Source organism: Paenibacillus sp. JT22N15 (genome assembly GCF_059383755.1).
In genome coordinates this window covers 1-46,964 of the sequence record NZ_JBXENV010000027.1, presented here as the reverse complement: position 1 = coordinate 46,964, position 46,964 = coordinate 1, and the positions used below count along the sequence as shown (strand labels likewise).

General features: G+C 51.0%; 43 protein-coding genes. 34 read left to right on the top strand and 9 right to left on the bottom strand.

Features of this window, described 5'->3' with window-relative positions; all coding sequences use genetic code 11:
- The first annotated feature begins 322 nt into the window (after positions 1–322).
- Together AC50X8_RS31740 and AC50X8_RS31735 are read left to right on the top strand one after the other, a co-directional pair.
- A complete protein-coding gene (locus tag AC50X8_RS31740) occupies positions 323–1,609 on the top strand; it encodes an MFS transporter (protein ID WP_056038766.1) in 1,287 nt (428 codons plus the stop codon).
- Between the two features lie 21 nt (positions 1,610–1,630).
- Entirely contained in the window at positions 1,631–2,806 is a 1,176-nt protein-coding gene (locus AC50X8_RS31735) for an MFS transporter (protein ID WP_056038762.1), read from the top strand.
- 237 nt (positions 2,807–3,043) lie between these two features.
- Here the strand turns inward: AC50X8_RS31735 and AC50X8_RS31730 are convergent, their stop codons facing one another.
- A complete protein-coding gene (locus AC50X8_RS31730; protein ID WP_494883599.1) occupies positions 3,044–3,292 on the bottom strand; it encodes a hypothetical protein in 249 nt (82 codons plus the stop codon).
- 251 nt (positions 3,293–3,543) lie between these two features.
- Between AC50X8_RS31730 and AC50X8_RS31725 the strand changes: the two genes are divergently transcribed.
- Positions 3,544–3,819, top strand: coding sequence for a hypothetical protein (locus AC50X8_RS31725; protein ID WP_494883597.1), 276 nt, complete (start codon positions 3,544–3,546; stop codon positions 3,817–3,819).
- Between the two features lie 135 nt (positions 3,820–3,954).
- On the opposite strand, the gene AC50X8_RS31720 is transcribed toward AC50X8_RS31725, so the two are convergent.
- The 3 genes from AC50X8_RS31720 to AC50X8_RS31710 are packed head-to-tail and all read right to left on the bottom strand — an operon-like array spanning position 3,955 to position 6,508.
- The gene (locus tag AC50X8_RS31720; RefSeq protein WP_494883596.1) at positions 3,955–4,617 is read right to left on the bottom strand and encodes a DUF1054 domain-containing protein; all 663 of its coding nucleotides are present in this window, start codon (positions 4,615–4,617) and stop codon (positions 3,955–3,957) included.
- A 4-nt stretch (positions 4,618–4,621) separates the two neighbouring features.
- Positions 4,622–5,317, bottom strand: a complete 696-nt coding sequence (locus tag AC50X8_RS31715; protein ID WP_056038749.1) for a response regulator transcription factor — start codon at positions 5,315–5,317, stop codon at positions 4,622–4,624.
- 15 nt (positions 5,318–5,332) lie between these two features.
- A complete protein-coding gene (locus tag AC50X8_RS31710) occupies positions 5,333–6,508 on the bottom strand; it encodes a sensor histidine kinase (protein ID WP_494883594.1) in 1,176 nt (391 codons plus the stop codon).
- A gap of 201 nt (positions 6,509–6,709) precedes the next feature.
- Here AC50X8_RS31710 and AC50X8_RS31705 point away from each other — a divergent pair, with 201 nt between their 5' ends.
- The 7 genes from AC50X8_RS31705 (at position 6,710) to gnd (ending at position 14,932) form a co-directional block, all read left to right on the top strand.
- On the top strand, positions 6,710–7,681 hold the full coding sequence (locus tag AC50X8_RS31705) for an ABC transporter ATP-binding protein (RefSeq protein ID WP_494883592.1): 972 nt from the start codon (positions 6,710–6,712) through the stop codon (positions 7,679–7,681).
- A gap of 10 nt (positions 7,682–7,691) precedes the next feature.
- Positions 7,692–8,852, top strand: a complete 1,161-nt coding sequence (locus AC50X8_RS31700) for an ABC transporter permease (protein ID WP_494883591.1) — start codon at positions 7,692–7,694, stop codon at positions 8,850–8,852.
- Entirely contained in the window at positions 8,845–9,996 is a 1,152-nt protein-coding gene (locus AC50X8_RS31695; protein WP_056038738.1) for an ABC transporter permease, read from the top strand. Before AC50X8_RS31700 ends, AC50X8_RS31695 begins: the two co-directional genes overlap by 8 nt.
- Before the next feature lie 189 nt (positions 9,997–10,185).
- On the top strand, positions 10,186–10,743 hold the full coding sequence (locus tag AC50X8_RS31690) for an RNA polymerase sigma factor (protein WP_056038733.1): 558 nt from the start codon (positions 10,186–10,188) through the stop codon (positions 10,741–10,743).
- On the top strand, positions 10,697–12,424 hold the full coding sequence (locus AC50X8_RS31685; RefSeq protein WP_056038730.1) for a DUF4179 domain-containing protein: 1,728 nt from the start codon (positions 10,697–10,699) through the stop codon (positions 12,422–12,424). The genes AC50X8_RS31690 and AC50X8_RS31685 overlap by 47 nt, the downstream gene beginning before the upstream one ends.
- A gap of 217 nt (positions 12,425–12,641) precedes the next feature.
- Positions 12,642–13,238 (top strand): YkzI domain-containing protein, encoded by a 597-nt coding sequence (locus AC50X8_RS31680; protein WP_056038727.1) that lies wholly within the window; start codon positions 12,642–12,644, stop codon positions 13,236–13,238.
- A 281-nt stretch (positions 13,239–13,519) separates the two neighbouring features.
- Positions 13,520–14,932: an NADP-dependent phosphogluconate dehydrogenase gene (gnd, locus tag AC50X8_RS31675; RefSeq protein ID WP_056038723.1), complete on the top strand. Its 1,413-nt coding sequence runs from the start codon at positions 13,520–13,522 to the stop codon at positions 14,930–14,932.
- Positions 14,933–14,960: 28 nt separating this feature from the next.
- Here the strand turns inward: gnd and AC50X8_RS31670 are convergent, their stop codons facing one another.
- Positions 14,961–15,284 carry a hypothetical protein gene (locus AC50X8_RS31670; RefSeq protein WP_056038721.1) on the bottom strand — a complete coding sequence of 108 codons (324 nt, stop codon included), beginning with the start codon at positions 15,282–15,284 and terminating at the stop codon, positions 14,961–14,963.
- A gap of 145 nt (positions 15,285–15,429) precedes the next feature.
- On the opposite strand from AC50X8_RS31670, the gene AC50X8_RS31665 reads away from it, so the two are divergent.
- The 6 genes from AC50X8_RS31665 (at position 15,430) to ptsP (ending at position 22,269) form a co-directional block, all read left to right on the top strand.
- On the top strand, positions 15,430–15,957 hold the full coding sequence (locus AC50X8_RS31665; protein WP_056038717.1) for a shikimate kinase: 528 nt from the start codon (positions 15,430–15,432) through the stop codon (positions 15,955–15,957).
- A complete protein-coding gene (gene aroA / locus AC50X8_RS31660; protein WP_056038715.1) occupies positions 15,958–17,253 on the top strand; it encodes a 3-phosphoshikimate 1-carboxyvinyltransferase in 1,296 nt (431 codons plus the stop codon).
- 49 nt (positions 17,254–17,302) lie between these two features.
- Complete coding sequence (locus AC50X8_RS31655) at positions 17,303–17,743, top strand: CoA-binding protein (protein WP_494865120.1); 441 nt, start codon at positions 17,303–17,305, stop codon at positions 17,741–17,743.
- Positions 17,744–17,849: 106 nt separating this feature from the next.
- Positions 17,850–18,473 carry a hypothetical protein gene (locus AC50X8_RS31650; RefSeq protein ID WP_494883582.1) on the top strand — a complete coding sequence of 208 codons (624 nt, stop codon included), beginning with the start codon at positions 17,850–17,852 and terminating at the stop codon, positions 18,471–18,473.
- 161 nt (positions 18,474–18,634) lie between these two features.
- The gene (locus tag AC50X8_RS31645; RefSeq protein WP_056038706.1) at positions 18,635–20,521 is read left to right on the top strand and encodes a glucose PTS transporter subunit IIA; all 1,887 of its coding nucleotides are present in this window, start codon (positions 18,635–18,637) and stop codon (positions 20,519–20,521) included.
- Positions 20,518–22,269: a phosphoenolpyruvate--protein phosphotransferase gene (ptsP, locus tag AC50X8_RS31640; RefSeq protein ID WP_494883580.1), complete on the top strand. Its 1,752-nt coding sequence runs from the start codon at positions 20,518–20,520 to the stop codon at positions 22,267–22,269. Before AC50X8_RS31645 ends, ptsP begins: the two co-directional genes overlap by 4 nt.
- Positions 22,270–22,360: 91 nt before the next feature.
- Here ptsP and AC50X8_RS31635 read toward each other — a convergent pair whose 3' ends face one another.
- Entirely contained in the window at positions 22,361–22,897 is a 537-nt protein-coding gene (locus AC50X8_RS31635) for a type 1 glutamine amidotransferase domain-containing protein (RefSeq protein ID WP_056038700.1), read from the bottom strand.
- Positions 22,898–22,949: 52 nt separating this feature from the next.
- On the opposite strand from AC50X8_RS31635, the gene AC50X8_RS31630 reads away from it, so the two are divergent.
- The 15 genes from AC50X8_RS31630 (at position 22,950) to AC50X8_RS31560 (ending at position 37,105) form a co-directional block, all read left to right on the top strand.
- On the top strand, positions 22,950–23,375 hold the full coding sequence (locus tag AC50X8_RS31630) for a VanZ family protein (protein ID WP_056038697.1): 426 nt from the start codon (positions 22,950–22,952) through the stop codon (positions 23,373–23,375).
- A 195-nt stretch (positions 23,376–23,570) separates the two neighbouring features.
- Positions 23,571–24,026, top strand: coding sequence for a hypothetical protein (locus tag AC50X8_RS31625; RefSeq protein WP_494883578.1), 456 nt, complete (start codon positions 23,571–23,573; stop codon positions 24,024–24,026).
- Between the two features lie 150 nt (positions 24,027–24,176).
- The gene (ccpA, locus tag AC50X8_RS31620; protein ID WP_056038693.1) at positions 24,177–25,181 is read left to right on the top strand and encodes a catabolite control protein A; all 1,005 of its coding nucleotides are present in this window, start codon (positions 24,177–24,179) and stop codon (positions 25,179–25,181) included.
- A 5-nt stretch (positions 25,182–25,186) separates the two neighbouring features.
- Entirely contained in the window at positions 25,187–25,885 is a 699-nt protein-coding gene (locus AC50X8_RS31615) for a 5'-methylthioadenosine/adenosylhomocysteine nucleosidase (RefSeq protein WP_056038691.1), read from the top strand.
- Between the two features lie 311 nt (positions 25,886–26,196).
- Positions 26,197–26,370: a lysine biosynthesis protein LysW gene (locus AC50X8_RS31610; protein WP_046230559.1), complete on the top strand. Its 174-nt coding sequence runs from the start codon at positions 26,197–26,199 to the stop codon at positions 26,368–26,370.
- A 12-nt stretch (positions 26,371–26,382) separates the two neighbouring features.
- Positions 26,383–27,273, top strand: a complete 891-nt coding sequence (locus tag AC50X8_RS31605) for a RimK family alpha-L-glutamate ligase (RefSeq protein WP_494883576.1) — start codon at positions 26,383–26,385, stop codon at positions 27,271–27,273.
- A 109-nt stretch (positions 27,274–27,382) separates the two neighbouring features.
- On the top strand, positions 27,383–28,066 hold the full coding sequence (locus AC50X8_RS31600; protein WP_056038685.1) for a hypothetical protein: 684 nt from the start codon (positions 27,383–27,385) through the stop codon (positions 28,064–28,066).
- A complete protein-coding gene (locus AC50X8_RS31595) occupies positions 28,056–29,378 on the top strand; it encodes a DegT/DnrJ/EryC1/StrS aminotransferase family protein (protein WP_494883574.1) in 1,323 nt (440 codons plus the stop codon). The genes AC50X8_RS31600 and AC50X8_RS31595 overlap by 11 nt, the downstream gene beginning before the upstream one ends.
- Entirely contained in the window at positions 29,375–30,436 is a 1,062-nt protein-coding gene (gene argC, locus AC50X8_RS31590; protein WP_494883572.1) for an N-acetyl-gamma-glutamyl-phosphate reductase, read from the top strand. The genes AC50X8_RS31595 and argC overlap by 4 nt, the downstream gene beginning before the upstream one ends.
- Positions 30,436–32,331 carry a M20/M25/M40 family metallo-hydrolase gene (locus AC50X8_RS31585; protein ID WP_494883570.1) on the top strand — a complete coding sequence of 632 codons (1,896 nt, stop codon included), beginning with the start codon at positions 30,436–30,438 and terminating at the stop codon, positions 32,329–32,331. Before argC ends, AC50X8_RS31585 begins: the two co-directional genes overlap by 1 nt.
- Positions 32,294–33,100, top strand: a complete 807-nt coding sequence (locus tag AC50X8_RS31580) for a thiamine pyrophosphate-binding protein (protein ID WP_494883568.1) — start codon at positions 32,294–32,296, stop codon at positions 33,098–33,100. Before AC50X8_RS31585 ends, AC50X8_RS31580 begins: the two co-directional genes overlap by 38 nt.
- Entirely contained in the window at positions 33,097–34,032 is a 936-nt protein-coding gene (locus AC50X8_RS31575) for a transketolase family protein (RefSeq protein WP_494865105.1), read from the top strand. Before AC50X8_RS31580 ends, AC50X8_RS31575 begins: the two co-directional genes overlap by 4 nt.
- Positions 34,022–35,242: an MFS transporter gene (locus AC50X8_RS31570; protein WP_494865103.1), complete on the top strand. Its 1,221-nt coding sequence runs from the start codon at positions 34,022–34,024 to the stop codon at positions 35,240–35,242. Before AC50X8_RS31575 ends, AC50X8_RS31570 begins: the two co-directional genes overlap by 11 nt.
- Positions 35,243–35,269: 27 nt before the next feature.
- Positions 35,270–36,505: an ATP-grasp domain-containing protein gene (locus tag AC50X8_RS31565; RefSeq protein WP_494883566.1), complete on the top strand. Its 1,236-nt coding sequence runs from the start codon at positions 35,270–35,272 to the stop codon at positions 36,503–36,505.
- 48 nt (positions 36,506–36,553) lie between these two features.
- Positions 36,554–37,105 (top strand): NAD(P)H-dependent oxidoreductase, encoded by a 552-nt coding sequence (locus AC50X8_RS31560; protein WP_494883564.1) that lies wholly within the window; start codon positions 36,554–36,556, stop codon positions 37,103–37,105.
- 153 nt (positions 37,106–37,258) lie between these two features.
- On the opposite strand, the gene AC50X8_RS31555 is transcribed toward AC50X8_RS31560, so the two are convergent.
- Both AC50X8_RS31555 and AC50X8_RS31550 read right to left on the bottom strand, forming a co-directional pair.
- Positions 37,259–38,476: an acetoin utilization protein AcuC gene (locus tag AC50X8_RS31555; protein ID WP_056038660.1), complete on the bottom strand. Its 1,218-nt coding sequence runs from the start codon at positions 38,474–38,476 to the stop codon at positions 37,259–37,261.
- 43 nt (positions 38,477–38,519) lie between these two features.
- The gene (locus AC50X8_RS31550; RefSeq protein WP_494883562.1) at positions 38,520–39,155 is read right to left on the bottom strand and encodes a GNAT family N-acetyltransferase; all 636 of its coding nucleotides are present in this window, start codon (positions 39,153–39,155) and stop codon (positions 38,520–38,522) included.
- Between the two features lie 178 nt (positions 39,156–39,333).
- Here AC50X8_RS31550 and acsA point away from each other — a divergent pair, with 178 nt between their 5' ends.
- The gene (gene acsA, locus AC50X8_RS31545) at positions 39,334–41,058 is read left to right on the top strand and encodes an acetate--CoA ligase (protein ID WP_494883560.1); all 1,725 of its coding nucleotides are present in this window, start codon (positions 39,334–39,336) and stop codon (positions 41,056–41,058) included.
- Positions 41,059–41,153: 95 nt separating this feature from the next.
- Here the strand turns inward: acsA and AC50X8_RS31540 are convergent, their stop codons facing one another.
- A complete protein-coding gene (locus AC50X8_RS31540; protein WP_494883558.1) occupies positions 41,154–44,279 on the bottom strand; it encodes a transglycosylase domain-containing protein in 3,126 nt (1,041 codons plus the stop codon).
- A gap of 282 nt (positions 44,280–44,561) precedes the next feature.
- Between AC50X8_RS31540 and AC50X8_RS31535 the strand changes: the two genes are divergently transcribed.
- The gene (locus AC50X8_RS31535) at positions 44,562–45,089 is read left to right on the top strand and encodes an NfeD family membrane protein (RefSeq protein ID WP_056038647.1); all 528 of its coding nucleotides are present in this window, start codon (positions 44,562–44,564) and stop codon (positions 45,087–45,089) included.
- Between the two features lie 146 nt (positions 45,090–45,235).
- On the top strand, positions 45,236–46,804 hold the full coding sequence (gene floT, locus AC50X8_RS31530; RefSeq protein WP_494883556.1) for a flotillin lipid rafts scaffold protein FloT: 1,569 nt from the start codon (positions 45,236–45,238) through the stop codon (positions 46,802–46,804).
- Positions 46,805–46,964 lie beyond the last annotated feature (160 nt).

Below are 46,964 nucleotides of genomic sequence, written 5' to 3'. Positions count from 1 at the left end.
GAAAGTATAGCATTGCGCGGTACTTTCTCTATATTTCTACGCGAAACGGTGCTTTGCCGCCAAAGGACGGCGACAGCCGTTTGCGCTTGAAATATAGGAAAGTATAGCATTACGCGGTACTTTCTCTATATTTCTACGCGAAACGGTGCTTTGCCGCCAAAGGACGGCGACAGCCGTTTGCGCTTGAAATATAGGAAAGTATAGCATTGCGCAATCCTTTCTCTATATTTCTCGGAATGAAACGCGCCGCGCTGCCAAAGGACAGCGCGAGCCGTTTCACCTGGATCGCTTGCTTGCAGCAGAAACGGAGGCTCGATATTTAATGAAAGAACATAGGGGCATAAAGCCATCCGGCGTCGTTATTTGGCGCTCTCCTTTTATTATTCAGCTGCTGATTATTATGTTTATTATTGAATTTGTAAAGGGCGCGCTGCTCATCTCCATTTTGCCAGTGTACATGGGTACGGTGCTGGGTTTATCTGCCTATGCGATTGGCTGGGCGCTGGCGCTGCAATATATTGGCGATAATTTGTTCCGCAGCCCGATTGGCTGGCTTATTGACCGTTTGGGCTACCGCTCCGTAATGCTTGCGGGTATTGTGCTGACGTTCACCTCTGTTTTGCTTGTCGCTTTCGTGCATCATACGAGCTGGATTGTAGTTGCTTGCCTGCTGCTTGGCATCGGGTCGTCCCCGCTATGGCCTTGCGTCATTACAGGAGCAACAGAGGAGGCTGGAGAGGAAGCGAGCGGCCGGGCGATGAGTGTCGTCTATGTCGCTTGGCTGGTTGGCGTGGGCGCGGGGCCGATTGCGATTAATTTTCTGCTGTCCAGCTCGTATACGGCAGCGTTCCGCCTCATTATTGGCGGCATGATCGTCGTTGTCCTGACGACGATGTTTCTGCCCGGTCGCGGGCGCATGAAGCAGCGTTCAGGCGCAGCGGAAGAGGCTGCGGCGCAGACGGATTCGCATGCAGCGAACACAAGTGATGCTGCAAGAGAGCCGCTCAAAGTTCGGGCCAGCCGTTATTTTGCCAAGGTGGGCAAGTCGCTTCATGCCAGCAAGCTGCTTTATCCGGCAATGTTTGTGCAGAACTTCTCGCTGGGGCTGTTGACGCCGATCTTAACGCTGTTCGCGCGTTCAGTGCTCCATCTGACGCCTGCCCAGTACAGCTGGTTTCTTATCGCGGGCGGCGCCATTACAGTGCTGGGGCTAATCCCAGTCGGGAAGTTTGTCGACCGGCTCGGGACAAAATGGTTTTTGCATGTCGGCTTTCTCCTCGCCGCGATCTCGCTGCCGCTGCTAGGCATGACTCGTTCACTGCCGCTGGTGCTGGTTATTGTGGCGATTGTAGGACTTGGCTATGCCTGCATCATCCCGGCATGGAATGCTTTAATTGCTCAAGCGATTCCGAAAGAAGAGCGAGGTGCAGTATGGGGCTTTTTCCTGACGATCGAAGGCTCCGGCATGGTGCTGGGCACGATTTTGTCCGGCAAGCTGTGGGATACATTCGGGCATCAGGCACCATTTTTAGTAAGCGGTGCAATGCTGCTCGTCCTATTTGTTCTCCATTTGTTCATTACCAGAAAACAGCCAGTTATGATAACATAACGTGTGGAGGGGATGAGCTTAATGGACAGACGCTTGTTAATTGTAATGGCTACCTTAATGACAACATTTATTGGCTTCGGGATTATTATCCCGGTCATGCCCGAAATTATTAAAGCAGCAGATCCGCTTGGCGCTGAGGCGCATACGGGTTTGATGCTCGCGGTGTATTCGGCCGTATCGTTTGTGCTGTCGCCAGTTTGGGGAAGCTTGTCTGACCGAATCGGCAGACGGCCTATCATTCTCATTGGCGTACTTGGCTTCGCTTTAAGCTTTGTATTATTCGGCTTGTCGTCGGGCAATTTGACGCTGATGTATTTGTCCCGTGTGCTGGGAGGGTTATTTTCCGGTGCAGTGACTTCGGTTATTGTTGCTTACGTAGCGGATATTACAACGCCCGAGGAGCGCACCAAGGGCATGGGACTGGTTGGCATGTCAATCGGCCTCGGTTTTACGATTGGGCCGGGATTTGGCGGTCTGCTGAGCCTCGTGTCGCTGGAGATGCCGTTTTATGCAGCTTCCATCCTTGCGCTGATTACTTTCATTCTTGCATGGGCCAAGCTCAAGGAATCGCTGACACCGGAGCAGCGCCGCAGCGGGGCGAGCCGCCGAGAGTCGCGCTGGAAAGCATTTACCGGGCCGCTTAAATATTTGTACATACTTGCGTTTTTCGTTACCTTTACACTGGCGGGATTAGAAGCGACCTTGCAGTTTTTCGGCATGAGGCGCTTTGATGTAACGCCGCTGCAGGTTGGGATTTTATTTTTCGTCTGCGGCTTTGTCGGGGCTTTAATTCAAGGTGGTGTCGTGCGCAGAAGGATCAAAGCTGGCGAAGAGGGCAAATACATTGCCATCGGGCTAGTTATATCGAGCATCGGCTTTTTCATGCTGCTCGCTGCGCATTCGCTTTGGTGGGCAACCCTTTCCTTGGCCGTGTTCGGCATCGGCAATGCGCTCATTCGCCCTTGTGTAACGTCATTAATTACTCAGAAGACGACAGTTGGGCAGGGCGTTGCCTCTGGCCTAAGCTCGTCGATGGACAGCTTGGGGCGTATTGCTGGGCCGCTGGCGGGAACGTTCCTGTTTACACTGGATTTGAGGCTTCCTTATGTATCCGGAGGCATTCTGTGTCTGGCAGCGCTGCTGCTGCTCGCGCAATTCCGTCAATTGGATAAAAAGAAAGCTGTAGCGCAAGCTTAATATTTCTTGTGTGTTTCAAATATCATCACTTTCTTTGGGGCTGCCTTCGGGCAGCTCTATTTTCTTTTCTGGGGGCAGAAGAAATGGGGAATCTCTATATCTGGGCGGTCTGGCGGGAGAAAAAGGGGCACTCATATGTGACAAAAAAACGATTAGCCCGAAAATCGTCCCGAATAAAATAGTCGCAGAGTACAGGCGATCATGCCGATGCCCCGCGACTGTTCGGTGCAGCTTCATTTATTTGCCTTCTTCGTCGGCTGAAGTACCGTAGAGGCCAGGCACCGGAATATCGAGAAGGCGGTAATAAACCCCAAGCTGAGCCCGGTGGTGAACCATATGGCTGAGTCCAAAGGTGCGGAGCGCGATCGCCCGCATAGCTAATTGCCAGTTCAGCAGGTTGACCAGGTGCGTGACGAGCCCTCCGAGTGTCATCGATTTCTCGTGCGGTTTCCACGCCATATGCTCCTCGGGCAAGCGCTCCAGTATTCAGCGTGTATTGGCCAGCTCATGCATGGCGTCTCCGATGATCAGTTGTTTCACCATAAATTAACTCTCCTCCCTTATATAGTGATAGTACTATAAACGCGATGGAGTGGAAAGGCTTGTCTCGGTCGTTTTGGGCATCCGCAATGAATACTTAGAGCTGCTTTTTTTTGAGGATAAAGGGACAGAGTTTTATTTTTTAAAAATAAATATATGGTAATATGAGGATATGATTACAAGGAGAGGAGAAGGTAATGAAGAAACCGATTTTTCGCGCATTGCTTACGGGAGCTGCCTTTGTCATTGTTTTTTATGGTGTGCAAATACTCGGAGGCATATATATGACAAAACATTACGTCCCCGACATCATGGAACAATATGCATCTGTAGACTACTTGCAGAAAAACGTAACCGTTGGCTGGGTGGACAACACTCCTATTTGGGCGTGGCTGCAGGTATTGCCTGTCATGCTGCTTGGAGTAGCTGCATACTACTCGGCAAGGCTGCTGAAAAGCAAGCTATCGAAATGATCAGCGATAGGCTAACACTTACTTTTCAGGCCATCAACTCCCATGTCCGAAATATTTGCTGATCAACAAAAAACCGCTGCACCTTGCAATAGACAAGGGCAGCGGCTTTTAGCATGTGCGATACTTTTATGCGTCTTATTCCTGCACGAGCGAGCGGCGATACAGCGGCAGCAGCGATTCATAGGTTGAGGAAGCAAGCTTCACAAGCGCTTCGCCATCACGCAAAATCGGGTCGTCAGCCGCAATATGCTGACCGATGAGCAGCTCTGACTTCTTCACGTCGCGGAAGCGGACGAGGGCATGCTTCCATTGCTCATCCGACATTTCGCTGACGGCAGCGGATTCCTTTTTCGTATGATCAAGCGAAATGACATAAGAGGAAGGAACCTGCGCGATTACCTCATCAAGCTGATTCAAGTAAGCGGAAGCGATGCGGGATTTATTCGGCGTCTCGTAAATGAGCGCAAACCATATAAATAGATGATCGTCAAAAAGGCCCAGTTGAAAATGCGGATGCGCCTTATATCCGCGCTTATTATTGCAAATGGCGAGCCAAGTATCCTTAGGCGGATTTACGGAACGGCGGGCATGCTTTGCTACATGCAGAAACATTTCGTCGCCTGCCTGCATGGAAAGCTCGGTGCGCAAGCGCTCGCCAATGGCGTGGAACTTAGGCTGGATTTTTTCCTGGATTCCCGCCATGCGCTCCGCTAATCCCTGAAGCTGAAACACATCGAAGTCCTCTTGTGTAAATCCTGTAAATTCGGTCGTGTTGTTTGCCATTGTATTTATGGTCATATGGTTATCTCTCCTTGCTTGGAATGAATGATAATTTCAAATAAAAAATCGCCATTTGCGTGCGATCCCGCAGCCCCAGCTTGTGAAGCATATCGGAAATATAGTTTTTGATCGTGCCTTCACTTAAAAAAAGCGATGCGGCAATTTCCTTATTGGATTGCCCCTCGGCCACGAGTCGAATAATTTGCTGCTCGGCCTGCGTCAAGCTGTAACGTGCCGCAAGCTCGCTGCTGGTCTGCTCTTCTGAAGAAAGCTCAGTTATTGCAGCTTCTTCTGTTTCTGGCATCGTAATCATGCCCGCCAGCTTGCGGGCGATATCGGGATGAATGAGCAGCGAGCCTTCATGTACGGTTTTAATGCCGTTAATAATGCGGCTTGGCGGTACGTTCTTCAGCAAATAGCCGCCAGCGCCGCAGCGGATCGCCTGCACAATATAATCGTCATCATCGAAGGTGGTCAGGATGAGGACGGCAGGAGGCTGCTCCTGTGCCCGAATGAGCCGTGTGCCTTCGACGCCATCACAGCCAGGCATGCGAATATCCATCAGCACGACGTCAACCTTCGTTGATTGCACGAATTCAGCGGCCGCCTTGCCGTCGGCGCATACCCCCGCAACGTGGAGCTCCGGGTCAAGCTGCAAAATAACCTGCATGCTTTCCCGAATGAACGGGTCGTCATCTACAATCAATACCGTAATCATGGCAGCGGCTTCCTCCTATCCTTTCACAAATGCTTGTCGCTCGCCTGCATCATTAGCAGCACTGCCGCCTAGCAGCGGGAGCTCAGTCGTCACGCTGAAGCCAACCTCCGACTGCCAGGACAGCTTTCCGCCGATTAATGAAATGCGCTCCCGCATGCCGCGCATGCCAAGCCCTGCTGTTATGGCCCCTTCGGGCACAGCCCCATTGTTGGCTATCGTTAGGGCTACGGTGTGCGGCTGAAAAAGCAGCGTTACCTTTACCCTTGTAGCGCCGCCATGGCGAACCGCATTCGTAATGGCTTCCTGCGCATTTTTGAACAAAATAAATTCCATGCTTGGATAGAGGGGGCGCGGATTTCCCTGCACCTCAAAGGCGACTGCGATGCCGAGCGCTTCGCCGGAATCTGTAACGAGTCGGTCCAGCGCATATTGCCTGGAGTCTCCTTCGCTAGGCACCGCGAGCCTGCGCACCGTTTGGCGCATCCGCTCCATGCTGTCCTGCAGCTGGTCGCGAATTTGCCCGACCGTCGCCTGCGCGCGGGCAGGGTCTGCCTGGAACAGATGCAGCGCGGCCTCGGACATCATTTTCACCCGAATCAAGCGATGCCCGAGATCGTCATGAATGTCCCGCGCAATGCGATTGCGCTCTTCAGTCTGCGCGTACTGCTCAATCTGCGAGGCGTAGCTCTGCATGCGGCGCCTTGCGGCTTCCAGCTCCTCATGGCTTTGCGCAAGTGCTGCATACAGCGTCTCCACTTGGCTGCGCTTGCCCTCTACCTGCTGGGCAGCCTGCAGCACCGCCGCAATCGTCAGCCACAGCAGCAGCATAGCAGCCATCATGCCCGGCGCTTGTTCGTGCATGGCGATCCAGAGGCATGCCCCTCCAGCCAGGGTCCATAATGCGGCCATGCCAGCTGAGGGCTTCGTGCTTAAGGCTGCTATTAAAGTAGAGAAGGGGAGCAGAAACAAGACGCCGCCAAAATGATAGGCGAACGATCCGAAGCCAAGCAGCTCTATCAACAAAATCAACGCCGTGTATTTCGGAAAGAGCGAACCTAGTTTAATGAGGGACAAAGCTATCAGTACGCCGATCGTATAAAAGGCATAGCTTGCAGCTGAAATCGAGAATACGCTGATGACTGCGGGTCCAGCAATTAATAGGCCTCGAAACCAGTGAAACGGTACGTTCATATCGGATTAGCTCCCGCAGCGCATTAGGCTTTTATCGTCCTAAGGCGTTTTTTCATTTTAATTTATATCGTTTCATTATAGCATAATCCGCCAAAAACCGGCTGTATACAGCCGGAGCCAATGATATGACTTTCGTCACCTTCATTTTGTGACTTTGTAGAGCTGTATGCTCGTGAGGCGGCGTTTTATAATGGACACAAGATGATAAACGTGGAGGGTGAGCGCTTGAAGAGCCTAGTAACATTTAAAGATGTCGTTAAAAAATATGACAGCACCATTACCGTCAATCATTTGACTTTTGATATTGGCGAAGGCGAAATATTCGGACTGCTTGGGCCTAATGGAGCGGGGAAAAGCACCTCCATCCATATGCTGTCGGGGCTGCTGCCATTGAGTAGCGGGGAAATTACCGTTGGCGGATATTCCATCCGCAAGCAGCCGCTGGACGTTAAGCGCCTCATTGGCTTGGTGCCGCAGGAGCTGGCGATTTACGACATGCTGACCGCTTGGGAAAATGTAGCTTTTTTCGCAAAATTGTATGGACTCAGAGGCAAGCTGCTGAAGCAGCGGGTGGAGGAGTCGCTGCAGTTTGTCGGGCTGCTGGAGCGGGCAAAAGACAAGCCGTCAACGTTTTCAGGCGGCATGAAGCGGAGACTGAACATTGCTTGCGCGATTACCCATCGCCCGAAGCTTATTATTATGGATGAGCCGACGGTCGGCATCGACCCGCAGTCCCGCAATCATATATTGGAGTCGGTGCGCGAGCTTAACCGTCTGGGTTCGGCCATTATATACACGAGCCATTACATGGAGGAAGTGGATGCGATTTGCTCGCGAATTGGCATTGTCGATAAAGGCAAGCTTATTGCCTGCGGCAGCAAGGAGCAGCTCAGACAGCAGGTCGGGCAGGAGGAGCGCATTATTTTTGAAGTCGATCAGGCCCATCCAGCTGCGGCGAAGGAGATGAGCGAGCATCCGGCCGTCAAGCAGATAGACGAGCAGGACGGCCAGAGAAGGCTTGAGGTTACCGTGAAGGATTCGCCATCTGTCCTTCAGGATTTGCTGTTTATTTTGCAAAAGCACGGCATTTCGCTGCGGCAACTGACCCGCGTCGAACCGAATTTGGAGTCCTTGTTCCTCCAGTTAACCGGCCGCTTGCTTCGCGATGAATAGGGGGCGGAACATGCGGACATGGTGGATTACATTAACCTATGAATGGATAAAATTGATCCGAATGCACGCGCTGCTTGTTGTGCTCGCTGGTCTTCCGCTGCTGCTCATCTATTTGCTTGGCAGCGCTTTTGACAGCGAAATCAAACCAGCGAAGGTGGCGGTATACAATGCCGATCAAGGGGCGATGCGCGAAGGTGTAGATGCTTTCTGGCAAGGAGCTGACATCCTCCCATACGTTCGTCCCGCAGCGCTCTCCTCAGAGGCTGAGGTGCGGGAGGCGGTGCAGGATGGAGCAGCCGATTACGGCGTTATCATTCCTGCTAATTATTCCGCCAAGCTTGCAGCGGGAGAAAGCGTAAGCTGGCACACCCTCGACGGTCATGACGGGAGTAAAAATATTGCGGCCCATTCTATCATTCGTTCGTACCTGTCTCAGGTGAACATGGAGGTGGCGGCCTTCAAGGTGCTTGGGCCTGAAAGCTTATCCGGGCTGGAGAGCCGCCAGACGGATGCAGCTGCACTCGTTAAAGTACAGACGCTGGGCGGCGGGTCGGACCAATCCTTCGGCTCTGTATCGGCTATCCAATATTATTCTGTCGCTTATTTGGTCATGTTTTTGCAGTATGGCGGCATGACGGGAGCGGTTTCACTGCTGCGGCAAAAAAGAGAAGGAACCTTGCAGCGCTTATATGGCATCCCTGCGTCGTTTAATAGAGTTGTAGCGGGCATCATTAGCGGTGCGGCGCTGCTCGGCGTGATGCAGACGATTATTATTATTGTTTTTACCAAGTATGTTTACGGCGTCGATTGGGGAGGGGCTTACTGGGGAATCGCCCTTATCTCACTGCTGACCATTATCGCGGGCTCTGGACTAGCACTGACGATAGCTTCTTTTGCCAAAACCGTCAAAACGATGCAGACGCTGTTTAACACGATTATTTTCAGCATGACTTTTTTAAGCGGGGGCATGGTTGCGATGATTCAGAACAAGCTCGGCCTTATCAGCAAGCTGAATATTAATTTTTGGGCGAATGCTGCTCTGCGCGGCTTAATGGATGGTTCGAGCCGCGTTCTCGTTTGGCAAAATATCGGTATATTGGCTGCTATAGCCGCCGTTCTTGCTATTTTTGCAATTATTCGTTTGCCTAAGGTGGTGAAGCAGCATGCGTAGCTTGCCAATTGCGATGCAGCTCATTCGCAGAACGATGGGGACGCGCCGGGGCTTTTTTCTAAATGTGCTGCTTCCTGCAATTGCCTTGTCGGTTATCGCTGGCTTGTTCAGCAGCCTGCAAGCGGATAAAGAAATTATTGCGGTCAGCAATGCGGATCGAGGAGCTTTCGGCGCTTATATGCTGAACATTGTGAATCAGGACTCGCTTTATGAGGTGCGCATACAGACGGATTTGACGGGCAAGCAGCTCAGGGAAGCCGTTGCTGCTGGTGACGCGGATGCGGCCATTTTTATTCCTGCCGATTTCACGGAGCGGCTGCTTGCCGGCGAGCAGCCACAGCCGGTGCTGTATCGCTGGACAGAGCAGCTGTGGAATGCCTCGCTGCTAGCCTCGCTTGAGGCTGAGGCTAGCAGCATGGCGGCTTCCGTACAATTGCTGCTAGCAGCCTCTGGCGGTGCTGCTCCTGATGCGGGGAAGCTGAGCGAGCTGCTGGAGCAGCAGGCGAAGCCTGCGGTCAGCGTAGAGCATACTCCGATGAAGCTAGGGGTAGTGGCTGCCAATCCGATTATGATTGGATCGATTTTGCTTTTTCTCATGCTGCTGGTCAGCCAGTCTGTCGGCTTTATAATGGAGGATCGGGAAATGCGGACGATGCAGCGCATGTACACGGCGCCGCTTCGCGCCTTCGATATTGCTCTAGGCAATTATTTGGGCAGCATATTGGTCGGCACCATTCAGCTTGTGCTGGTGCTCTCGCTCACTTATTTTGTATTTGGCTATTCGCCAGGCGTTTCCTTCGGTGCGATGCTTTTAGTATTGGAATGCTTTATGCTGGCGGCAATAGGCGTGATGACGGCTGTGGCGGGGCTCGTGCGAAATGCCCATCAGCTCAGCCAAATCAATTTGCTCATTGTCTCGCCTACCTCGATGATCAGCGGCTGTTTTTTTCCGCTGTCGATGATGCCGGAATTTTTGCAGAAGCTGGCCAATTTCATGCCGCAAAAATGGGCGCTGCAAGCCATTGACCGGCTGAGCACAGGCGCCGGGCTCTTAGACATTGCGCAGCCGATATTGATTTTAATGCTGTTCGCTGTCGTACTGCTTATTTTCGGCGCGGCTGTACTACGCCCAAGCCAGCAATAACGGGGATTCAGCTTCTCTATTGAATCATTTACAATAGTGCATGTACTTGCTCACTGGCGCAGCTTGCTGGTGGGGAGGGCCTGCACTATTTTTGCGTGGAATTATTTAGAGAGCGAAAAGTGAACCTTTTGACTCCGTTAATTGTTAATAGGGTGTACACGGCGAGAGCGAGAGGAGGGAAAGCGGGTTATGACGGAAAGAGAGCTGTTTGAGCAATATAACAAGGACGTCTATAAAACATGCTACTACATGCTCAGAAATGCAGCGGATGCGGAAGATATATGCCAGGAAGTATTCGTGACAGCATTCCGCAAGGAATGGCGGCAGGTGGAGCAGCTTAAAGCTTGGCTGCTGCGCTTGACAGTCAATTGCTGCCTGAATGCAATCCGCCGCTCCAAAAATGGGAGGCTTAAAGAAAGCTTAAGCGAATGGCTGTCTCGCAGACAGCCGGAAACGGTGGAGCAGGTAGTCGAGAAGCGGGAAACGGATCAAGAATACAGCAGGCTTGTGCAGCAACTGCCGCTGAAAATTCGCTCAGTAATAGCGCTGCGCTATATGCAGGAGCAGACGCTGCCAGAAATAGCAGACATTCTAGGTATTCCAGTAGGCACGGTGAAATCGCGGCTGCACAAAGGACTGAAGCTGATGAAGCAGTCGCTGGAAAGCAGTTCGACCCATAATAAACAAGGAGGCCTGTCCTATGAAGCCATCAGAGAACGAAATGATTCAGCGTTTAAAAGAAGTTAAACCGCCAGCCTATCCGGATTTTGAGGCGATGTGGCAGCGGATTGAGCAAGCAGGCGTTGAAGGAGCCATTGGCAGCAAAGGGGCTGCCCTAACAGAGGGTTCTCAGCTGAACGGAGCAGGCTTGCAGCAAGGAAAATCTAGTGCAGCAGCATCCGGGCACGAATCTGTGCGCGTTTTGCGGAAGCCGCGCAGCCTGAAGCGCGGTCTATTTATAGCAGCAGCCGTTGCTTTAGTTGCGGCGACTCCGGTTTTTGCCTATCAAATGGACTGGATTCAGCTGCTGAATGGCAGAAGCGGCATTCAATCGGCATTAGCTCAAGGGATGGGACAAAATATTGAAAAGTCGGCAGTACAGGACGATGCAACGTTTACGATTCATACAGCGGTTGTTGATGACAATCGTACCGTGCTGCTGTACAGCCTCGTTCCACCAGATGGGGAGGACGGTTATTTATCCTTCACAAATATGCATTTGACGGACTCAAACGGTAAAACGATTGATGGCAACTACTCAATGAGAGGCTGGGATGAGGCCAGCCAATCGTACCGCGGTTATTTCGAGACGGAATGGACGCCAGAGCAGTTAGTCGATAAGGTGGATTTTACGGCGTCGGAGGCAAGCTTCATCTCAAACGCGTCTCTTCCCATTGAACTGGACTTAGCAAGCGATGGCATACAAGTTTTTAATTTGGATAAGGATGGAATGGGCAAGCTGGAAGTCCAGCTTTTCAAGCAAAATGGAGACGAGGTTTTGCTATCTTCCGCGCTCAGCTTTACAGATAAAACCGTGTCGGGCTATGCTTACCCAGAGCTGACCGTCAAGAGCGGGGACACGCCGATTAAAACAAGCCGCAGCGGTACATTTGGGAAACCGGGGCCTAATGGTGAATATACGATGCAGCAATATTTTAAACAAAGCGAATTAAAGAGTGGCAATATAACGTATAGCCTAAGCTACGCACGTGAAGAGAATCGTATTGAGGGGGAATGGAATCTCCCGCTTCAGCTCGATAAACAGGCAATGCTAGCCGGTACGATTAAACGTGATGTTCATTTGCCGATTGATTTGCCGCAAGGCAGTTTTAATATTGATCAGGTTGTCATTACACCAACTCAAATTAGGCTTGCTACTAGCCATGAGCAAAAATATATGCAGTATTCCTTCAAAAATTATGAGCTTGATGTGGGAGGAACCATACTGGAAGGCCATTTTTGGGGGAGCGACGACCCGTATACCAATTCTATCCGGTTTGAGCGTCCACAGGGGCTTACTGTTACAGAGCAGACGCCGATTACGCTCATTCAAAGCTATGAGGTAACAGAGCATACGGACAAGGATGCTGTCATTCACCTGAGCAGCATAACCGAAGAGAAGCAGCACATGACAACGGAAGTAGGCGGCTACGAGGTTAAGTGGACCTATTACCGCAAAGGGGCGGATGTGTTCGTCCAAAACGAAAGCGATGACAAGACGTTCGGCGGCGTCAACCAGACGTACCGACTGGAAGGTAAGAAAAGCTTCCCTAGCGAGATATTGACCGCGAATTTCTCTGGCGATGGCATTAACAGCTCGACGGAGGTTTTCCGGAACTACGATGGAGACAATCTTGATTTGCACATGTATTACTATACGACGGATGCGCCAGACAAGGAACTCCGTACGTCTATATTGCCGCAGTAAGCGCGTAGAAGCTGCTGCTCACGCTGACAGCCGCCCCGGTTTAGGGGCGGCTTGTATTATTTTTTTACCCAAAATCCACTTTCGCTTTAAAATTAGTCAATAATCCAAGTTGCCAGAACATAAGATGGAGTATAAGATAGAAATAAGACAAAATTGTCAGAACATTTAGTCAAATTTGTGAAAGGTGTTACGACACTGTTTTGAAGGAGGGATTGCCGTGAATAAGAGCCACGAAGTCGAGTATTGCAATTTGGAGCTGCGATTTGAACGGCGGCAAATCCAAAATCTCATCCGCGATCTCATTCAGGAAGGGTACTCCTTGTATTGGAGCGAAACGGAGGTACAGTTTCTCATCTCGATTCGAACAGGCCGCAAGCTGGTGAAGCTTAAGTTTCAGCGGATGAAGGATAGCTACAAGATGGTGGGAGACTATTTAATCCGGGACGAGAGGTTGTCGGAGCTGCTGGAAAAGCTCATTAATGATTCCAGAGGTCATGCGGTGGTCAAGCGAATGAAGGATCGTCAAATCGTCATTGAGAGCATTATGTTCGGTGAGATTATACGACTTGTGGAGGTGTCCGGTATGGAACATCGGATTATTTATCAGAAGAAGCCGCTTGTGACCATGGAAGAAATGATCAAAGCTTTTCAATCCAAACGAGCAGAGGAGCGTGCCCAGGTGCTGCGCTATGAGCTTGATTACGAGCTGTCCGTTCTGTATGAAGCGCTGGAAGCTGTAGATGAGGCTGCTGTCCTTTCGTCAAAAGCAAAGCTTGGCGAGCTGCGGCTGGAAATGCTGCAACTCGAATTGTAAACGCCGTCTATTTGAGAACAAAGGTTGTACAAAATAGATAAAGCGGGTGTAGCCATTGCGGTTATTCCCGTTTTTTTTTTAATATAGCCCGGATGGCGGCAATGTTTGCTAGTGGAAGGTCGCATTCTGGCGCAATATAAGGTAAACTTTCTAAAGCGGTCAATAAAACTGATGGTGTTTTGATTATATTTTTAAACCCTACTAGTTTTCTTCTCTGCACAAAAGGAGTAAAATAGAGCTATTGTTGACCCAAATACAATAACAAAGGATGGAAGAACCAGATGTCTAAACAGCAAATCGGTGTAATTGGCTTGGCAGTCATGGGCAAAAACTTGGCCCTTAATATTGAAAGCAGAGGCTTTACGGTGTCGGTATTTAACCGCTCCCGCGAGAAAACGGATGACCTGATCCAGGAAGCAGCAGGCAAAAACCTCGTTGCTGCTTATACAGTTGAAGAGTTCGTACAATCGCTTGAAGTTCCGCGCAAAATCCTGATCATGGTACAAGCAGGCGCGGGTACTGATGCTACAATTGACTCCCTGTTGCCGCATCTGGACAAAGGCGACATCATTATCGACGGCGGCAACGCTTATTTCCCTGATACACAGCGCCGCTCCAAAGCGCTTGAAGATAAAGGCATCCGCTTCATCGGCACGGGCGTATCCGGCGGCGAAGAGGGCGCATTGAAAGGCCCTTCCATCATGCCAGGCGGACAAGAGTCAGCTTACAAGCTGGTTGAGCCAATCCTTACAGCTATTTCGGCAAAAGTCGGCGACGACGCTTGCTGCACATACATCGGACCAGACGGCGCAGGCCACTATGTAAAAATGGTGCACAACGGCATTGAGTATGGCGACATGCAGCTGATCTGCGAAGCTTACGACCTGCTCAAAAACGTGCTTGACGTTAGCGTTGAAGAGCTTCACAGCATTTTCAGCGAGTGGAACAAAGGCGAGCTGGACAGCTACCTGATCGAAATTACAACTGACATCTTCTCGAAATACGATGAAGAAACAGGCAAGCCGATGGTTGACGTGATTTTGGACTCCGCTGGTCAAAAAGGTACTGGCAAATGGACAAGCCAAAGCTCGCTTGATTTGGGCGTTCCACTTTCCATCATTACAGAATCCGTATTTACTCGCTTCTTGTCTGCTATGAAGGAAGAGCGCGTAGCAGCTAGCAAAGTGCTGAGCGGTCCTGCAAAACAACCATTCCAAGGCGACAGAGCGGCATTCATCGAATCCGTACGCAAAGCTTTGTTTGCAAGTAAAATTTGCTCGTACGCACAAGGTTTTGCTCAAATGCGTGCAGCTTCCGATGAGTACAACTGGAACCTGCAATACGGCGAAATTGCGAAAATTTTCCGCGGCGGCTGCATTATCCGTGCCCGCTTCCTGCAAAACATTACGGATGCTTACAACCGCGATGCGGATTTGCGCAACCTGCTGCTTGATCCTTACTTCAAGGAAATCGTTGAATCGTACCAAGGCGCATGGCGTGAAGTGGTTTCCGTGGCTGTATCGAACGGTACGCCGGTACCTGCATTCGCAAGCGCGCTTGCTTACTTCGACAGCTACCGTACAGAGCGTCTTCCTGCGAACCTGCTTCAAGCACAACGCGACTACTTCGGTGCTCATACGTTCAAACGTCTGGACAAAGAAGGCACATTCCACTACAACTGGATTCAATCTTAATCGAGCCTTTGCAGAGGAGCGAGCGGCATTATTCGTGCGGCTCGCTCCTTTTTGCTGCGGTTAAACCGTAAGACGCTTCTTTGAGCCAGCTCCGCAAACGATCGGCTTCCTGTTCGGAAGCGCGCCCGCGGTGAATGAGGCTCATGGCCGCTTCTGCAAAGCAATGAAAATTACGCAACAATCGTGGCTGCGACAAACCTGCTAAAGCAGGATCATCGTCAGCCACCTTTTTTTTAATATATTCGAGCATCCAGATGACATCTTCGCGGGAAAGCGGATGAGTGGGGTTTAAAATACGGCTAATACGCAATTCCGCCTTCTGTGCGGCTGAGCATTCACGATCATTGGTCATTACGGCAACCCTCCTACCGTTTGATATAAGCATCATTATCAACGATACGGCAAAATGAACTTTTTTATACCCGATTTGCTGTGAAAAATGATATGATGGTTGAAGAAATTAATAGGATACACTAATTTGATGGGGGCACTAGAGAATGAATCAGGAAGCAGGCCGCCACAGCAAAATTGTGCTGGTAGGCTTTATGGGAACAGGGAAATCGACCGTCAGCCGCCTGCTCGCCGAGCAGCTCGGCTATGCAAGATTCGATACCGATGAGGAAATCGAACGCTCGCAGGGCAAGCGGGTCGCAGAGCTGTTTGCGGAAATTGGGGAAGCGGGCTTTCGTGATTTGGAGAGCGGCATCATTCAAGAGCTGCTAAGCCGCAAGGAGCCGGCCATTATTGCGACGGGTGGAGGCGCTGTTTTGCGTGAAGCCAACCGGGAGGCGATGCTGGGCGGAAGTCTCGTAGTCGCACTCAAGGCAAGCGCCGAGCAGATTATTGCGAGGGTACAGTCCGATTCGTCTAGGCCGCTGCTGCAAGGCGACGTTGCCGCGAATGTGAACCGGATTATGGAGCAGCGCAAGCACGCTTACGATTTTGCACATCTGGTGCTGGATACGACATCGCTCAATGTGCATGCCGTATGCGCAACTATTATACAAACAAGGGAGACAAAATAAATGACAGATGTTTTAGTTACGCCCACACCGACGTTAAACGGGGAAATTCAAGCGCTTTCCTCTAAAAATTATACGACGCGCTACTTGCTGGTCGCTGCGCTTGCTGAAGGCACGAGCACCATTTATTATCCAGCTCACAGTGAGGACAGCGATGCGATGCGCCGCTGTATTCGCGATTTGGGCGCTACGGTAGAAGAAGATGAAGAGAAAATCGTCATTACCGGTTTTGGCCGTAATCCGAAGGATGTCAAGGAACTGGACGTAGGCAATGCAGGAGCTGTGCTGCGTTTCCTGATGGCCATCGCATCGCTGTGCCCGGAAGTGACGTTTGTAAACCGTTATCCGGATTCGCTTGGCAAACGCCCGCACAGTGATTTAATTGATGCGCTCGGGCAAATTGGCGTACAAGTCACCCATAATGAAGGCAAGCTGCCGATTACGATTAAGGGCGGACAAGCGAAAGGCGGCAAAATTCAAGTGTCCGGCGCTGTCAGCTCGCAATTTTTGAGCGCCTTGCTGTTCCTGACTCCGCTGCTTGCAGAAGATAGCGAAATCGAAGTGCTGAATGATTTGAAGTCCAAGGTTGTCGTTGGACAAACGCTGGAGGTGCTGGAGCAAGCGGGCATCGTCATTCATGCAAGCGAGGATTTGATGAGCTACCGCATTCCAGGCGGCCAAAGCTACGAAGCGAAAACCTATATCGTACAAGGAGATTATCCAGGCTCGGCAGCGATTCTTGCGGCTGCGGCAGTGACGCAATCGGATGTTATCGTGCACCGTCTCGCTGAGAAAAGCAAGCAGGGCGAGCGTGCGATCGTAGATGTGCTGCGCATGATGGAAGTGCCGCTCACTCATGACAATGATATCGTTCATGTCAAGGGCAATGGCAAGCTGAAAGCTGTTGAGTTCGACGGCGACCAAGCGACGGATGCGGTGCTGGCGATGGTAGCGGCAGCTGTATTTGCTGAGGGTACCTCGCGTTTCTATGATGTTGAAAATTTGCGGTACAAGGAATGCGACCGGATTACCGACTATTTGAACGAGCTTCGCAAAGCGGGAGCAAATGTAGAAGAGCGTCAAAGCGAAATTATTGTCCACGGACGTCCGGAAGGCGTTGAAGGCGGCGTCGAAATTAATGCGCATTATGACCACCGCGTCATTATGGCTTTGACGATTGTCGGACTGCGCTCGAAGCAGCCGATCCGTATTCGCGACGCGCACCATGTAGCGAAGTCCTACCCGATTTATTTTGACCATTTGAAGGCGCTTGGTGCGAACGTAGAGTGGGTAGAATAAGCTTGCGGAACGAGAAATAAACAGGTTGAATAAGGGAGGAGCGGTTCATATGGCATTTGAAAATCCATCACGCGAGAAAATTAAGCAGCTGCTTGAGCAAAGTGCTACTGTAGCGGTGGTCGGCTTGTCGGACAAGCCTGACCGCGTCTCTTATATGGTATCGCAGGCGATGCAGGCGAAAGGCTATCGCATCATTCCGGTTAATCCGGCTGTGAAGGCGGCAGAAATTTTGGGTGAAACCCGATACGAAACGTTAAGTGATATTCCATTTAAAGTGGACATCGTTAATGTGTTCAGACGCAGCGAGCATACCCCGCAAGTCGCGGAGGAAGCCGTTGCAATTGGTGCGAAAATTTTGTGGCTCCAGCTTGGCATCGCTAATGATGAAGCAGCGAACATCGCTGAAGCTGGTGGATTGCAAGTGATTATGGACCGCTGCATTAAGGTAGAGGATTCGATTTTGCTGCCGCAAGGAAAATCCAAAACCTGACTGTAATAAAAAACCGATCGATTTAACACAATAAGAAAGGCTTCAAGGGGCGATGCAGCATGTCGTTCATGAAGACTTTCTTTTTTAATGTCGAGGAGGACAACACGTGAATCAAATGTCGCAACAGCCAGGATATTTCCAAGGGCAGCAAGGTCAACTGGGTCAACAAGGTCAATTTTCGAACAACTATCAGCCATCGGGCTTCGTACAGTCGCATTATCAAGGCCAACTGAGCGAGCCAACCTTTAACCAGAACCCAAGCAGCATTGTGCAATCTCCAATTGGCGGTTATCAGGCGACGAATCAGCACAGCTACAGCTCTGCTGCATATTTGCCAAGCCATCAACAAAATGCGGGAATGATGCAGCATCAATATCAGCCGAATAGCGGCTACCAATCGCACACGTCGCATTACCAAGTTCCAAGCTATACGTCGCACCAAAGCTCGGCTAATTATGGGGCGAACCCGGTGATCTCGCACCTAGGCTATCAAGCGAGCCCACAGCAGCACTATGTACAGTCTCACACGGGATACGCGGGCCAAAACTTCTCGAGCGGCGGATATGCAGGTCTGTCCAATAACATGTCCAATAATCAAAACCAAACGCATGGCGGCATGCCCGTACAATCGGCGACAGGACAAAATCCGGTGTACCACGCAACGAACGCTTATGCACAATCCGGTCCGGTCATTTCGCATTTGGGATGGCAAGCTGGACAAAACCGCTAAGCTATATACGCAGGGCTTAAGCTAAGCCCTCCCCTGTATCGTTTTATAGGAAGAATCATCAACAGGAGCGGGCCGAGAGGCCCGCTCTTCACTTTGACAAAACGTGCGGAAAGCCTTACCATCGAGAAAAAGACATTTTAATCCGCAAAGGGGGTACGAAAGTGAATATATTAGGAAGCCTGCAGCAGCTCGGAAGAGCATTTATGCTGCCAATGATTGTGCTTCCAGCAGCAGCCATATTTTCGAGCCTCAGTCAATTGCCGTGGGATTATATTGGACTGCCGCAGCTTACGCTTTATTTGCAGGCCGCAAGTCACGCCATTTTTACTTACCTTCCTTATTTGTTTGCGGTAGGCATTGCGCTTGGAATGACGGGAAATGCGCTTGCAGCTGCTTTAGCGGCACTTGGCGGGATGTTCATTTATGTGGGCATTACCCAGACGGCTGTGCCGGAAATTGAGCCGACGGTGTTTATCGGAACGTTGATGGGCATCATCTCAGGCTTTAGTTATGAACGATTTAAGAACTTGCGTTTGCCTGAATACATACAATTTTTCGGAGGGCCGCGGTTTGTACCGCTGTTTGTCAGCTTTATATCGGTCTTATTTTCCATATTTATGATTGGACTAACGCCATATATTGAACGCATGCTTGAAGAGCTTGGCAACATTGTAGCTTCAGGAGGCGGGTTCGGTGTTTTTCTTTATGGTTTTGTCCATCGGATTTTGGTCGTGTTTGGCCTGCATCATCTCGTCAGCCATGTGTTCTGGTTCCAGATTGGCAGTTATACGATGGCAGATGGGACAACCGTATATGGCGATTTGCCGCGGTTTTTCGCTGGCGATCCCACAGCAGGCGTATTCATGGCGGGAATGTACCCGACGATGATGTTTGCCCTGCCCGCTATCGCGCTTGCCATTATTCATGAGGCGAGGGAGGATCTTAAGCCTAAAATCCGCAAAACGTTTATGTACGCGGCTCTAGCCTCCTTTTTGACTGGTGTGACCGAGCCTGTAGAATTTGCCTTTCTGTTCGTTGCGCCTTATTTGTTCGTCGTTCATGCGCTGCTGTCGGGCGTCATTATGTGGGTGACGTATGAGCTTGGCATTCGCCATGGCTTTTCTTTCTCGGGCGGGGCGATTGATTTTATCGTCAACGAGCATTTGGCTACGCGCGGCTGGCTGCTTATTCCAATCGGTATCGTAGTCGGGCTCATTTATTATTTTTTGTTCCGCTGGGCGATCGACCGTTTTCAAATTCCGACCCCTGGGCGCGAGGAAGGCTCGCATCTCGATGAGTGGGCTGGCGATATTCCGCAGCGTGCGCCGCTTATTTTACAGGCGATTGGCGGCAAGGACAATATTGTGAAAATGGAGTCCTGCATTACGCGGCTGCGATTGAAGGTAGCCAATGAGAAGCAGCTTGATATCGCAGCGCTGCGCAATTTGGGGGCAGCCGGTGTCATTCGCCTCGGCGGCGGCAATGTGCAGGTCGTCTTCGGCACATATTCGGAGCTGATTCGCGGGGAAATTTTGAATACCATTCAGCGGGATCAGGAGCAGGTGCTGTTCAGCTCGCCAATGCAGGGAAAAATGATCGCGCTCAGCGATGTGCCCGATCCGATTTTTTCCGGCAAGCTTGTTGGCGATGGGGTTGCGTTCATACCGGATAAAGGGGAGCTTGTCTCGCCTGTCAAAGGTGAAGTTATTCATATTTATCCGACGATGCATGCGATTGGCATTCGAACGCCGGAAGGGCTTGAAGTGCTGCTTCATATCGGCATTGACACGTCCCTGCTTGGCGGCAAAGGCTATTTCAAGGCTGCTGTCAAAGAAGGGGACAAGGTGCTTCCCGGCGACCTGCTCATCCGCTTTAATTTGCAGCAGGTGCGCAAGGAGAGCAAATCGCTGGCTACTCCGATGGTGATTACCAATTCGGATATGGTGCGTTCATGGCGATTTGCGCCATATAAAACCGTTAAAAAAGGACAATCTTCCGTAATGTCGGTCGTGCTTAAAGAGATACAAGTTGGAGGGGAAAGGCCATGATACAAGGTATTGGAGCGTCAGCAGGCATAGCGATCGGAAAATCTTTCGTATTGCCCAGCTGGGAGTGGGAGCTGCCGGAGCAGCGCATCGATGTTGCTGATTTTGCCCGTGAGTTCGAGCGAGTATATGAAGGCATCCGAACGTCAAAATTCGAAATCGAGCAAATGAAGGACGAGCTGCGGGAAGTGGTTGGCCCTTCGGAAACCCATATTTTTGACGCGCATCTTGCGATTTTGGACGACCCGGTGTTTATGAATGAAATTCAAGGAATTATTAGTCGGCAATACAAGGCAGCAGAGGTAGCAGTCAAGGAAGCAATCGATCATTTTGTGACGATGTTTGATTTGCTGGATGATGAATATATGAAGGAGCGCGCTTTGGATATAAAGGATGTCGGCAATCGGCTGCTCAAGCATTTGCTAGGCGTGCCGGAAATTAAGCTTCCATCCAACACGAAGCCGTTTATTCTCGTTGCCAAGGAGCTTTCTCCTTCGCAGCTTGCCCATATTAATCCGCAAAATGTGCTTGGCATCGTAACGCTGGCAGGAAGCACGACTTCCCATTCCGCTATTATGGCGAGGGCTCTCGGCGTACCGCTCGTCGTTGGCGTGGAAGCGAAGCTGGAGGAACCGATACAGACGGGCCAGATGATCGTGCTCGATGGCGGAGACGGTGTCATGTATGTGCAGCCGGAGCAGGAAGTTATCGCGCTGTATTCGGCGAAGCAGCGGCAGCAGCAGGAGGCGAAAACCCGTCTGCGCGATATCGTCGATCATAAGTCGATGACGCCGGATGGCAAGCGGCTGGAGTTGGCCGCTAATATCAGCTCCTTCAAGGAGCTGGAAATTGCTTTGTCCAGCGGAGCGCATGGCGTCGGCTTGTTCCGCACCGAGTTTTTATATATGGACCGCAATCGCTTCCCGCTGGAGGAGGAGCAGTTTGAAGTATACCGCAGCGTAGCGGAAAAGCTGGAAGGCAAGCCGCTCATCATTAGGACGCTTGATATTGGCGGTGACAAGCAGCTTGATTATTTCAATATTGCCGAGGAAGACAATCCGTTTCTAGGCTACCGGGCTATCCGTATATCACTGGATCGCAAAGATTTGTTTAAAGTGCAGCTTAGAGCCATATTGCGGGCAAGCCATTTTGGACAGGTCAAGCTAATGTACCCGCTCATTTCTTCGGTTGAGGAGGTTCGTGCAGCCAATGCGGTATTAGCGGAGGCGAAGCAGGAGCTGGAGCAGGAAGGCCAGCCGTATAACCGGGATTTGCAGGTAGGTGTAATGATCGAGGTTCCGGCTGCGGTTATTATTGCGGATCTGCTTGCAGGAGAGGTCGATTTTTTCAGTATTGGGACGAATGATTTAATTCAGTTTACCCTTGCTGTAGACCGGATGAATGAGGAGATATCGCATTTGTACGAGCCCTTCCATCCCGCAGTGCTGCGGATGCTTAAGCTGACGATTGATGCGGCGCGCCGCAGCGGCATTAAGGTGGGCGTTTGCGGAGAGCTGGCAGGGGATGCCAAGGCGCTGCCGATATGGTTAAGCCTCGATGTTGATGAGCTTAGTATTTCTTCGCATTCTCTGCTGCAGGTGAAAGAGCGGCTGCTCCGCACAAGGCAGGAAGACAGCCGCTTGCTGCTGCCTAAGCTGCTGGAATGCCGCACGAGTGCGGACATTCATGAGCTGCTAGGGCAGTTTATGGATGAAAATGATGCCAGAAGGCAAAGCGCCTCTATTTCTTAAAATATAAGAATTTATAAGTATTACATTTATAAATAGACTTATATTTCATCGCGAAACGGTTGTTTTGCCGCCAAAGGACGGCTTCAGCCGTTTACGCTTGGCCTTTGTATTGCTCTAAAGCGTCAACGAAAGCTTTGGCGTATGGCGGAAGATCGGGCGGACGTCTCGCAGAGATGAGGTTTCCGTCTACGACAACCGCCTCGTCAAACCATTCGGCACCAGCGTTTTCCATATCGTCGCGAATGCCTGGCGTAGAAGTGACTTTGCGTCCTTGCAATATTTTTGCAGAAATGAGCACCCAGCCAGCGTGGCAAATTTGGCCAATCGGCTTGCCAGCTGCATCAAGCTCCTGCACAAGCTCAAGCACTTTAGGGTAGCGGCGGAGCTTGTCCGGCGCCCAGCCTCCGGGAACGAGCAGGCCAATAATGTCGCTGCTGTTCACTTCATCAAAGCTGAGGTCGGCAACGGCGGGCACGCCATATTTTCCAATATGCTTCTTGCCCTTCTCAGGACCTGCATATAGTACGGTAGCTCCCGCTTCGCGGGCGCGATATACCGGATACCACAGCTCCAAATCTTCGAATTCATCATCAAGCAGGCAAATAACGGTTTTATTGTGTAATGACAAGGATTTCCCCTCCAATTCATATTGTCTTACCTATTGTATCGAAGGAGAACTTATGAAGCAAACAATAGCAAAGCGTTCGGTGCGGGTGCTTCGCTGTATTCCAGCCGTGCTAGTCATGACAGCGATTTTTGCTGCATCAGCGACGACGGGCGAAGAGATGAATACGCTGCTGCCGTTTTTTCAAAAGCTGTTCCCGCAAATGGCGAGCTTTGATTGGGGACATTTTGTCGCTTATTTTATGCTCGCCGCCACCATCGATTTCGCTATCGGTGCGAGAGCCGACCGTATCGTAATCAAAGTGTTGATTGTGCTGCTGTGCGGCCTGTATGGCATCACTGATGAATTTCATCAGTCCTTCGTAGGGGGCAGAATGCCGGATGCGGCCGATGTCCGCAATGACATGATTGGGGCTGCAGTGTGGGCTGTTCTGGTGGCGCTGCCGCCAGTACGCCGATTATGGCGGCGTATCGCCCGGTAGTCCAGTTTATTCAAAGGACATCAATCAGAAAACAGCGGCTGTCAGTATTCCAGGCTTTCACCAATGGCGGACAACGCTCGGAGCCTGCATTTATCGTTCATTTTTAATAGTAAAAATTACATAAGTCTGCAAGCAGGAGTTTTTGCGAAAAAGGTCGAATATTTTACGCATCTCAAATTATGAGCATAAACGGAGATGAAGGGCGGTACAGCCGTCCGCGTGAAGGAGTGGACCAACTTGGAAAAGCGGTGTCATTGTGGTGACATCATGAAGATGAAGCTGCGTACCGTCATTTATTCTGGGAAAGTGGAAATAGACAATGTGCCTATTTATTCCTGCGTGGCCTGCAGTCGAAGCGAAGTGTTTCCGGAAGTGAAGCCCGATTTGACTGGTCTGATTGCTCAGCTTGGTGCAGAGCCATCGAAGCAGACCTTTTTTTTCGATGAGTGCAATGAATGGGCGAGTCTGCTCGTCATTGCTAGAAACACGAAGAAGCAATCCGATCCTGCTGCGGTGGAACGGCTTATTCAGGAGCGCATCGATGCGCTGCTGGACCTGCTGCTGCTTGCTCAAGCGCTTGAGGACCAAGTATGGATAGCGGATATTACGAAGCGGCTGGGCCAAATCAGCCGGCCGACAAGGCATACATAACGCAATAAAACGATGAGAATGCAAGCAGTTGCTTGAGCGGAAATGAAAGCGCCCCGGCGCTGACATTGCGAAAAGTAATATTTTGTCGTATGATTATTCTATTGTGCAGTGGGCGAAAGTGAAAAATCTGAGATAATGGAGAGAAGGACCTTGACGGTAACCATTTATGATGTAGCAAGAGAAGCAGGAGTATCTATGGCTACGGTTTCCCGGGTTGTCAATAACAATCCGAATGTGAAACCCGCAACCCGCAAGAAGGTTTACGAGGCCATTGAGCGTCTGGGATACCGTCCTAATGCGGTAGCTAGGGGCCTTGCCAGCAAGAAAACAACGACTGTTGGTGTCGTAATTCCCGATATTTCCAACGCTATTTTTGCGGAAGTGGCACGGGGCATTGAAGACATTGCGAATATGTACCACTATAATATTATTTTGTGTAATGCGGATAAGAAGAAGGATAAAGAAATTCGCGTTATTAACACGCTGCTGGAGAAGCAGGTTGACGGATTGCTCTTTATGGGCGGAGCAGTAACGGAAGAGCATATGCAGGCGTTCAAAACAACGAATGTCCCGATCGTATTATGCGCAACGACTGATGAGAACGGCGAAATTCCTTCCGTTGATATTAATCATGAGGAAGCGGCTTTTGATGCGGTCAACAAATTGCTGGAGCAGGGCCACCGCCGCATTGCGATGATCAGTGGCACGTTGCAGGACCCTGCGAATGGCTATGCCCGTTTCCAAGGGTATAAGCGCGCGCTGGAGACAGCTGGCATTGCTTATGATGACACGCTTGTCCGTATCGGCAACTACCGTTATGAATCTGGTATCGATGCCATGAAATATTTTATTGAGCTGGACGAGCGTCCAACTGCGGTATTCTCAGCGACAGATGAGATGGCGATTGGTGCCATTCATATGATTCAAGACTCTGGTCTGAGCGTGCCAGGCGATATTTCAGTTATTAGCGTAGATAACAGCCGCATGGCTTCGATGGTTCGTCCGCAATTGACAGCCGTTGCCCAGCCTATGTATGATATCGGAGCTGTATCGATGCGTCTGCTCACAAAGCTGATGAATAAAGAAAATGTGGATCACTCCAAAGTCATTTTGCCGCATGAGATGATTGTGCGCCAGTCTGTTGGAGGGGTATAGGAAGCATGACTTTTAACAAAATCGGCATCATTGGGGCGATGGTGGAAGAGATAGAACTTCTCGGCCAGCACGTCCAAGTAACGAAAGAAACCGTTAAGGCTGGCATCACTTATTACGAAGGCCAGTTTCATGGCAAGACCGTTATTTATTGCAAATCCGGTGTTGGCAAAGTGAACGCTGCTGTATGTACACAAATTTTAATCGATTTGGGTGCGGACTGCGTGCTGTTTACTGGCGTAGCCGGAGCCGTTGATCCAAGCCTGAATATTGGTGATATTGTCGTATCTACGAGCTGTGTTCAGCATGATATGGATTGCACGCCGCTAGGCTTCGCCCGCGGTGAAATTCCATTCCATGCGCGTTCGGAGTTTGTGGCGGATGAGCGGCTAGTCCAGCTGGCCGTTGATTCTAGCAATCGCTTGTTCGAAGGGCGCAGCTTGAAAGGCATCGTGTTATCCGGTGACCAATTTATTGCGAGCCGCGAGACGGTTGGGCTGTTGCGTGAGACGATGAATGGCGCTTGCGCCGAAATGGAAGGCGCTTCAGTAGCCCATGTATGCGACATGAATGAGGTGCCATTCGTGGTCATCCGCTCCATGTCGGACAAGGCTGACGGATCTGCGCATGTCAATTTCCCAGAGTTCACGGTGAAAGCAGCTAACAATTCCTACGCCATTATTGACGACATGCTTCGACATATTTAGTTCATAAGAAGGTATCAAACCGCCATCCGGGCACACGGGATGGCGGTTTTTGTCGTTGGAAATCAGTATTCAAAATAGGAAATAGATAGAAATAATTATATTCCGATAGGAATTATCTATTTTAATTGACAGCGATAGGAAAACCATTGTACGATTCATCTTGCCACCAGCATTTTACTATTTTTGGTTAAATGAGGAGGAGAGAAGAAAAAAGAGAGCGTAGAGCAGCGCGGAAACGATTTAAAAGACCGAATATTCTGAAAATAAGGCTGTTGGCGCAAATTAAACTTTAGGATAGGTGGAGATAGGTAATGGCAGACGTTAGCTGTGTCGTATGCAAATCGGAAATTAGTGTTGAGTCTGATGCAATAAGCGGAGAAATCGTAGAGTGCTCGTCATGCGGACAAGAGCATGAGGTGCATGCCGTAAATAATAGCATTTCAGTTGCATTAGCTCCCGAGATTGAAGAAACTTGGGGCGAGTAAAGGAGCCAGGGGATGAAGCAGACAAACACGGATATTTTGCTATGTGTGACGAAGCTGCGTGAGGAAGAGAAGCGAATCTATGAGCTGCTCCAGCAGGCTGGACATCACGTCCAAGTAAATCTGGATTCGATGGAGCTGCCGCTTGAGCAGGGCTGGGCGGATCAGTATGGCATCGCACTCATTCGCTGCCTCTCCCAGAAAAAAGCGTTAAGCCGCTCAACGATGCTGGAGTTATCCGGCATTGAAACGATTAATTCCGTTAAAGCGATTAACATTTGCACAAATAAAATTCATCAAGCAATCGTGTTCCAAAAGCATAACATTCCACAGCCCCGCTTCAAGGTCGCTTTTACAGCAGACAAAATCCTCGAATCGTTCGAGGATTTTGGCAACATATTTGTAATCAAGCCACCCAGCTCCTCCTGGGGAAGGGGCATTGCCCGCATTGTCGGCAAGGAATGCCTAGATGGCTGGATTGCAGCACGGGAATCGCTTGATCCGACCCAGCAGTCCTTTCCAGTACTCGTACAGGAATACGTGGATAAGGGGGATTATGATATTCGCGTTGTCATTGTCGGCCGCAAGCCAATCGTAGCGTTTCGCCGGGTGTCGGTCGACAACTGGAAGACGAATACGCATTTGGGGGCTGAGGTTGAACCTATTGCTGTCAATAAGGAAATAGAATCGATTTGCAGCAAGCTGACCGAGGTGCTCGGTGAAGGCATCTACGGTCTGGATTTATTTTATGACTATCAAAATAAACGATATCTCGTATGCGAGGTTAATCAAAACCCGGAGTTTTCGAAGTCCTGGAAAATTCATGGCGTCGATGTAGCCGCTCATATCGCGCTTTATTTGCAGGGGAAATTGGCCTCCAGAACGAGGCAGGAGGTTAACGCCTAACGCAATTTAGATGATCGAGCTCCAGTTTAAACGACGAATCATTAAACAGTAACCATGAACCATGAACCATGAACCACGAAAGCAAGCTACGGATAAAGGAGAATCGGCGATGGCCCATACGACAATTATTACAGCTCCAGAGAAGGTGACACCAGTAATCAAAAAGGAGCAATATTTTTCTCTTTCCTTTGTTTTATCCCGTGTGCTGAATTCGGGCGTCATCATGAGTATTGAAAAAAATGAGAGTGAGCTCAAGGGGCTAGAAAAAAGCATCGGCAAGCTGACACAAAGCAAATATGTTTCCTTGTTCAACAGCTATACGGGCGCGGTGCATGCCGCGCTTTGGGGACAGGATATCGTCCATGGCTCGCTGACGCGCCTGGAGGAAGCAAGCGAGCAGGATCAGCGTTTTGCAAGCTGGCTCGGAGTAGGGCTGGTCACGGACTCTGATGTGCAGCAAGGCTTCGAGAAGGTAACGGTGACGTGGGATAACTTGCCCCGCATTGAGCAAGAGCTACAGCCTAAGCTGCACAAAGCACCCGTGCTGGTGCTGGATTTCACGGAGCTTGGCTTCGGCCCCTGCGCCTCAATCTCGGTAAATGACGAGAGCGTATGGACCAAGGCGGAGCGTCTAAAAATATTCGGCGCCTTCGATTTGAAGACGATGTGGACGCAGGAGGAGGCGGAGCCGGACATTCAGCCAGGCGCACAGTTTAACTACAGGCTCAGCCCGCTTGTGGCGGCATGCGTCAAATTATCGCTTCTAAGGAGGAATAGCGGCTATGAAAACTGATTTTATCCGCAAGCCGCTGAGCTTGCCATCGGAAGCCTGGATTAACGAGCAGCTTGCTTATTATGGAGGCCCAGCCGTCATTCCCGAGGATAGCCGGAAGACGACCTTTCCTTCCATTACGAAAGAAGATATCGTTCAAATGCTAGTGTCCATTCAGCAAAGCCCGGAAGAAGTGATTCATGAGTTTACGGAAAAATACCGCAGCTACGTTGGGGCGAATTATGCGATCGCTACGGCAAGCGGGACGTCAAGCCTGCATCTGGCGCTCGTTGGTGTTGGCGTACAGCCCGGGGATGAGGTCATCGTTCCGGCGTTTACGTTTATTGCGACCGCACAGGCCGTTGTGGCGGCAAAAGCGATCCCTGTATTTGTGGATATTGATCCACTGACCTATAACTTGAATCCTGCGCTGGTGGAACAGGCGATCACGGCGAGGACGAAGGTTATTATGCCTGTCCATGTCCATGGATTGCCAGCTGATTTGGCGCAGCTCAGGGCACTCGCTGACAAGCATGAGCTGCGGCTGGTGGAGGATGCCTCCCATGCGCATTCGGCCTCCATTGGCGGCCAGCTGTGCGGATCTATCGGCGATGGAGCGGGGCAGAGTCTAATGGCGGACAAAAACTTTCCTGTAGGCGGAGAGGGGGGCATCGCCTTCTTCAAGGAGCGGGAGGATTATGAGCGGGCTTTGAGTTTTTTGCAGGAGACAGGCATTGATTACCGCATGTCTTGGATCGCTGCGGCATTTGGCATTAGCCAACTGGATCGTTTGCCGTATTACGATGCGATCCGGGCGAGAAATGCGAGCTATTTAACGAATATTTTAACGCAAACGAAGCTGTTTAAAGGTCCGCATGTGCCTGAGGGACATAAGCATAGCTACAATATGTACCGAATAAAGCTGGACCCGGAAGCGGCGGGACTGGGAGATTTGCCGGATTATCAGGTGAAAGAGGCCATTCAAGAGCTGGCATCGAGCGAAGGCGTCTTTGCACGGGAATGGCAAAACGTGCCGATACCGGGCCATCTGCCGTTTCAAAATCGCAAAGGGTTCGGCAGAGGGTATCCCTTTACGCTGTCCGAGCGCAAAGACTTTGGTTATCATATCGACCGCTTCCCCGAGACGCTGGGCATGCTGCGCTCAACGCTGACTATTTGCCGAGAGCTTCGCTCACCCATTGAATATGAGCGCATAGCCGCCTATGCGCTGGCGTTTCAGAAAATTGATGCGAACCCGGCGATTATTCGTGAACTCGTGCTTCAGAACACGGCGGCCAAAAAATCATATGAGAGGGATGCGAGGCTCGGATGAGTGTAATTGAGAGCAGCGTGAAGCGCGTCGCCATTTTGGGCGGCAATGGCTTTACAGGCGGGGAGCTTTATCGCCTGTTGAAACGCCATCCTTATTTCAAAGTTGATTTTGTATCTTCGGAATCGAAGGCGGGGCTGCCGCTGGATAAATTTTTTGTTTCGTCGGCGCGCCAGAAACGGGCGGATGGCGGAAAGTTTCAAAAGCTGGCTTCGCTTTCTGGACATTATGATTTCATCTTTTCCTGTCTGCCGACCGGGGTATTGCCCCGACATATCGACCATATTGCCGAGCATGCCGAATATGTGATTAATGTCAGCGGCGATTATCGCCTGAACGATCAGGAGCTGCTGCGGCAGTATTATCCAGAGAGCCTCAGCCATCCGGCGCAAGGGGGCAGCCATTATTTTATTCCAGAGTTCAGCGATATTAATTTGGAGGCGAAGGTCGTCAATTTGCCTGGCTGCATGGCGGTCGCAACGATTTATACGCTGTTTCCGCTGCTGGCAGCTAATCTGATTGAGCCGCGCGTCATCTCGGACGCCAAGACGGGCTCCAGCGGCGGCGGCAAGGCGAGCACGGAGCATCACGCGGAGCGCGCCCATAACTTCCGTCCTTATAAAGTGCATGGGCATCGCCACAGGCCGGAAATCGAATTTGCGCTCGAGGAGCATCTGGAACGTTCCGTGGAGCTGCAATTTTCCGTACACAGCCTGGATTTGCCGCGAGGCATTCTCGTTACCTCCTACTCCTTGCTGAAAGAGCATGCGAGCGAAATCGATGTGAAAAAAGCATTTTATGGCGCTTATGCGGCAAAGCCGTTTGTCCATTATTTCAATTCCAAAAACGGCTCCTATTCGTATCCGATGATCAAAACGACAGCCGGGACGAATTACGCTGAAGTTGGCGCTTATGTAGAGGGGCGCAATTGCGTCTCGATTGCCTCGATCGACAACTTGATTAAAGGAGCGGCGGGACAGGCGATTCAGGCGGCGAACCTGTACAGCGGCATTGCGGAGGAGGCAGGCTTACAATTTGAGCTAGAGGGGGCGTGGCCTTAATGTCAAGCCAGAGCTTGTACGTCATTAAGCTCGGGAGCAGCACCATTATGCACCATCCCGAAGTGTTTGCCGAGCTCAATGATCTGGTGCAAAAAGGGAAAAAGGTGCTGCTCGTTGCCGGTGGTGCAGAAGGCATCCGGCAAAAATACGAGCAGCTGAACCGGAGCATTCCGGTTCTCGCTTTAGCGAATGGAGACGAGGCGCGGTACTGCTCTCCATCAGAGATGCCGCTCATTCGGGAGGCGTATCAGGAGTTTATTTTAGCGAAGATCCATGAGCAATTAAAAAGCTACGAGCTCAAAGTATTCGCCCAAATTGGCGGTGACAACGAGGTTGTATTTGGACAAAAATCGAAGCCGGTTAAAGCCGTCAAGGATGGCAAAACGGTTATCGTTCGCGATTCCCTGTTCGGCTCTTTTACAGGCTGCAACGTCGATTTTCTACAGGGCGCCCTGCAGGTATTTGATGTCGTATGCTTGACACCGCCTATTTATGACCGTGAGCTAAGCGAATATATTAACATCGATGCGGACATGCTGGCCGCTCATCTTGCAACCGAGCTTGCAGCCGAGCATTTGCGATTTGTGACAAGCACGGCAGGGCTTTTGGAAAATGTGTATGAACCAGCTTCTACGATATCCGACGTCTACTTGGGCGATGAAATTCATTCCATCAAAGGACGGATGAAGCAAAAGGTACGGGCGGCGAATCATGCCATCAGCAAAGGCATTTGCGACGTAAGCATAACGGGCCCCCATTCGCTGAATCGGCCGGGCACAGGCAAAACATGGTTTTGGAATATGCAGCGGGATGCTAACGGGACGGATTTGCTTAGAAAAGCGATTCGAATTCCGTCGGTATCCGGCGACGAGTCTGAGCTTGCGAACTATTTGCTGAATGCCGTGCAATTGCCAGAGGTAAACGGCTTTGTCGATGAGGCGGGCAATGTGGTGTTCCGCAAAGGCAACGGGCCTAATCAGCTGCTGCTGCTCGGCCATCTGGATACCGTGCCCTATAATTGGCCTGTTACATGCGATGAGGAGCGAATTGCTGGCCGGGGAACGGTCGATGCCAAGGGCAGCCTGCTCAGCTTCATTCAAATGCTTTATGACGCCAAGGTGCCAGAGGATGGCTCGCTGCTCGTCATTGGAGCGGTGGAGGAGGAAGTATCTTCGTCCAAGGGGGCCTTCTATGTCAGGGATCATTACCGGGCGGATGCGGTCATTATCGGCGAGCCGAGCGGGGAGGACAGCTTGACCTTAGGCTACTACGGACTATATAAGCTAAGTATCGCCATAAGCAAGCCGCAGGAGCATTCCGCCGGCAAGGACAGCATTAGCGTGCTGGATCAGCTTTATACGATTGTGGCGGATATCCGGCAGCAGGTAGGGGGTGTTGACCCGAACCATCTGTCATCTCTTATTGATATAAAACATAGTAATCATAATGGAATACTTAGTGCTGTGGGCATTTTAAATTTTCGGATTTCCCCGGATGCGGGCAAGGAGTATGCGAAGCAGATCCAGCTTGATTATGGCGATGGGGTTTCTGTAACGGTGCTGCGGGCTACGCCGGGCTTCGCAAATCCGCGAAACAGCCCATTAGTGAAAGCCTTTGTACGCAGCTTTGCGAGTAAGGGGAAAGCGATTCATTATATTAAAAAGCGTGGAACAAGCGATATGAATACGCTGGCTACGACTTGGGAGGGCGTACCAATGGTCGCTTACGGCCCAGGTGATGCGAGCCTCGACCATACGAATGAGGAGTATTTGCAGCTCAGCGAGGTGCATGGCGCGCGAGCGATTTTGCGGGGAGCAATTGAGGAATGGTATCGCCTGCGATCGGAGGAGGGTTCCTATGGGTACGTTGGTACAGTCGGCAAGTCATTCAGCTGAGTTTGAACAATTGCTAGCAAAGGCGCAGGTTGCGCGCAGCTCTATTATCGATATGGCGGCTCGTGAGACAGGCTGCCATATCGGCGGCAGCTTGTCGGTCATCGATTTGCTCATTGGCGCCTATGCAAAATATCATCAGGACGAGAATACGGCCATCGTGCTGAGCAAAGGTCATTCCGCAGCGGCATTATATGCAGCGCTGTACCAGTACGGAATTTTATCGGATGATCCAGCGGCCTCCTACGGCGGGGCAGATTCGCTATTCACCGGGCATCCCAACCCGAAGCTGCCTGGCATCCCATTTGCGACGGGCAGTCTCGGTCACGGGGTAGCCTATGCAGCTGGCTGGGCGCTCGGACAAAAGCTGCGGCGTACGAGTGGGCTCGGCATTGCCATTGGCGGCGATGGCGAGCTTCAGGAAGGGCTGTGCTGGGAAACGGCACAGCTCGTGCAGGCGAAGGGCATTACGAATTTTATTTATGTCGTCGATTGCAACGGAGGTCAGAACGACGGCTTGCTAGCCGACATATCGCCGCTGCCGAATTTGCGGGAGCGCTTTGAAGCGTTTGGCTTTCAGGTGAAGGAGATCGACGGCCATGATCTGGGGCAAATTATTGCAGCGCTGGAGCCGGACGGGGAGAAGCCGCTGGCGATTTTGGCCCACACGGTGAAGGGCAAGGGCGTCGCTGCCATTGAAGGCAATCCGCATGCCCATTATGCCAAAATTTCCGAGAAAATAGCGCTGAAATGGAAGAGGGGCTTGCAATGAGCAGCTTGGCAGCAAGAGAGGCCTACAAAGATGAATTAACGAAGCTGGCAGCGGATAATGGGAACATTATTTGCTTGGAGGCGGACTTGGGTGGTAAAGAGCATCCTTTTCAGCAAAGCTTTCCGGATCGTTTCTTCAATCTAGGCATAGCAGAGCTCGCCAGCGTAGATATTGCTGCGGGGCTGTCGAAGGCAGGCTTCGTGCCGTTTTTCTCGACCTTTGCGTCATTTGCTGCTCTGCGGGCAGCAGAGGGCGTGAAGCTGGCGCTAGGGTATATGGGTGAAAATATTAAAATCGTCGCCGCTTACGGCGGTGTATCGGGCGGCTGGTTCGGGACAACGCATCATTGTCTGGAGGACATTGCAGTTATCCAGACGTTCCAGAACATCCGTATCGCCTGTCCTCATGGGGAAGCGGAGACGCGGCGGGTCGTACAGGAGGCCGCAGCGGCGAAGGAGCCCTATTACATCCGCCTGTCGCGCAATGACAAGTTCGACAGCCTCGCCCGTGATGAGTCAAGCAGCTGCCGCGAGCTGCTGTTCGAAGGCGCTGTCCGCAGCGATGCGCCGCTGTGCCTGGTGTCGATTGGCGAGCAGGCTACTGAAATATGCAGCCGGATTTATCAGGAAAATGAGCGGGTCAATCATGCGCATCTTTGCTATGTCGACCGCGACAGCTTGAAGCGCTACAAAGCGGAGCTGCAAGCGGCAGCGGGAACGTTCCTCGTTGTAGAGGAGCACCGGGCTGCTGGCGGTACAGCGTCAAGTCTCGCCCTGCTGCTGCCGGAGAGTCAGGTCTACTCGCATGATTGCGGCGAGGAATGGCCGATGTATGGCGGCAGCCATGCTGATGTGCTGCATTATTTAGGCTTTGGCTATGAAGCGCTGACAAGGCAGATCGCAGAGCTCGGAGGAGATGCCGATGATTTTTAGTGTGCTGCGGCCAGCGAAATTCCGTTATTTTTTTCTCTCGGACATTATATCCGGCTTTGGAGTAGGAATGAGCACCATTGGCGCCAACTGGTTTCTAATGGACGAGACGGGCTCCATCAGCGCAATCGGGTTTATGCTGTCTCTGAATGTGATCGCCGGCTTTCTGATTTCGCCTTTTGTGGGCAGCTTGACTGACAAGTTTAATCGCAAAGCGATTATTCAGTGGACGTATTTTATCCGGGCGGCAGCTGTGCTGGCTATTATGGGCTTGTTTTTATGGACTGGATTTCGCATTGAATATTTGTATTTATTTACGATCGTAAATGGGATGGGCTGGACCATCTATATGTCGGCTTCCCGCAGCCTGGTGCAGGAGCTGCTGCCTGAGAAGGACTTGATTAAGGGCAATTCCTTAATCGAAATCAGCCTGCAGGTCGGCATGTTTATGGCTGGCGCAGCATCGGGCGTGCTGTATAAATATTCGGGCTTCGAAGTGATTCTGCTTATTAATGCCCTTGTGTTTATCGTCAGCAGCCTGCTGCTGTTCCGGGTCAGCTATGAAGCGATTGCGGTTGAAAATAAAGAAGAATCGTTTGTTTCCAGCTTTAAAAATGGACTCAGCTATTTGGCTGAGCGCCCGTTTATTTTTTTCCTCGGCGTCATCGCTATTATTCCGTTAGTATCCACGATGATTTATAATGTCGTGCTGCCGGGTTATGTGAGCGATGCCGTAAAGGGCGACTCGGTCGTGTTTGGCCTGTCGGATATGTTTTATGGCATTGGCGGGCTGCTATCGGGCTTCATTGCCGCTCCGCTGGCCGCGAAATTATCGAAAAATACGACGATTGCTTTATTTTTCGCTCTAGCGTTCGGTGTATTAATCGCCGTCGCATTCAACACATTTGCGTTTGTCCTTTACTTGGGCAGCGTGCTCATCGGCCTCAGCAATTCTTCGCTGCGAATCGTCATGACGACGACGCTGATGGAGACGGTGTCGAAGTCGTACATGGGCCGGGCGATGTCGGTGTGGATGGCCATTTCGCTGCTGCTGCAGACGGTATCCGCTTCGGCGCTGGGCTTGCTCATCGATCGTTATTCCGCAGCTGTCGGCTTTCTCTGCATGGGCGTGCTGATGCTCGTCGGGCTGATTTTGCACCGGATGCTAGTAGCAAGCAGCGGCGTGAAGGCGAAAAAAACGCTGGAAGTATAAATTCATGAACTAAAGGAGAATGGTTATATGACCGAAACTAAAATCGTCGCTTTTGTTGAGCCGAGCTTCTACGGGGTGAGCTTCGCAAGAGCTGCCTTTCAGCAGGGCTGCACCGTGATTTCGATAGTATCCTCTGTGGATAACCCGCGTACGTATGGCTATGAGGGCATTTACCATGATTTAATTGTCGCGGATATTCGAGATGAAGAGTCTGTTTACGAGGCGATCCGCAGCTCAGCGTATTTCGGGAAACTGGATGCTTTAATTCCGGCAACAGATTATGCCTCGCATTTGACGGCAAAGGTGGCAGAGCGGCTGGGGCTTAGAAGCGTGCCATATGAAGCGGCGTTAAAATCAAGAAATAAAGATTTGGCCCGTGAAGCCTATGAGGCGTTTGGGGTGCCCAGCGCAAAATACAGGAAGGTGAGAACCTATGAGGAAGCGGAGGCTGCGGCTCGTGAAATTGGCTATCCCATTGTACTTAAGCCGACCAATTGCGCAAGCAGCCAAAACGTTTATTTTATTTCCGGGCAGGATGAGCTGAAGGAAGCGATGGCGATCATCTCGGATTTTAAAGTAACGTATATGGATTTCAAAGTGAGAGAGGAATATTTGGTTGAAGAATATTTGGATGGCCAGGAGTTCAGCGTGGAAATTTTCCTGGAAAATAGCGAGCCGGCGTTTGCGGTCGTTACCGAAAAAATAACGTCGCCGCTGCCTTATTTCGTCGAGGTGGCGCATACGCTGCCTACCTCCGTGCATACGGATAAGCAAGCGGAAATTATCGAAACGGCGGTAAGCGCGCTGCGGGCAATAGGCATTACGGATGGCCCTAGCCATGTCGAGGTGAAGCTTTCGGAGCAAGGTCCGCGAATCATCGAAGTGAACGGCAGGCCGGGAGGCGACAATATTTCCTCGGATTTGCTCGTTCAAGCGCTCGGCGTTGATTTTTTTGAAGCAACCGTTCATTATTATTTAGCAGAACCTGTAAATGTTCATGCCAGCCGCAGCCGGGCAGCGGCGATCGCTTATTTGCTGGCTGAGAAGGATGGCACCGTTGCCTCCGTAGAAGGGCTTGAGCATTTGCAGCCGGGAGACGCTATCGTTCGTTCGCATATTTCGGTGCAGCAAGGGGACCAGATTTCCGTAGCCAAAAGCTCGGATGACAGGCTCGGCTATGTCATTACCGTCGCCGATACACCGCAGGAGGCGAAGCAGGCCGCGCTTGCGTTGATAAGCAAGGTGGAGCTGGTCTATCAGTAGCCTAAGCAGGCTTGCCATTTTAAACAGAAACAGGGGGACTACAAGCAGATGACGAACATTCTGATTGTTAACGGACATGATTATTATGACAGAGCGCAAGGGAAGCTGACCCAGACGCTTGTATCAGCGGCGGTCTCACAGCTCTCGGAGCAGCATGACATTCAGACAACGACGGTTGCAGAGGGCTATGAGGTGGAGCAGGAGATTCAAAAATTCCAATGGGCCGACGTCATTATTTTTCAGACGCCTATTTATTGGTTCAGCATTACGGGCCTGCTTAAAAAATATATCGACGACATTTATCTGCCGAATATCTTTTTCGGCAAAGCGACGAAGTTTGGCCGGGGCGGGCTGCTCACCGATAAAAAATATATGCTGTCGCTCACCTGGGGATCGTCCGCTGCCGCTTTCTCCGATCCAGCGGGCTTCCTGGAAGGAAAAAGCGAGGACGAGGTGCTGTTCAGCGTACATAAAACCCAAGAGTATTGCGGGCTGAAGCCGCTGCCTACATTCTCGCTTTATTCTTCGATGCGCGAGCCTGATGTGGATGATGGCTTAGCGAAGCTTGAGGCTCATTTGAAAAAGACATTCGAGCTTTGAGGCAGAGCGAGCGGGGGAAGCTTGGAGGTTTTTTTTGAAGGCTTCCTTGAAAGCCTCTTAAACGTTTCTCGGAAAGCTTCCCTTAAGTTTTCCCTCAAAGCTTCTCACCCCGCAGTTTTTCATAGATAGCCCGCTCTGTTCGGCCACGCCAGCTTATAAATCCTGTATTGCGATTTCACAAATAGCACGATTTTTGGCTTCAATTTCACTACGGCGGGGAATAGGCGGAATCTGTGCCAAATCATCCAGCCACCATTCGGGCAGCCCGCTAGGGCTGCTTTCTTGCCATTTATCGAGCCACTGCTGCGGCAGTCGCAGATTGCTCTCAGGGGTGAACCCGGCTTCCTTGAGCCCCGCACCCGTTTTGCCGGCAAGCGCCAAGGCGATTGGGTGATCGGTCATCGTCAGCCATACGAGTGCCCAAGCACGCGGAACGACGCGCCACAGGTCATAGCCGCCACCGCCTAGCGCGACCCATTTGCCTCCCGCAAACGTATGGGCCAGCTCATGGATAATGGCAGGCATTTCGCTATAAATGCGCATGCTGCAATGAATATGCGACAGCGGATCATAGGCGTGGGCATCGCAGCCATGCTGGCTAATAATAATGTCGGGCTTAAAAGCGGCCGCGACCTTCGTAATGGAGGAGCGGAAGCATTCCAGCCACGAATCGTCCTCCGTATAAGGCTCCATTGGCAGATTAAAGCACGTGCCAATGCCCGCATCGGTTCCTTTTTCATACACATAGCCGGTACCGGGAAAAAGAAACTTGCCCGTCTCATGGATAGAGTAGGTGCACACATCGGGATCATTGTAAAAAATCCACTGCACCCCGTCGCCATGATGGACATCGGTATCGATATAAAGCACCCTCGCATTATACGTTTCCCGCAAATGCTTAATCGCTACGGCCGCGTCATTGTAGACGCAGAAGCCGGAACCGCGCTCTGGAAAAGCGTGATGCAGCCCGCCTGCCATATGATAAGCATGCAGCGTCTTGCCGCTCATCACCTGCTCCGCCGCTTCTACGGAACCAGCGACGATAGCCGCCGCTGCGTCATGCATGCCCGGGAAAAAAGGCGTATCCTCCGTATTAAGCCCAAATTGCCCGGAGCTGTCTTGTTCTTCCGCTGCTGGCGTCTGCGTACTGAGCTGTTTAACCGCTTCTATGTAGTCCTGGCGATGCGCCAGCGCGAGCATTTGGCTGCTTGCTTGGCGGTCCGTCTCATGCCAATGCTTCTGGGGGAGCGCACCCAGTGCTTGAAGCAGGTCAACCGTAAGCGTCAGCCTGATCGGATTAAAAGGATGCTCCTCGCCAAATTTATAAAGCGAGCAGCCTGGCTGATGCACAAAAATAGCATTTGACGGCATAAACGAATCACGTCCTCCTCCGGCCTATAACGCCGATCTATCCTTAATACATAAACCGCTGCCGAAACCGAACGCGGTCAAACTGTTCGATCGATGCCAGCGGCACCTCGCTGCCTATCCGCACCATCAGGCAGTTGGCGGGATGAGAGCATATTTCCGGATCATCCGTTGCGTACCAAATCATATCGACAGACTTCATGAGCTTTTCCATCATCGTGCGATAGTCCCAGACGCTTAATCCCGTGCTTTTCAAATCCCAGTGCCAATAATATTCCGTTGTGAAAACAATCAGGTTTTCCATCTGCTGCTCCGCGAAGGCGAGCTGGATCATTTTTTTGCCGAGCCCATAGGAGCGGTAGTCATTGGCTACTTCGACAGCGCCAAGCTCGACCAAATCGATCATATTTCCTTCGGACCACCGCTCCAGCTCATCGGGGTAATGGAAGGTGACATAACCGACGATGCAATCAGCTTCCCGTGCCAAAATAATGCGGCCTTCTTCCAAGGCGGCGATTTCCACAAGCGCCTCATGCTGCTCGGCGGGCCTGCGAAACGCATCAAGGTCTGGATGCATGATAAGCTGTGATAGCTGCTCAGCGGGAACAGGCCCTTCCAGCACAAGCTCCCGGCCGTCTGCGAGTATGATTTTGTCTTGCTGATAATGTTTGCGATGCTGCAAGGCATACTCCCCTCTCTGTGGTGCTGCCTAAATGGTAAAGCTTGTTCTACTAATGGTTATAGCAAACATTCAGCCAAATGAAAAGCATGGTCGAAAATAAAGCAGATATGTTATAATCGTCCATGTAAGCGTATTCCACTCGGTAAAGGTGTAATAGATTTGATGGGAGAGTGATAGAATGTCTGATCTACATCAAGAGCGAATTTCAGCAATAGCCAATAATTCTAACCTGGTTGATTATGATGAAGCTGTAAAAACCTTCCGATGGGAAACGATCGAGCAGCAGTTCAGCTGGCACCAGACCGGAAAGGTGAATATGGCTTATGAAGCGATAGATCGCCATGTATCTGTTGGCAAAGGAGATAAGGTTGCGCTGTATTACAGCGACAGCTCGCGCGACGAGGCTTATACGTTTGGACAGCTGCAAGCGCAATCGAATCAATTTGCGAATGTGCTGCGGGGGCTCGGCATAACGAAGGGCGAGCGTGTATTCGTGTTTATGCCGCGAACGCCTGAGCTGTATATCAGCGTGCTCGGAGCGCTCAAGCTCGGCGCCGTCATCGGCCCGTTATTTGAAGCGTTCATGGAAACAGCAGTCAAGGACCGCCTGCAAGACAGTGAAGCGTCTGCGATTATCACAACGCCAGCGCTGCTTAGCCGGATTAAGCGCGATGAAATTCCATCGCTGCGGCATATTATCGTTTACGGCGATGAGGTGCAGACGGATGACGTAATCGTCGATTATGCCGCCGAGATGCAGCAGGCATCGACCGATAGCGAGATCGAATGGCTCGGACGCGAGGATGGCCTTATTTTGCATTATACGTCCGGTTCGACCGGCAAGCCTAAGGGCGTCTATCATGTACAAAATGCAATGATTCAGCATAAATATACAGGCCAGATTGTCCTCGATCTGAAAGAGGATGATATTTACTGGTGCACCGCCGACCCGGGCTGGGTAACGGGAACGTCCTATGGCATTTTTGCCCCATGGCTGAATGCGGCTACGATTGTTGTAAGAGGAGGCAGGTTCAGCCCGGCGGATTGGTATGGCACCATTCAAAAATACGGCGTCACCGTCTGGTACAGTGCGCCAACAGCGTTCCGCATGCTGATGGGAGCAGGCGATGACGTCGTATTGAACTACGATTTGTCGAGCTTGCGTCATGTGCTCAGCGTGGGCGAACCACTCAATCCAGAAGTCGTTCGCTGGGGGATGAAGGTTTATCAGCAGCGCATTCACGATACGTGGTGGATGACGGAAACGGGTGGACAGCTGATCTGCAATTACCCGTCGATGACGATTAAGCCAGGCTCAATGGGCAAGCCGCTGCCGGGGGTGGAAGCGGCGATTATTGATAATCAAGGCAATGTGCTGCCGCCATTCCGAATGGGCAATTTGGCGATTCGCACGCCATGGCCTTCGATGATGCGCAAAATTTATAATAACCCAGCCAAATACGCAGAATATTTTCATCTGGAGGGCTGGTATGTATCGGGCGACTCCGCCTATATCGATGAGGATGGCTACTTCTGGTTCCAGGGCCGCATTGATGATGTAATTAATACAGCGGGCGAGCGAGTAGGGCCGTTTGAGGTGGAGAGCAAGCTTGTTGAGCATCCAGCGGTTGCCGAAGCAGGCGTCATTGGCAAGCCTGATCCGATGCGCGGCGAGATCATTAAAGCTTTTATCGCCCTGCGTGAAGGCTACACAGCATCCGATGAGCTGAAGGCGGAAATTTCCCAGTTTGTGAAAGTGGGCCTGTCTGCACATGCGGCTCCCCGGGAAATTGAATTCAAGGATAAGCTGCCGAAGACGCGCAGCGGCAAAATTATGCGTCGTGTGCTGAAGGCATGGGAGCTGAATTTGCCAACAGGCGATTTATCTACGATTGAGGATTAGGCTGTGTGTTAAGTTAAAAAAGCTCTGGTTCCTGCAACGTTAGTTGCGGAACCGGAGCTTTTGCTTTAGAACGATTTATCTTTGAAAAATAACGTTTAACCGCCAATGCTTGCTTTCGAGGAAGGAGCCGACTGCCCGACCGCGTTCTCCGCTGTCACGTAGAACGTTCCTGACGAAAGCGGCGAGGCGTAGACGAAGCTCGTCTCTGCGGTGGAGCCTACTTCCACATATTTGCCATCGTTGCCTGCGGCGAAATATACATGATACACCGTGACCTGCTCGCCAGCTGCGCTTGCCTGCCAAGACAAGGTAATCCCTGTTTCATTGCCCTGCGCGGAAAGGCCAGCAGGAGCTGCTGGAGCAGCCAAGCCGATTTCCGGCGTTGGCCGAACATCAGGTCCTTGACCTTGACCTTGTCCTGGATCGCCGCTTTCCTCAGGAGGCTGTCCCGGATTAAGCGGATCAGGGATAACAGGTGCGACAGGCGCTTTGCCGAAGCGGACAATTTGGCTTGGTGCCGATTCCTTGCCGGCAACATCCACGGCTGTTACATAGAAGCTGTAGCCATTGCTGGCACTGACGGTAAAGCTCGCGCTGTAAGTATCTCCCAGCAGGATGGAATTTCCTACTTTGTTAAAGGAGCCTTCGTTAACAGCCTGATATAACCGGAAGCCAACGACATCATTCTGACCCGGAGCGGAGAAGGAAAGGCTGACTACGCCCTGGCCAATCGATGTGAGTGACACATTGCCCGGTGCACTTGGCGCACTTCCGTCATCCTTGCGTGGATCGACCTTGGAAGGCGCGTTTTTGCCTGCATCCGTAGGCAAGTAATAGCTGAGCGCTCTGCGGCTGCTTGCCGGAACGCGGGAAAGCACTTTGCTGATTTCATCCATAAGCTCATCAAGCGGCTTCTTGCGCTTAATAACCGTCTGCTGCGAAATGAAATCAGATGGTGTTGCATCTTGAGCGACATAATTGACGCCGTTATAGCGTATGAATGACATATTCACAAGGGCATCATCCGCTTGCTTAGGAATATATTTTTTGTTGAACCAGTCGGTTACCAGCATGCCTGCTGATCTAGTTAATGAAGTCGGCAGCTTGCCGCTGGCACTGGATACAGTTGCTTTAACAACGCCATCCGGCTGATTGAACGCTTTGGTTGCAAACATCTCCGGCTTCTGATCGGCCAGCTGATTCATCATCTTCGCCCAAATTTCGCGGGCGCGCTTGCGGCTGTCGCCTTCGAGCGTGTAGATCGGCTTCTCATAGCCGGCCCATACGCCAAGCGTGACATCTGGGGTGAAGCCCATAAACCAGACGTCGCCGTAGTTTTGCGTGGAGCCCGTTTTGCCCGCGTACGGAATTTTACCGTAATTTTTAAGCCGCGAAGTCAAGGAATTCGCTGTGCCGCTTGGGCTGGAAATAACGGTGCGAAGCATATCCGTCATCAGGAAAGCGGTCTGCTCGGAAAAGACGCGAGTTGGCTCGTGCTGATGCTCATAGACGATTTTTCCATTAGCATCCGTAATTTTGGCGATCATGTAAGAATCATTGTACAGACCTTGATTCGGAATCGAGCCATAGGCGCTGGTCAATTCTTCAACAGACACCCCGATGCTGAGTCCGCCAAGAACGCCGGTCTGTGCGGCATCATCTTCTGGCTGCAGCGTTGTAATGCCGAGCTTTCTAGTAAACTTCCAGGCTTCCTTAATCGTAACCTCATCGAGGAAAATTTTCAGCGCTGGCAAGTTAAGCGAGCGGTTGAGCGCTTCGCGAGCGGTAACAAGGCCGCTGTAACGGTTATTTGCATTTTTTGGAATATGATAGCTGGAACCACTGTTTTTCAAAATAATCGGTGCATCATCCAAAATGCTTGCTGGTTGGATCAGCCCTTTATCAATGGCTGGCAAATAGGCGGCGATAGGTTTCATCGTTGAGCCCGGCTGCCGCGTCATCTGAGTGGCAAAGTTCATTTGCTCCTCGTAAAAATCACGGCCCTCCAGCATGCTAAGTATCGCTCCGGTTTTGTGATCGACGAGAACGGCAGCAATTTGCTCAATGCCTTTCTCCTTGCTGTCCGGAGTGAAGTTGCTCGGATCATTGCCGATATCACGCATCATTTTATAAATGTCTTTGTCAATCGTTGTATGCACCTGATAGCCGCCACGGAGCAAATGCTCGCGCGCTTCTTCTATGAGATCGGCGTTTTCCTTCTTGCGAAGATCGGCTACGGTTAGCGTCGGGTCCTGCTGCATGAGCATAACTTCCGCCGCTTGGCGCTCTGCCTCCAGCATGAGATAAGGATACGTCGTATAGGCTTTCGCTACTGGCTTTGCGAGCGATCCGCGAATATCGAATTTTTTCGCCTCATCATATTCCTGCTGGGTAATGCGTCCGGTTTGGAGCATCCGCATCAGCACGGTCGCCTGACGCTCAATGGCGAGGTCAAAGCCGCCTTCATTGAACTGGCCTTTGCCGTTAAACGCGGTATAAGCGGAAGGACGCTGCGGCAGTCCGGCCAAATAAGCCGATTGCGCAATGTTCAGCTTGCTCAAATCGGTAATGCCGAAAACACCTTTGGCGGCCGCCTTGATTCCATATAAATTGTAGCCGCTTGAGCCATTTCCGAATGGTACTTTATTCAAATATGCTGCAAGAATTTCTTCCTTCGTCAAGTAGCGCTCCATCCGCAGAGCGAGAAAAATTTCCTTCACTTTACGGCTGTCGGTTACGTCCAGACTTAAAAATACGCGTCGTGCCAATTGCTGGGTAAGCGTACTGCCGCCCGTCTGCGTATCTTCATTAAGCAGCTTTTGCTTGACTGCCCGTCCCAAACCGTTCAAATCGACGCCATAATGGGTTTCAAAATTATTGTCTTCAATCGCAAGCACGGCGTTAATGACTTGCGGGGGAAGCTCATCGTAATCCACTAGAATACGATCTTCTTCCGTACGAAGCTGTCCAATAAGGGTATCATCATTAAAGAAGACAAAGCCGGTAACTGAGTTTTCGTTTATTTTCTCTTCAATTAAGGTTCGCGGTCGTACTTCTTCTCCTTTAACCAAAGAGGCCACATAGCCCGTTACGGCTCCTCCCGTTAGCAAACCGACGAATATGACAAGGTAACAGAGCCACTTTACTGTTAGCCATGTAACGAGTCCAAATGTGCGCCAGCCGCTTCTGCGGGATGATGATGGTTGTTGATCTTCCTGCATATGAATTAACTCCTCCTCCAATACACCCAACTATTATAGCATAAAACACCATTTCGAAAAGAGGGAAGATGATTGACTTCACTCATTTGCTATGTTATGGATACGCGAAATATGTGATACCCATAAAACTAAGGAATAATTAGTATGAAAAAAAGAAATATAGCAAAGCATTTGGGACAAATTGTGTAGACTTATTTATTTTTTTGAAACAAATCCCAAGGAATTATCGTAATAAATAAAAACAGTTATAACAGCATTTGGTTGCAGAAAGGGGAGGACAAAGTGGAGGCGTTGTTCTGGGGCTGTCTGTTTGGCGGCGTGCTTTATGCAATTGTAAGCGTTATATTTGGCGATTTTCTAAGCTCTGCTTTTGACGGAGCGCTCGATTTCCTCGCCAGCGAGGGGTATGGCTGGCTTCAGCCAACCTCGCTCGTAGGCGGTATTACCGCCTTTGGCGGCGCAGGGCTGCTGCTGCAACAATATTCACCGCTGACAGCTGGAATAGTCCTTGTCATTGCTGGATTAGTCGCGATCGTCGCAGGCGGAGGCGTATATTTCCTATATGTGAAGCCGATGAGCGAAAGCGAAAATTCAACAGCCGTCTCCATTCATGATTTCACGGGGCGGCTTGGAGAAGTATTGGTACCGATTCCGGCGATTGGATGCGGCGAGGTGCTGATGCCGGCAGGAGCGGGATTTTCCAATCAAATTGCCGCAAGCTTTGACGGCGAACCGATTCCAAGCGGCGTCCGCGTTGTCGTAATTGAAGTGAAGGAGCATACGCTGTATGTGTCTCAGCTTGAAATATAGGAAAGGATATGATTTTGCCATCCTTTCTCTATATTTCTCGGAATGAAACGCGCCGCGCCGCCAAAGGACGGCTTTCGGCCGTTTCACCTTCACCTTGATCCACTGTTATAACTGGCTATTTGACAAATAGAGAGGAGCTTGATACTATGCCTGAATTTTTGCTTATTCCCATTATTGTTGTTGCTGTATTCGTTGTACTAGGACTCGCGTTCTGGGCTCGCTACAAAACCGTTAGCCCAGATGAGGCGATGATTGTAACCGGCTCATTTCTTGGAACCCGCAATGTTATGACAGATGACAGCGGCCGCCGCATTAAAATCGTCAGAGGAGGAGGCGCTTTTATACTGCCAATCTTCCAGAAGGCTGAATTTCTTTCTTTGCTTTCCCATAAGCTTGATGTGTCTACTCCAGAGGTGTATACGGAGCAAGGTGTTCCGGTTATGGCCGATGGCGTCGCGATCATTAAAATCGGCGGTATCGTAGAGGATGTCGCAACAGCTGCCGAGCAGTTCATGGGCAAGCCGACAGAAGAGCTGAAGAGCGAGGCACAGGAAGTGCTGGAAGGGCATTTGCGGGCGATTCTAGGTTCCATGACGGTAGAGGAAGTATATCGCAACCGCGATCGGTTTGCCCAAGAGGTACAAAGCGTGGCGGCCAAAGATCTTAAAAAGATGGGGCTGCAAATTGTCTCCTTTACGATTAAAGATTTGCGCGACAAGCACGGTTATCTGGATGCGCTCGGCAAGCCTCGTATAGCGGCAGTGAAGCGGGATGCAGACATTGCACAAGCTGAGGCGGTGCGGGATGCAAGAATTAAGAAGGCGAGTGCCGAAGAGGAAGGACAGAAGGCCGAGCTGCTGCGGGATACGAATATCGCGGAGGCAGAGAAAATGAAAGAGCTCAAAGTCGCTTCCTTCAAAAAAGACCAGGATACCGCGAAAGCGGAAGCGGATCAGGCCTACGCCATTCAAGAAGCTCGGGCGAAGCAGAGCGTGGTCGAAGAGCAAATGAAAGTTGAGCTGGTGCGTAAAGAACGGGAGATTGACCTTGAAGCAAAAGAAATTTTGCGTAGAGAGAAGCAATACGACGCTGAGGTGAAGAAAAAAGCGGATGCCGATCGTTATGCAGTCGAGCAGGCGGCAGAAGGGGAGAAATCCAAACGGCTGCGTGAGGCGGATGCGCTGCAGTACAGCATCGAAGCGGAAGCGAAGGCGATGGCCGAGCAGAAGCGGCTGGATGGCTTGGCCGTAGCGGATGCTGAGCGGGCCAAAGGTACAGCGGAAGCCGAAGTGATCAGGCTGCGCGGTCTAGCGGAAGCCGAGGCAAAGGAAAAGCTGGCAGAGGCGTTCGAGAAGTTTGGAGAGGCAGCGATCCTCGACATTATTGTGAAAATGCTGCCTGAGCTGGCAGGCAAGGTCGCTGAGCCAATCAAAGGCATCGATAAGCTGACGGTTGTGGATACGGGCAATGGCGAAGGGGCGATGCGACTGAGCAACTACGTCACTTCCTTGATGGCAACAGCGCCAGAAATGCTGAAAAGTGTAGCGGGCATTGATGTGTTTGCTTTAATGAAGGGATTAACGACGAAAAATACATCAGCTCCTGCCCCAGTGCCCGCTGTCGCGGTTCCGGCGAAAGCTTCCTCAACGAGCGAGGCATTAATGCAATTGCTGTCCTCTAAGGAATCGGGCCAAGACGAGAACAACCCATCCTAAATAAACGAACAAAAAAATCCCCGGCCATCATAAGATGACCGGGGATTTCCAGATTGTCGAGAAACCCTACGTCTTGTTCCAAGACGCTTGGGTTTCTCTTTATTTTGGGGATCCAAACGAAGCTAAAGGAGGAGGATTCCCCTATTGCGTCCTCCTTTCA

Bases quoted from the DNA above. Each gene is read 5' to 3' on its own strand.
- AC50X8_RS31580 (WP_494883568.1), top strand. From the start codon at position 32,294: ATGGGTACGTTGGTACAGTCGGCAAGTCATTCAGCTGAGTTTGAACAA.
- ptsP (WP_494883580.1), top strand. From the start codon at position 20,518: ATGATACAAGGTATTGGAGCGTCAGCAGGCATAGCGATCGGAAAATCT.
- aroA (WP_056038715.1), top strand. From the start codon at position 15,958: ATGACAGATGTTTTAGTTACGCCCACACCGACGTTAAACGGGGAAATT.
- AC50X8_RS31735 (WP_056038762.1), top strand. From the start codon at position 1,631: ATGGACAGACGCTTGTTAATTGTAATGGCTACCTTAATGACAACATTT.
- floT (WP_494883556.1), top strand. From the start codon at position 45,236: ATGCCTGAATTTTTGCTTATTCCCATTATTGTTGTTGCTGTATTCGTT.
- gnd (WP_056038723.1), top strand. From the start codon at position 13,520: ATGTCTAAACAGCAAATCGGTGTAATTGGCTTGGCAGTCATGGGCAAA.
- AC50X8_RS31610 (WP_046230559.1), top strand. From the start codon at position 26,197: ATGGCAGACGTTAGCTGTGTCGTATGCAAATCGGAAATTAGTGTTGAG.
- AC50X8_RS31705 (WP_494883592.1), top strand. From the start codon at position 6,710: ATGATAAACGTGGAGGGTGAGCGCTTGAAGAGCCTAGTAACATTTAAA.
- AC50X8_RS31740 (WP_056038766.1), top strand. From the start codon at position 323: ATGAAAGAACATAGGGGCATAAAGCCATCCGGCGTCGTTATTTGGCGC.
- AC50X8_RS31595 (WP_494883574.1), top strand. From the start codon at position 28,056: ATGAAAACTGATTTTATCCGCAAGCCGCTGAGCTTGCCATCGGAAGCC.
- AC50X8_RS31655 (WP_494865120.1), top strand. From the start codon at position 17,303: ATGGCATTTGAAAATCCATCACGCGAGAAAATTAAGCAGCTGCTTGAG.
- AC50X8_RS31565 (WP_494883566.1), top strand. From the start codon at position 35,270: ATGACCGAAACTAAAATCGTCGCTTTTGTTGAGCCGAGCTTCTACGGG.
- AC50X8_RS31625 (WP_494883578.1), top strand. From the start codon at position 23,571: ATGAAGGGCGGTACAGCCGTCCGCGTGAAGGAGTGGACCAACTTGGAA.
- AC50X8_RS31720 (WP_494883596.1), bottom strand. From the start codon at position 4,617: ATGACCATAAATACAATGGCAAACAACACGACCGAATTTACAGGATTT.
- AC50X8_RS31630 (WP_056038697.1), top strand. From the start codon at position 22,950: ATGAAGCAAACAATAGCAAAGCGTTCGGTGCGGGTGCTTCGCTGTATT.
- acsA (WP_494883560.1), top strand. From the start codon at position 39,334: ATGTCTGATCTACATCAAGAGCGAATTTCAGCAATAGCCAATAATTCT.
- AC50X8_RS31615 (WP_056038691.1), top strand. From the start codon at position 25,187: ATGACTTTTAACAAAATCGGCATCATTGGGGCGATGGTGGAAGAGATA.
- AC50X8_RS31690 (WP_056038733.1), top strand. From the start codon at position 10,186: ATGACGGAAAGAGAGCTGTTTGAGCAATATAACAAGGACGTCTATAAA.
- AC50X8_RS31570 (WP_494865103.1), top strand. From the start codon at position 34,022: ATGATTTTTAGTGTGCTGCGGCCAGCGAAATTCCGTTATTTTTTTCTC.
- AC50X8_RS31605 (WP_494883576.1), top strand. From the start codon at position 26,383: ATGAAGCAGACAAACACGGATATTTTGCTATGTGTGACGAAGCTGCGT.
- AC50X8_RS31585 (WP_494883570.1), top strand. From the start codon at position 30,436: ATGTCAAGCCAGAGCTTGTACGTCATTAAGCTCGGGAGCAGCACCATT.
- AC50X8_RS31665 (WP_056038717.1), top strand. From the start codon at position 15,430: ATGAATCAGGAAGCAGGCCGCCACAGCAAAATTGTGCTGGTAGGCTTT.
- AC50X8_RS31685 (WP_056038730.1), top strand. From the start codon at position 10,697: ATGAAGCCATCAGAGAACGAAATGATTCAGCGTTTAAAAGAAGTTAAA.
- AC50X8_RS31575 (WP_494865105.1), top strand. From the start codon at position 33,097: ATGAGCAGCTTGGCAGCAAGAGAGGCCTACAAAGATGAATTAACGAAG.
- AC50X8_RS31710 (WP_494883594.1), bottom strand. From the start codon at position 6,508: ATGAACGTACCGTTTCACTGGTTTCGAGGCCTATTAATTGCTGGACCC.
- AC50X8_RS31715 (WP_056038749.1), bottom strand. From the start codon at position 5,317: ATGATTACGGTATTGATTGTAGATGACGACCCGTTCATTCGGGAAAGC.
- AC50X8_RS31600 (WP_056038685.1), top strand. From the start codon at position 27,383: ATGGCCCATACGACAATTATTACAGCTCCAGAGAAGGTGACACCAGTA.
- AC50X8_RS31670 (WP_056038721.1), bottom strand. From the start codon at position 15,284: ATGACCAATGATCGTGAATGCTCAGCCGCACAGAAGGCGGAATTGCGT.
- argC (WP_494883572.1), top strand. From the start codon at position 29,375: ATGAGTGTAATTGAGAGCAGCGTGAAGCGCGTCGCCATTTTGGGCGGC.
- AC50X8_RS31700 (WP_494883591.1), top strand. From the start codon at position 7,692: ATGCGGACATGGTGGATTACATTAACCTATGAATGGATAAAATTGATC.
- AC50X8_RS31560 (WP_494883564.1), top strand. From the start codon at position 36,554: ATGACGAACATTCTGATTGTTAACGGACATGATTATTATGACAGAGCG.
- AC50X8_RS31725 (WP_494883597.1), top strand. From the start codon at position 3,544: ATGAAGAAACCGATTTTTCGCGCATTGCTTACGGGAGCTGCCTTTGTC.
- AC50X8_RS31695 (WP_056038738.1), top strand. From the start codon at position 8,845: ATGCGTAGCTTGCCAATTGCGATGCAGCTCATTCGCAGAACGATGGGG.
- AC50X8_RS31555 (WP_056038660.1), bottom strand. From the start codon at position 38,476: ATGCCGTCAAATGCTATTTTTGTGCATCAGCCAGGCTGCTCGCTTTAT.
- AC50X8_RS31540 (WP_494883558.1), bottom strand. From the start codon at position 44,279: ATGCAGGAAGATCAACAACCATCATCATCCCGCAGAAGCGGCTGGCGC.